Below are 57383 nucleotides of genomic sequence, written 5' to 3'. Positions count from 1 at the left end.
GACGAGATCGTCGTGGAGTGGCCGCACAAGTATCTGGAGCGGACGGCCACCGACTCCCGCACGGTGCTGTGCGTCCTGACCCATGACGCCAAGTTCGACATCCCGCTCCTTCAGGCCGCGCTCCGGCTGCCGGTCGCCTACGTCGGCGCCATGGGTTCGCGCCGCACCCACCTGGACCGCAACAAGCGGCTGCGGGACGTGGGTGTCACCGAGCTCGAACTCAACCGGCTGCACTCTCCGATCGGCCTCGACCTCGGCGCCCGTACGCCGGAGGAGACGGCCCTGTCGATCGCGGCGCAGATCGTCGCCAACCGGCGCGGCGGCAGCGGGGTCGCCCTGACCGGCGCCCACACGCCCATCCACCACGACGCCGCCGACGCGAGGGGCCGCATGGGCTCGGTCGCCTGACCCCCCGCGCCATCGGGTCTGACCCCCGCGCCACCGGGTCTGACCCCCGCGCCACCGGGCCTACCCCCCCGCCACCGGGTCTGACCCGCGCGCACCCGCCCGCGGCCGCCCCCGCCCCAACCCGGCCGATACGCGGGGGTCTGCCCGTTTCAGGCGGGTTAGGGTCGCCGCATGAGCGAGCTGAACTTCCGCGACGTGCCCGAGTCCGACGTCGACCGCGCCCTGGAGCTCTGGTGGCTCGTCTTCCACGACCGGCCCGACGAGAAGGAGAAGCGCGCCTACCACCGCGCGATGGTGCTGCGCTGCGACCGGGTGGGCGCGTACGACGGCGACGCGCTGGTCGGCTTCCTCGTCGCCCACCGCTTCACCCTCTCCGTGCCCGGTGGTGAACTCCCTTGCCCCGGGCTCACGTTCGTCTCCGTCGCCCCCACCCACCGCCGCCGCGGCGTGCTCTCCGGCATGATCGCCGAGGTCTTCCGCCGCTGCGCCGAACACGGCCGGCCCATCGCCGCCCTCTGGGCCACCGAGGCCGCCATCTACGGCCGCTTCGGATTCGGCCCGGGCACCTACGGCACCACCGTCGAGATCAACTCGACCCGCCCGCTCGCCCTGCGCGTCGAGCCCGACCCGCGCCCCCTGCGCCTGATCGACCCCGCCGACGCCCCCGCCGAACTCGGCCCCTTCTACGAGGCGACCCGCGCCCGCCGGGCCGGGCGCATCGCGCGCGACGCCGAACGCTGGCGCGCCGAGTGGCTCCCCGAGACCGACGAGGACGACGAGGAGCTCGGCCCGCCCCGCATCGTCGGGCTCGGCGCCACGAACGAGCCGCTCGCCGGGTACGCCGTCTACCGCACCCGCCGCGAGGACGACCCCGCCAAGCCCGGCACGGTCCAGGTCGCCGAGCTGGTGGCGGACACCCCCGCGGGCGAGGCCGCCCTGTGGAACTACCTGGCCGGCATCGACCTCACCGGCACCGTCCGCGCCTGGGGCCTGGCGCCGGACGACCCGCTGCTCCTGTTCGCCACCGACCGGGACCAGGTCCGGGCCGTCGCCGAGTTCCCCGCGCTGTGGATCCGCCTGGTGGACGTCGGCGCGGCGCTCACCGCCCGCTCCTGGGCGGCCGAGGCCTTCCTCGTCCTGGAGGTGCGCGACGAGCGCATCGCCGCCAACGCCGGACGCTTCCGGCTGGACGCCACCGAGCACGGCTGCACCTACGAGCCGACCACGGCCGCCCCCGACCTCGTCTTCGACGTGCGCGACCTGGCCGCCTGCTACCTCGGCGGCACCGAGGTCCGCCGCCTGGTCCTCGCGGGCCTGGTGACCGAGCACACCCCCGGCGCGGCCGCCGCCCTGGACGCGGCGCTGCGCACCGAGCAACTGCCGCACACCGTCGACGAGTTCTGACCCAGGGCGGGCGGCGCCGGCGGACACGCGGGGGGCCGCGCGTTGGCGACGTGATGAGGCTCTCCCGCCGCGGCGGCCCGGGCAGGGACGAACGCCCCCGTTATCTTCTTCGCGGTCCTGCAAGAGGGCCGCTGGCCTCCGGGCCCGGCATGACTGTTGCCCCCTGTCGAACGGATGACCTGGGGGGTGGTGTCACCGGGCCCGGGAGGTGCCGTCGGAGACGCTGATGAGAGGTCCGGCCACCACCCGGTCCGGCGCAATGCCGGACAGCTCGCGGGCGGCAGGTCTGCATAACGTGGATGCGCGCGTACGACACCACTGCCAAGGCCGGCACGTTCAACTCTGCTGGAAGGGCACGATGTTCGACACCGAAGACGTAGGCGTGTTCCTCGGCCTGGACGTCGGCAAGACCGCTCATCACGGCCATGGGCTCACCCCGGCCGGGAAGAAGGTCTTCGACAAGCCGATGCCCAACAGCGAGCCGAAACTGCGGGCCGTCTTCGACAAGCTGACCGCGAAGTTCGGCACCGTCCTGGTGATCGTGGACCAGCCCGCCTCCATCGGAGCCCTCCCGCTGACCGTGGCCCGGGACGCGGGCTGCAAGGTCGCCTACCTGCCCGGACTCGCGATGCGCCGCATCGCCGACCTCTACCCGGGCGAGGCCAAGACCGACGCGAAGGACGCCGCGGTGATCGCGGACGCCGCCCGCACCATGCCGCACACGCTGCGCTCTCTGGAGCTGACCGACGAGATCACCGCCGAACTCACCGTCCTGACCGGCTTCGACCAGGACCTCGCCGCCGAGGCAACCCGCACCTCCAACCGGATACGCGGCCTGCTCACCCAGTTCCACCCCTCGCTGGAACGCGTCCTCGGCCCCCGCCTGGACCACCCCGCCGTCACCTGGCTGCTGGAACGCTACGGCTCCCCGGCCGCCCTGCGGAAAGCCGGCCGCCGCAGACTCGTCGAACTCATCCGGCCCAAGGCCCCGCGCATGGCTACCCGGCTGGTCGACGACGTCTTCGACGCCCTGGACGAACAGACCGTGGTCGTTCCCGGCACCGGCACCCTCGACACGGTCGTGCCCTCCCTGGCCCGATCGCTCGCGGCGGTCCACGAACAACGCCGGGCCCTGGAAGCCCAGATCAAAGCCCTGCTGGAGGACCACCCTCTTTCCAAGGTCCTGACCTCGATGCCAGGGGTCGCGGTCAGGACCGCCGCAGTTCTGCTGGTCACCGTCGGCGACGGCACCAGCTTCCCCACCGCCGCCCACCTGGCCTCCTACGCCGGCCTCGCCCCGACAACGAAGTCCTCGGGGACCTCGATCCACGGCGAACACGCACCACGAGGCGGAAACCGGCAGCTCAAACGCGCAATGTTCCTGTCCGCGTTCGCAGCCCTGCACGATCCCGCCTCCCGCACCTACTACGACAAATGCCGGGCCCGGGGAAAGACCCACACCCAGGCCCTGCTCCGCCTCGCCCGCCACCGCATCAGCGTCCTGTTCGCCATGCTCCGCGACGGCACCTTCTACGAACCACGCGTCCCTGAAGCAGCCGTCGCATGACCAGCTCAGGCTTGACGAAGGACATAGAGGCACCCCCCCGCGAATCCCCTGCTCGGAGCGGGAACCGTAAGGGCCTTTGGCGGGGTCTTTGCCTGCGCGATAGGGACCTAAGTCCCGGCGCGCGGCGCCCGCACCGAACCACTCGCAGCACTGAGGTCGCAACAACCCCCTTGACGCTCAAGGAAGTTGTCGGAATACGGGTGTTTTCCGTCGATACCCCGCCGGAGAATTAACATTTCGGGATTCGAGCGCGATCGTGCGATCGTGGCCAACCGGTGAGGCTCCGCTGCCGATCCGGCACGTATCGAGGGGATGGGGAAACCATGGCGCGACCGACTGCCCACACACGCCGCATCGTAATGGCCACGGCTACGGCCGCGGTCCTGACGGGCGGCGTCGCCGCCGCGGTGTTCCTCGGCAGCGACACCTCCGCCGATGGTCCAGGCCCCGCGCTCGCCCACTCCTCCACCACCGGGAAGTCCGACGACAAGCCGGGCGGACGGCCCTCGGGCCCGGCCGTGCCGTCGGGGCCCGGCGGCGACGACAGCGCGCCGGACGGTTCGGACGGCTCCGCCGACTCCACCGGACCCGCGGCGCCCGCCGGCAGCACCGGCATATCGGAGACGATCGACCACGCCACCGAGAGCGGCGGGAAGTCCGTGTCCATCACCATCGACGACGGCCCGAGCCCGGTGTGGACGCCGAAGATCCTCGCCGTCCTCAAGCAGTACGGCGTCAAGGCGACCTTCTGCATGATCGGCCCGCAGGCCAAGGCGAACCCCGCCATGGTCAAGCAGGTCGTCGCGGCCGGCCACCGCCTGTGCGACCACACGGTCAGCCACGACGAGGCCATGAACAAGAAGCCCGTCGCCTACCAGAGCACCGAGGTCCTCGACGCCCAGAAGATGATCGAGCAGGCGGCCGGAGGCGGCGCCAAGGTCCAGTACTTCCGCGCCCCCGGCGGCGCCTTCACCCCCGACAACCGCCACATCGCGGCCGGCCACGGGATGCGCCCGCTCGGCTGGAACGTCGACACCAAGGACTGGAAGCAGCCCGGCACCGCGGCCATCGTCAACACGGTGAAGCAGCAGCTCAAGAACGGCCCGATCGTGCTCTTCCACGACGGAGGCGGCGGCCGCGCCCAGACGGTCGAGGCCCTGAAGGAGCTGCTGCCCTGGCTCTCCCAGCAGGGGTACACCTTCAGCTTCCCGGCCGTCTGAGGCACCGCCCCGGCCGTCTGAGGCACCGCTCTACGGCATCGTCGCCCACAGCGCGCAGTGGTGGGCCGCGCCCGGCCGCACCGGGCCCGTACGGTCCGGAGCCAGACCCTGCACCTGGGAACGCGACCAGTGCGGCGCCCCGCCCCCGTTGGGATCCCCGAAGCGCGCGAACCGTGTCCAGTACCCGATCATGACGTCGGCCAACCGGTGCTGACCCTCCGTCATCTCCCGGGGCCGGCCGCCCAGATCGAAGAGGTACGGCAGCTCCGTCGTATGCGTCGCGCCCAGCGGGAACGGCGGGGGAGCGGGCGTCGGGCGGGGTGGCGCCGGGTCGGCGAACTCGTAGCGCCACACGGTCTGGTGCGCCGCGAGCAGCGAACCCGTGCGCAGCGCGGGGCAGGCGTACTCCGCGTCCCCGATGACCGCCCCGAACACCGGCCCGCCGTCGGCGCCACGCACCGGGTAGGCGCGCACGACATCGTCGGCACGCGCCGGATCGGGCGCGAACTCACCTGCTACGTCAGGCCAGTTGGCGGGCGTGACGGAGATGGCGGCCGTCATGAGGCCGGCCGCCCAGATCGTGCCCTCGTCGTGGTTGGCGCCCATGAGCACCGGCACCCGCGCCACCCGCCCCGAGGTGACCGCTTCGGCCGGGTCGAGCGGCAGCAGCGGGGTGCCGTACGAGGGCTGGGCGTCCGCCCCCTGCGCCGCGAGCAGCCGGGGCACCGGCACCCGGCGCAGACAGCCGAGCACGTCCCCGGCCCCGGCGCAGCCCACCGCGTCGACCAGCTTCGACCCGGCGGCGCGCGCGACCGCGGGGGCCACCGCGTAGGGGGCGAACGGGCGCGCCGGGCCACCCGTGCAGGCGCCGCTCTGCATGATCGCCCGCTGGAAGAGCCCGGCCGCCGAGGGCGAGGCGAGCTGCGCGCAGACGGCGTAGCTCCCGGCGGACTGCCCGGCGAGCGTCACCTTGCGCGCGTCACCGCCGAACGCCCCGATGGTGTCCCGTACGTAGCGCAGCGCGGCCTGCTGATCGGCGAGGCCGAAGGTGCCCGAGCCGGGCAGTCCCGCGTGGGCGAGGTAACCGAGCGCGCCCAGGCGGTAGTTGACACTCACCACGACTTCGTCGCCCTCGACCGCCATCCGGTGCGCGTCGTAGGAGTTCCCGGCGCCGCTGGTGAAGCCGCCGCCGTGCAGCCATACGATCACCGGCCGGGGCCGGCCCGCCGTCGCGTCCAGGGGCGCGGTGACGTTCAGATACAGACAGTCCTCGCTGGTGCTGCCGCCCGGCACCTCGCCGGCCGCCTGGGCGCACGCCGGGCCCGGCCGGGTCGCGTCACGCACCCCGCGCCAGGGCGCGGCCGGCCGGGGCGGGGCCCAGCGCAGCGCGCCGACGGGCGGGGCGGCGTACGGGATGCCCTGGAACAGCCGGTAGCCCTCGTGCACGGAACCGCGCACCGCCCCGGCGCCCGTGGGCACCACCACGGCGGAAGGGGAGGGGGCAGCGGTCCCCGGACCCAAGGGCGCCAAGGGCGTCAGGGGCATCAGGGGCGTCAGGGCGCAGACGAGCGCTGCCGCGAGCCACCGCATCGTCAGCTGCCTCCCATTCCGCCCCGGGCCGCCACCAGCGTGGTCCCGAGCCCCCGCACGGCCGCGCCGAGGGCGGGCGCGAGGGCGTCGAGCCGTCCGGTCAGGGCGTCGAGACGGTCCTTGTGGGCCCGCGCGTCGGCGCGCGACACCAGGTGGTGCGCCCGGCCGGCCGCGGCGAGCGCCACCACCACGGCGTCGTACGGCTCGACCGGCCCGCCCCCTCGCACCAGCGCGGCGAGCTCCGCCTGAAGGGCCCGTACGCCCCCCGGGTCGAGTGCCGTCACCTCGCGCCGGGCACCGCGCGCGAAAGCGCGGTGCTCCGCCACGGTGACCAGGCCGACGGAGGCGAGCCGGTCCTCGACGGCGGCCAGGGTCTCCGCGCGGTCGGCGCGCATCCACGCCTTCCAGGTGCGCCGGTGCGCACCGAGGCGGGACAGCACGAGATCGAGCACGGGGTCCCCGGTGTCCCCGGCGTCGACGACCGCCACCTCGCCCCCGGCGTCGGCGACGCGGCCGAGGAGGGCCAGTTCGGCGAGGACCGCGGTACGTAGCAGAAAGCCCGCCCGGCTCCGGTCGTACAGGGCGCCGGCGTCGGTGTCGTAGGCCGCGAGATACATCCGGCCGTACAGCGTGTGCGTCATGGAACCGACGGTAGGCACCGCGCGCCGCCCGCGGATCCACCCGTCGGACGGCCTCGCACCGCGACCGTGGGATGAGTATGGGCGCGGCTCATCCCACGGGATGAGCGGACGCCTCAGCCCCGGCGCGGCTCCACCAGGCCGTGGTCGTACGCGGCGACCACCGCGTGCACCCGGTCGCGCAGCCCCAACTTCCGCAGCACCGCCGACACATGGGTCTTCACCGTCGCCTCCGACAGGTGCAGCCTCAGGGCGATCTCGGAGTTGGACAGCGCCTGACCGATCAGGGTGAGCACCTCGCGTTCGCGCGGTGAAAGACCGGCGAGGGCGGCCGGCGCCGGGGGGTCGGTGGTGTGCGCGAAACGGTCCAGCATGCGCCGGGTCACGGTGGGGGCGAGCAGGGCGTCCCCGCGCGCCACGACCCGTACCGCCTCGGCGAGCTCGGCGGGCCGGATGTCCTTGAGCAGAAAGCCACTGGCCCCCGCCCGCAACGCCGACAGGACGTGCTCGTCGAGGTCGAAGGTGGTGACGACGAGGACCCGGGCCGCACTGCCCGAGGCGACGATGGCCCGGGTCGCGTCGATGCCGTCCATCACCGGCATCCGCACGTCCATCAGGACGACGTCCGGCCTCAACTGGCCGACCAGGCGCACCGCGTGCTGCCCGTCGGCCGCCTCGCCGACCACCTCGAGATCGTCCCGGGCGTCGATGATGAGGCGGAAACCCCCGCGCACCAGCGCCTGGTCGTCGGCCACCACCACCCGGATCGTCACGACGCGCACCTTATCGGCAGCACCGCCCGCACCCGGAATCCCCCGTCGGGGCCGGGCCCCGCGTCGAGGGTGCCGCCGAGCAGCGCCGCCCGCTCACGCATTCCCGCCAGGCCCCGCCCCGAGCCGGCACCGCGCCAACTCCGGGTGCCGGGGCGGCCGTTGTCGCTCACCTCGATACGGACGGACTCCTCGTCGCGGCTCACCGAGACCCGCACCCGGCTCGCGCCCGCGTGCCGCAGCGTGTTGGTCAGGGCCTCCTGCACGATCCGGTACGCGGCGAGAGCCACGGCGGCCGGGGGCGGCGATCCCGCGCCCCGCGTGTCGAGGTCGACGGTGAGCCCGGCCGCCCGCGCGTTCGCCGCCAGCTCGGCCAGATCCTCAAGGCCGCGCGGCGGACGCCGCCCGTCGTCGCCCTCGCGGCCCCCCTCCGCCCGCAGCAGCACCCGCAGCTCGCCGAGCGCGGAGCGCCCCGCGTCGTCGATGGCGCGCAGGGCCTGTCGGGCCTGCTCGGGATCGGCGTCGAAGACGTCCTCGGCGGCGCTCGCCTGGATCACCATCACCGACACCGTGTGAGCCACCACGTCGTGCACCTCACGGGCGATCCTGGCCCGCTCCTCGGCGACCGCCCGCCGCGTCTCGGCCGCCACCCGCTGCTGCTGCGCCCGCCGCCACTGCCCCGCCGTCCAGGCCAGCGTCACCGCCAGCACATGGGTGACCAGCGCGAGCGTGCCCGCGCCGACATGGGCGAGCGGACCGAGCGCCACCATCCCGAGCAGCCCGTACCGCGAGACCCGCACCGGCCGCAGCGCCGACAGGACACACAGCGCGAGCTGCGCCCCCAGCAGCGCCCCGGTCAGGCTCAGCGCGGGAAGGATCAGCCACATCGCGGCGCCGAGCAGCGCGCTCGCCGCGAGCACCGCACCGGGCCCGCGCGCCACCCACCGCAGCACCAGGGCCTGCGCCACGGCGAGCGCGAGGGCGGCGGCGGGCCGCCAGGCGGCGCCGGCCCCGGGCCCCGCCGCCAGACACACGGGCACCGCCACCCCGAGCACCAGCGCCGCCGACCCCGCCCGCAGCGCCTTCACCGCCCGGTCCGAGGGAGGGGCGCCACTGCCGTCGGGACCACGCTCAAGACCCACGCGGCGACGCTACCAACCCCGGGAGCGCGGGCCCCTCACTTGGCGCCGGTACGGGAGCGGGCCATCCGCGCCGCGACCGTACGGGGCACATGGCGCAGCGCGAAGGCGTACGTCTTGTACTGGAGGCCCGTGATGCTCACCGGCCGCCTGCGGCGCAGGTCCTTCAGGGCCTGCTCGACGACCTTCTCGGCGTCCAGCCACGCCCACTCGGGCAGCGAGCTGAGATCCATCCCGGCCCGCTGCTGGAACTCCGTCCGCGTGAACCCGGGCACCACCGCGAGCACGCGCACCCCCTGCGGGGCGAGGTCGACCCGCAGGGACTCGCTGAACGCGGTCAGCCACGCCTTGGCGGCGCCATAGGTGCCCGTCGGCAGGAGGCCCGCCACCGACGACACGTTGAGCACGACGCCCCGCTTGCGGGCGGTCATGCCCGGCACGGCCGCGTGGGTCAGCCGCAGCGGCGCCCGCACCAGCAGGTCGAGCATCCGCTCCTCGTCATCGACGGGACTGTGCGGGAAGGGCGCCGGAAGCCCGGAGCCCGCGTTGTTGACCAGCACGTCCACCGGCGCCCCGACCGAGGCCAGCCGCTCCTCGACCAGGCGGCACTGATCACGGTCGACCAGATCGGCGGAGAGCGTCTCGACCTCCACCCCGTACCGGGACCGCAGCTCCTCGGCCATGGTCCGCAGGCGCTCCTCGTCGCGGGCGACCAGGACCAGGGCGCAGCCGAACCCCGCGAACCGATGGGTGAAGGCGGCACCGATGCCCGAGGTGGCTCCGGTGATCAGGACAGTGGTCATGACGGCTCGCATTTCTCCGAGGGCAGGTCAGAAGGCACGCGGGGCGGCCCCACGCACCGCCCCAGTCTTCGCGGACCGGGCCGAAGATCAAGCGCGGGGGCACATAACTGGCCAGCCCCGACGCCCCGTTGCAGGCGGCCGCGGCGGATGCGGAAGAATATGTGCTGCCGCCGCCGTAGAAATTCAGGTAAAGCTCGGAGAGGTCTTGGCGACGCGCGCAAAATAGTAGGATTTGCCGTGCCACCCGGTGGGATCCGTGCTACTGTTGTTCTCAGTTGCAGTTGTGGTTCCCAAAGACTTCAAGTGCCTCGATGGTTTTATGCCGTCGGGCGCTTTTGTATTTCCGGTGCATTCCGGACAGGGCGATCATCACAGTAACGACCGGGGTCAGCACAGTGCGGGCCCCCGGGCATTGCCCCGAAGGAGATATGACATGGCTACTGGCACCGTGAAGTGGTTCAACGCGGAAAAGGGCTTCGGCTTCATTGAGCAGGAGGGTGGCGGCCCGGACGTGTTCGCCCACTACTCGAACATCGCCGCCCAGGGCTTCCGTGAGCTTCAGGAAGGCCAGAAGGTGAACTTCGACGTCACGCAGGGCCAGAAGGGCCCGCAGGCCGAGAACATCACGCCTGCCTGACGCTGAGGCGTTTTCTGCACGCGGCTGGGGCTCGCACCTTGGGGTGCGGGCCCCAGCCCGTTGCTGTTCCACCGGGCCCGCCGTCACCGTGACGGCATTTTTTCACGGCCCGCGGGATCCTGGGCGCCGCCCGGGCTCCCGCCACCAGCGGACGAACCGCCCCGGCCACGGCCGGGCGGCATCAGCCCGCTGTCACGATCCGGCCCGTCCGCCTTTCAAGGCGGCGGCTGCCCGGCATTCCGACATCGGGCGGGGAATCTCCGCGCCCCCGTGCGGCCGGATCGGAATTCGACTTCTGTTTCCGGCTCGTTCTTGCGATGCCCCGGCTGTCTCCTTTCGCCGGGCGTCCCTCGATACGTGCCATATCGAGGAAGGTTCTCCTTGAACCGTTCAGCTCGCACGAACGACCGCTATTCCGCCGCCGGCAGGACCGGAGGCGACCGCGGGGCCCGTTTCCGGCCCCAGGGCCCGAACCGCTCCGGCGGAAGCCGCAGGCCCGCCGCGCCGCAGGGTGAATTCGCCCTCCCCGTGACCGTCACACCGCCGCTGCCCGCCGTCGCGAACTTCGGCGACCTCGACCTGCCCGCCGAGGTGCTTGAGCTTCTGGCGAGCCTGGGCATGAACGAGCCGTTCCCCATCCAGGCGGCGACCCTGCCGAACTCGCTGGCCGGCCGTGACGTCCTGGGCCGTGGCCGTACCGGTTCCGGCAAGACCCTCGCCTTCGGCCTGGCGGTGCTGGCCCGCACGGCGGGCCGACGCGCGGACTCGAAGAAGCCCCTCGCGCTGATTCTGGTGCCGACGCGTGAGCTGGCGCAGCAGGTCACGGACGCGTTGACGCCGTATGCGCGGGCGCTGCGGCTGCGGATGGCGACCGTGGTGGGTGGCATGTCGATCGGGCGGCAGGCCGGTGCGCTGCGTTCCGGCGCGGAGGTCGTGGTGGCGACCCCGGGCCGGCTGAAGGACCTGATCGAGCGCCGTGACTGCCGTCTGGACCAGGTGGACATCACGGTGTTGGACGAGGCCGACCAGATGGCCGACATGGGCTTCATGCCGCAGGTCACCGAGCTTCTTGACCAGGTCCGTCCGGGGGGTCAGCGGATGCTGTTCTCGGCGACCCTGGACCGCAATGTGGACCTGTTGGTGCGCCGTTACCTGAGCGACCCGGTGGTGCACTCGGTGGACCCGTCGGCGGGCGCGGTGACCACGATGGAGCACCACGTGCTGCACGTGCAGAGCGCCGACAAGTACGCCACGACCACGGAGATCGCCGCCCGCGACGGCCGGGTGATCATGTTCCTGGACACCAAGCACGCCGTGGACCAGCTGACCAAGCACCTGTTGCACAGCGGGGTGCGGGCCGCGGCGCTGCACGGCGGGAAGTCGCAGCCGCAGCGCACGCGCACCCTGGCCCAGTTCAAGACCGGTGACGTGTCGGTGCTCGTCGCCACCAACGTCGCCGCGCGCGGCATCCACGTCGACAACCTCGACCTCGTGGTGAACGTGGACCCGCCGACCGACCACAAGGACTACCTGCACCGTGGTGGCCGTACCGCCCGGGCCGGCGAGTCCGGCAGCGTCGTCACCCTCGTCATGCCCAACCAGCGCCGCGAGATGAGCCGTCTGATGATGGCCGCCGGGATCACCCCGACCATCACCCAGGTCCGCTCGGGAGAGGCCGAACTGAGCCGCATCACCGGCGCCAAGGCCCCCTCCGGCATCCCCGTCGGCCCGTCCGCGGCCGCCGCCGAGCGCCCCAAGCAGCGCGGCCAGGCCCCGTTCCGCGGTCTGGGCACCGCGCGCGGACAGTCCTCCGGCCGGCCCGGGAACTCCCGCCGCGCCGGTGAGTCCCGCGAGATGGCCGAGGCCCGCAAGGCCGCCCGGGCCCGCCGCGCCGCCTGATCCAGCGGCGCCGACCCACCACGGGGTGACCGGCCACACCGGTCACCCCGCCCCCGGCCCGTGCCACCCCGCCGGGCCCACGCTTCCTCCACCCGCCCCGCGCCGGAGTCACGCGCGGGCCACGAGCCCCGCTCCCGTCGAGCGTGCCGACCAACAACGGCGTACCTCCGGGACCGCGAGGACAGCGCCCAACCCCCGTGCACCGTCCGGGAGTTGACGCCCCCGCTTTCGAGACGCGACCCCGCGCACCCTCCCCGCCGCAGGCCCTCCCGCCGCGCACACCCTCCCCGCCGCGCTCACCCCCCACCGTGCCGCCGAGCCACCTCCCCGGGCTGCGAACCGCCGAGCCCCCCCCGCGCTGCCGAGCCGCCGAGCTACCTCCCGCCACGCCGCCGAGCCCCGCCCGCCACACCGCGGGTCCTCCCGCAGCCGGCGTGCGTGCGGGCGCCATCCGCCCGTATGAGACCCGTAAAGGAGTCGCCGCGGGCCGTATGAGGGGCGTCAACGGAGGGCGAAAGCGCCTGGTGAGGGGGTTTCCTCAGGGCGTCCGTTCTTTTTCGCGCCTCTCTGAGGAGTTCACGATGGCCGATCTGGCCTTCGTCGTCACCACGGTCGCGGTCTTCGCGCTGGTGGCGCTCATCGCCAAGGGGGTGGCCAAGCTGTGACTGCCGAGAACATCGTCGGTCTGATCGTGGCCGTCGCCCTGCTGGGTTACCTCGTCCTCGCCCTTGTGTACCCGGAGAGGTTCTGAGCGCCACCATGTCTCCTGTTGTTGCCGGCGTGCTCCAGTTCCTGGCCCTGGCCGTGGCGCTGGGCCTGGCATACCGTCCGCTGGGCGATCATCTGGCCCGGGTCTACTCCAGCGACCGGCACCTGCGCGTCGAGAAGTGGATCTACCGGGCGATCGGCGCCAACCCCGCCACCGAGATGCGCTGGCCCGCCTATCTGCGCGGTGTCCTCGCCTTCTCCGCGGTGAGCCTCCTCTTCCTCTATCTGATGCAGCGTCTGCAAGGCTCGCTGCCCGGATCGCTCGGCTTCGTCTCCATCCCGGCGGACCAGGCCTTCAACACGGCCGCCTCCTTCGTCGCCAACACCAACTGGCAGTCGTACGCGGGCGAGCAGACGATGGGGCACCTGGTGCAGACCGGCGGTCTCGCGGTGCAGAACTTCGTGTCCGCGGCCGTCGGCATCGCCGTCGCCGTCGCTCTGGTGCGAGGCTTCGCGCACTCCCGGGTCGCGGGAGCGTCCCGTCCGGGCGCGGCGGACGCCGGCGCGCTCGGCAACTTCTGGTGCGATCTGGTGCGCGGCACGGTCCGCGTCCTGCTGCCCCTTTCGTTGATCGGCGCGGTCGTCCTGGTCGCGTGCGGAGCCATCCAGAACTTCTCCGGGATCCACGAGGTCGGCCAGTTCATGGGCGGCTCGCAGCAGTGGAACGGCGGCGCGGTCGCCTCCCAGGAAGCGATCAAGGAGCTCGGCACCAACGGTGGCGGCTACTTCAACGCCAACTCCGCGCACCCCTTCGAGAACCCCAACGGCTTCTCCAACCTCTTCGAGGTCTTCCTGATCCTGGTCATCCCGTTCGCGCTGACCCGTACGTTCGGCACGATGGTCGGCTCGGTGAAGCAGGGTTACGCGATCCTCGCCACCATGGTGACCATCTGGGTCTGCTTCACCGCCCTGATGATGTGGACCGAGTACCACCACGGCGGCCCCGCGCTCACCGCCGCGGGCGGAGCCATGGAGGGCAAGGAGAACCGGTTCGGCATCGGCGGGTCCTCGATCTTCGCGGTGGCCACCACCCTCACCTCCACCGGCGCGGTGGACGCCTTCCACTCCTCGTTCACCGGCTTCGGCGGCGGCCTCACCATGCTGGGCATGCAGCTCGGCGAGATCGCCCCCGGCGGCACCGGATCCGGGCTCTACGGCATGCTGATCATGGCGATCATCGCGGTGTTCGTCGCGGGCCTGATGGTGGGGCGTACGCCGGAATACCTCGGCAAGAAGATAGGCACCCGCGAGATCAAGTTCGCGGCCTGCTACATCCTCATCACCCCGGCACTCGTCCTCACCTTCACGGCCGTCGCGATGGCGATGCCGTCCACCCTGACCTCGATGACGAACGGGGGCGCGCACGGCTTCTCCGAGGTCCTGTACGCCTACACCTCGGGCGCCAACAACAACGGCTCCGCCTTCGCCGGGCTGAACGCGAACACCCCCTGGTTCAACACCAGCATCGGGCTCGTCATGCTGCTCGGCCGGTTCGTCCCCATGGTGTTCGTCCTCGCCCTCGCGGGTTCGCTCGCCGAGCAGCAGCCGATACCGGAGACGGCGGGCACCCTGCGCACCAACAAGCCTTTGTTCACCGGCCTGTTGGTCGCCACCGTGATGATCGTCGCCGGTCTCACCTACTTCCCGGCGCTGGCCCTCGGCCCGCTCGCGGAAGGCCTCGCCTCATGACCACCCACACGAAGAACCCCGAGGGGCCCGGCTCCATGTCCATCGCCACACCCACCCGCGCCCCCCACTCCGACGTACCCGGAGGGCCAGGGCCCGGAGCCGGCCGGGTCGGGGCCGGCCTGTTCGACCCGAAGCAGTTGCTCACGTCGTTCCCCGACGCGGTCCGCAAGCTCGACCCGCGCGTCATGGTCAAGTCCCCGGTCATGTTCGTGGTGGAGATCGGGTCGGTGCTCACCACCGTGCTCGCCCTCAAGAATCCGGGGGACTGGTTCGGCTGGGCGATCGCCGGGTGGCTGTGGCTCACGACGCTCTTCGCCAACCTGGCGGAGGCCGTCGCCGAGGGCCGCGGCAAGGCGCAGGCGGACACCCTGCGCAAGGCCAAGACCGACACCGTCGCCCGCCGTCTGAACGGCGGTCGCGAGGAGGAGGTCCCCGGCGCGGAGCTCGGGATCGGTGACCTGGTCGTCTGCGAAGCGGGTGACGTCATCCCGGGCGACGGCGACGTGGTCGAGGGCGTGGCCTCCGTCGACGAGTCGGCGATCACCGGTGAATCGGCCCCGGTCATCCGGGAGTCGGGCGGTGACCGCAGTGCGGTGACGGGCGGCACCAAGGTGCTCTCCGACCGTGTCGTCATCAAGATCACGACCAGGCCGGGGGAGACGTTCATCGACCGGATGATCAATCTGGTCGAGGGCGCGGCCCGGCAGAAGACCCCGAACGAGATCGCCCTCAACATCCTCCTGGCGTCCCTCACCATCGTCTTCCTGCTCGCGGTCGTCACCCTCCAGCCCTTCGCCCTGTACGCGAAGGCCGAGCAGTCCATGATCGTGCTGACCGCGCTGCTGGTCTGTCTGATCCCGACCACCATCGGCGCCCTGCTCTCGGCGATCGGCATCGCGGGCATGGACCGCCTGGTCCAGCGCAACGTCCTGGCGATGTCCGGCAGGGCGGTCGAGGCGGCGGGCGACGTCTCGACGCTGCTCCTCGACAAGACCGGCACCATCACCCTGGGCAACCGCCAGGCCTCGGAGTTCGTGCCGGTCGGCGGCGCCATCCGGGCCGAGATCGCGGACGCGGCCCAGCTCTCCTCGCTCGCCGACGAGACACCCGAGGGCCGCTCCGTCGTGGTGCTAGCCAAGGAGGCGTACGGGCTGCGCGAGCGCCATCAGGGCGAGCTGGCCGGGGCACAGTGGGTGGCCTTCACCGCCCAGACCCGGATGTCCGGCGTGGACGTGGACGGCCGCAAGGTCCGCAAGGGCGCGGCCGGTTCGGTCCTCGCCTGGGTGACGGAGCGGGGCGGACGGGTCGCACCGGACGCCCAGGCGGTCACCGACCGGATTTCCCAGGCCGGCGGCACACCGCTGCTCGTGGCGGTGGAGGACGCGGACGGCGCGCGGGTGCTCGGCGTCATCCACCTCAAGGACGTCGTCAAGGAGGGGATGCGGGAGCGGTTCGACGAGCTGCGCCGCATGGGCATCCGAACGGTCATGATCACCGGCGACAACCCGCTGACCGCGAAGGCGATCGCCGAGGAGGCGGGCGTGGACGACTTCCTCGCGGAGGCCACGCCCGAGGACAAGATGGCGCTCATCAAGCGGGAGCAGGCCGGCGGCAAGCTGGTCGCGATGACCGGCGACGGCACCAACGACGCCCCGGCGCTGGCCCAGGCGGACGTCGGGGTGGCGATGAACACCGGTACGTCGGCCGCGAAGGAGGCCGGCAACATGGTCGACCTCGACTCCAACCCGACGAAACTCATCGAGATCGTCGAGATCGGCAAGCAACTCCTCATCACCCGGGGGGCGTTGACGACCTTCTCCATCGCCAATGACGTGGCCAAGTACTTCGCGATCATCCCCGCGATGTTCGCGGTGGTCTACCCGGGCCTGGACAAGCTCAACATCATGGGCCTGCACAGCCCCGAGACGGCCATCCTCTCGGCGGTCGTCTTCAACGCGCTGGTGATCATCGCCCTGGTGCCGCTGGCCCTCAAGGGCGTACGGTACCGGCCGACCAGTGCCGACCGGCTGCTCCGCCGCAACCTCGGGATCTACGGGCTCGGCGGCCTGGTCACCCCCTTCCTCGGCATCAAGGCCATCGACCTCCTCATCTCCCTCATCCCCGGCCTGCGTTGAGCGAAAGGCGCTGCTCCCCATGAACAACTCAGTGACGAACACGGCCCGGTTGCTCGGCGCGGGCCTGCGCGCCCTGCTGGTCCTGACCCTGGTGTGCGGGGTGATCTACCCGCTGCTTGTCACCGGGATCGCCCAGGTGGCCTTCGCCGACAAGGCCAATGGCTCCGAGGTCAAGTCCGATGGCAGAGTGGTGGGTTCGGCCCTGATCGGCCAGACGTACAACCTTCCGAAGAAGAACCCGGCCGACCCCGAGGAGACCCCGGCGCCGGACCTGAGGTGGTTCCAGCCCCGCCCCTCGCACGGGCTCGGCACGAACACCCTCAACACCGGCCACCAGCTCCTGGTGTCCGGCGCGACCAACCTGGCCGCCGACAACGAGAAGCTGATCGCTCAGGTCGAGCAGGCCAAGGAGGCGGTGGTGAGGGACAATTCGACCCCCGGCCACCCGGTGACCCCGGCCGACGTCCCCGCCGACGCGGTCACCTCCTCCGGCTCGGGTCTGGACCCCGACATCTCCCCGGCGTACGCGAAACTCCAGGCCCGCCGCGTCGCCGAGAAGAACCACCTGGACGTGCGACAGGTGGAAACCCTGGTCACCGAGAACACCCACCCGCGCATCCTCGGCTTCCTGGGCGAGCCGGGGGTGAACGTCCTCAAGCTGAATGTGGCGCTGGGGGCGCTCGTGCGGGGGTGAGCGCCGTGCGGGGGCGGGGCCGTGTCGACTCGCGAGGGCCGTGCGGGGGCGGGCTCGCAGGGGCGAGGGCGGGTCAGTGCCGATCCGTGCCGAAGCGCGGTGCGGGGGAGGGGTGGGCGTCCAAGCCGGCCAGGTCCGCGGCCTGCGGGCCGTGCGGTGGCGGGCTCGCGAGGGTGGGGACGGGTCAGTGCCGATCCGTGCCGAAGTCCGGCGCGGGGGAGGGGTGGGCGTCCAAGCCGGCCAGGTCCGCGGCCTGGTGGAGGAGGTCCACGAGCATGGGAGGGGTGAGGCGGCCGGTGAAGGTGTTGCGCTGGCTGGGGTGGTAGCAGCCGATCACATGGAGCTCGTCGGCCACGTCCCGGCCGGGGCCCTCACCCCGGGCGCCGCCTGCCGCCGGACGCGCCGCGTCGGGCTCGGCGCGGCGCAGCGTCACCACGGTCTTGTGGCCGAACCGGGGCCGGGGGCGCGGCAGTTGCCAGCCCGCGTCGGCGAGGACCGGTAGGAGCGTCTGCCAGCCGAAGGCCCCCAGGACGACGATGGCCCGAGGGTTCAGCAGCCCGATCTCGGCCGCCAGCCACGGCCGGCACGTGTCCCGCTCGGCGGGGGTCGGCTTGTTCTCGGGGGGAGCGCAGTGCACGGGGGAGGTCACCCTGACCCCGTACAGCTCCAGGCCGTCGTCGGGCGCGGTGGCCGTGGGCTGAGAGGCGAGGCCCACGGCGTGCAGGGCCGCGAAGAGAAAGTCCCCCGAGGCGTCACCGGTGAACATCCGGCCCGTCCGGTTGCCGCCGTGCGCGGCCGGAGCGAGCCCGACCACGACCAGCGGCGCGTCGTGCGGGCCGAACCCCGGCACCGGCCTGCCCCAGTACTCCCAGTCCCGGAAGGCGGCCCGCTTCGTCGCCGCGACCTCCTCGCGCCAGGCCACCAGCCGAGGACAGGCCCGGCACCCGGTGAGCCGACCGTCCAACTCGCCGATCCCACCGCACCGCGCCGCCTGAAACGAGGGAAAGCCCCGATCCTCGGCGGGGGGTTCCCTGTCCTGGGTGCCGACCTCGTCCATGCCTCCACGCTACCCGCGCGTTCGCGGGGGCAACGGCGCCGGGGGGACGGGTTTCCGGTGCGGTGTTCACAAGTGGATCGGGTATGCGCTCGAAGCGCATCCGCAAGTCAATGCCGCACTGCCCGATCAGGGCGGAGCGAGTGTGCTACTCCCTGCTGGGCCACTCGTACACAGTCGACTCCACGGACATGTCTCGCACACCCTTGAGGCGGACATCCGATGTCGGTTCGACCTCGAAGCGGTGCACGGGGTCATTCACCAGGCGAAGGGTCGGGTTCCCTGCGCCATCCTTCAAATGAGAGGCGATCACGAGCGTGTAGTTCTCGCCTTCGGACCACGCCCGTACGAACTCCGAGCGTGTCAGCGTCAGTTCGCCCGGTACATCATTCCCGTGAGCCTTGATCTCGTAAAAGCGCCCGGTCGAGTCATCGAGGTCCGCGCCCACGCCCGACGCCCCGCGCTGGTCGTACAGTTCGATGCCTCGCTCGCGCAGCACCCGACGGAGCGCGTGGATGACGAGCTCCTCCTTCTCGTGGTCTGTGTATTCGAGCGGTACGGGCCGGCTGCGAGGCGGGGCCCCTCCGGGCCTCGGCTGGGGGAGTGGGGTCCCATGTGGGCGTGACGAGGGTCCTGTGGTTCGGGGGGCAGGAGTGGTGTGAGTGGTGTCCGGTGCAGACGGAGTTCCGGTGTGGGTCACCTTGCCGGGCAGCGCGTCGAAAGCTGCGGCGTCCACAAGGGGGCGCGCCACGAATGCGTTCTGTGGGTCGGCCTGTCGTCCGGCTTCATCGCGGGGTGGTGGGACGGTGACGATCGGGCTCGCAGGAATGGCCGAGCCGGTGCTCGTGCCTCGCCGAGCAGTCGTCTTCCCGTGTGCCATCGGAACGACGGGGGGCAACTGGGAACGCCGGCTTAGTTGTTCGGCGAGCCGCTGCCGTTCCTCGCGTTCCCGATGCCCTGCTGATGTGAGCGCGGCCCCTGCCGCGGTTTCCACCAGATGTTCCTCCCACACGTCTCGCCAGCTGTGACCTACGCGCGACCGTTCCGCGGCGAAGTGGACGGCGATGGCCGCACCCGCGCCTGCTTTGGTGGTCAGAGCCATAGGCGAGTTGAGGAACAAGGTGTTGCGGCCGCGGTCGATCTGGGCGTCGACGGGCAGCTCGACGGGCTCGTAGACGTCGCCTGGTTCGAGGCGGATCCGCAGCCCGGGGAGTAGCCGGACGTCCAGGCCCGCCAGCCAGGCCCAGCCGGTGAAAGCCTCCGCCATCTCGGGCTCGTTGCGCACCAGAAGGTCCTGAAGCGCGGCGACGCCCCGCCTGAAATCCTCCGTGAGGCTCGTGTCGAAGGGCTGGTCCAATGCCGGGATACCGGCGTCATCGACGCCGCGGCCCTCGTACGTGACTTGGGCACCCGCGACATCCAGAGGTGTGACGTGAAGCGATCCGAACAGTGCCGCGAACTGTTGCACATTCCCTCCCGGCCTCCACAGGGGCAGGCGGTCCGTCAAGAGCCGCTCGACCCGGGAGTCGGCCACGGCGAACGCCATTCGCCCCCTGCCTTTGACCCAGCCGGCCGTGGTCCACAGCGGCAGATTCCGCAGCCTGCTCTGGAGTCCTGGTGACAGGGGCGCCCGGTCGGACGAAATCATGTCCCGCAGTCGGCGCAGAGCCTCGAGCATGACCCACTCGCGCTCGGCGTCAGGAGCGGTACCGGTGCCGGAGATGTCCTTCAGAATGTCGATGAGGTCGTCGAGCCCGGGTTCGGGGATGCCCAGGACCTGCCAAAGCGGAGCGACATCCGCGCCGGTCAGGGCAAAGGGACGGAACCCGCGAAGGATCGCCGGACCTTGGAAGCACTGACCGGACCGCATCCAACCCTGGTCGGTCAGGACGAGGTCCTGGTGGAGGAACTCACTCCGTACCTGCCGCTCCACCGCGGCCTGCGGTGCATCGGTCGAACGGTGAGTCAGACGCCGAACCAGAGACTGGTAGACCAGCAGCGCCTCCGCCCTCAGGCTGTCCGGCACCCCGGCATCCGCCTGATCGGCGACATCGGCTCCCCGGCTCCGGAGCTCACGCAGCCGCTCCATCAACTGAGGTACGTCGGGGTCGCCGCAGACGCCGAGAGCGGTGAGGACCTCTGTGCGGGTGATCAGGGCTTGGTGGATCGCCGGGTGCAGGTATCCGGGATCCTCCGGTCCGTAGAGAGCTTCCGTGTCAGGTGTCCGCAGGGTGAGTTTGGTCGGTGGTCGCAGCCGACCCCGGCTGTCTTCCAGCCAGGACGTCTTCCGCAGGTGCCACACCCAGATGGCCGCCGTCTCACCCGTGACGTTCCATTTGTAGTGGCCCTTGGCCATGGCGACCATGGCCTGGTCCGAACTGGTCAGCGGCACGGCGAGCGTGCGCAGCAGGGCGGCTGTGCGACGTCGTCTTTCGTCCACGTCCTTCTCGGCCGCGATGTTTCTGACGACGGCGAAGAGGTCGGCGCTGGTCAGATCGTCAAGGGTGTGGTCGGCTCCCGCGTCGCTCATCTCCATCCGCCTGTCGGCGACGGCCCATCTGCATTCCTGGGCGAGGCCGAGCCGGGCATCGCCGGGGTAACTCTTGGTGTCGGCGCGAGAATTGACCTGGCACACCGGAGTGAGACGGGGGGCGTCTGCCACGCCCAGCAACCTCAGGAAGGCCGTTCTGCTCAGACCGCCCGCCTGGGCGGCGGAGAGCAGCGATTTCGCGTAGGAGCGTCGCACCCAGACAAGACCGAGCGTCTTGCGTGCCGCGACCTCGAACCGGTCTCCGTCCGCGGTCTCCAGCGCCTGGGGGAGGTAGGCAGCGCCGGGCTTCACGCGCTGGGGCCGTTTGGTTCCCGCGCTGTCGTAGGCGAAGCCGCTGAGGAGGACGGCCTGCCCGATGCCCGGGCCGAGTCGGTCGCGAAGCTTCTTGGGTGTCTCACCGAGTGCCCGCTGTAGGGCCACGAGCCGTGCGGCTTCCGTTACTTCGTCGCTGTCGGCAAGTGTCCGGCCGGCTCTTCCGAGCCGGGAGACGATCTTCAGTACGGCTGTCGAGTCGTCACGCCGCACCAGGCAGTCCTGCCTGCCCAGCCAGGAGGTGACGGTCTTCGCCCAGATACTGTCCTCGGCATACGCGGGATGGAGGTCCACAACGACGCCCAGCACATCCAGGGGGCCGGTGGCCTCGCCGGAGGTGTCGGCGAACGCGTTCTCCGACGGGTCCGGCCGCAGTCGACGTCCGTCGGCGGTGACCAGACACGGCCGATCCGCCAGTACGCGTTCGTGGCCCGTTTCGAGCGCGACTGCGGCAAGCCGTACGAGCCGCGCGATGTCCTGCCATCCGGGGTCGGAAAACAGTCCGAGCGCGTCCGTGACCCGCACCTCCGCAGGCAGGGGTACATCTCCCTCCGCTCGCCAGTCCGCGAGGACCTCACGCCAGCGACCGCCCCTGTCGCGGACGGCTGCGGGCAGCGCGTGGGGGGTTTTGCTCAGCCGGGCAACCTCGGGGCCGTCCAGTACCCCCGACAGTGCATCCTCCTCCACCGCGAGGTCGGCCAGGGGACAGGAGCCGCCGTCGGCGACCGGCAGAGTCAGTTCGGCGGCCAGTGAGTGCCGTGCGCGGGTGAGCATCTCGGCATGGATCCGGTCCTGGAGGTGGTTCGACGGAGCGGAACCCGTGGGCGCGGGCAGCGGAATCAGATGCCACGCGGAGGCATCCACCCGCCCCAGGACGTCACGCACCCCGGCTGCCCACAGATCGGTGATCACGGGGACGAGTTGCGCATTGAGACGGTTGCTGGCGAAACCCTCGCGGTTGGCAACGGGGTCGAACTGGGTGTGAACGCGAGCTGCCACGTCCAGAGGAGCGACGGGCAGGCCGACATGGACACTGCCGCTCGCTCCACGCTCCAAGGGGAGCGCGACGCTTACGGGCATGCTCGAGCCCAGCGCCTTGTGGCTCCGTTTCCAGTCGGAGCGAGGTGTTACTTGCGCCGTGTACACCCGCCAGACCGCTCCGTCGGTCGTCCGGGCGTGCTGCACGCTTACCGGGTAAGCGGCGCCGTCGATCAGAAACCGACGCCGTGTCACCTCGTCCCACGACAGGGCCAGTACGGTGCTGTGCTCACCTGCCTGCACTTCGAGGCGGCGCACGTGACGCAGAAAGAGCAGGGAGGCGTCGTTCCAGCCGTTGAACCATTCAAGGAGCTGGGGCGCGGTCAGTTTGCCGACGGCGAGCGGGATGCGGAAGACGGTCCACTCGGGTCCGGAAATTTCCTCGGGGAGTGCCGGCGGTGCCACGGGTTCCAGATTGGCGCCGGAGAACCGCACGTGGAACGGGTGGCAGTGCACTTCCCATACGGTGGTGAGAGCTCTCAGCGTCGCTAGGCCGATGCCGAACCGGCCGGTTGCTTCGGCGTCGGCCGTCTTGCCGCTGAGCCAAGGCATACCGAGTGGCAGGACATCGTCCAGTCGCAGGCCGGCTCCATCGTGGGCGATCAGAATCTCGCCGGACCGCAGAACGATGCGCAGTTGTCCGGCTCCCGCGTCGTCGGAGTTCTGGACGAACTCGGAGAGGACTTGAAGCGGGTCGGTCGAGAGGGTCCCGGCGCCTTGTAGCGCGCCCTCGACCACCTTGCGATGCACCCCACGGCCACTACGCAACCCCTGATCGAGGAGTCGGACGGCGCGGGCCGCCTCTTCTTGCGTCGTCACCTCCACTTCTGTGGATGCCTCCGGATCTTCCAGAAGTGTGTCTACCGCCGTTGCGAGAGCATCCACGTTCGTCTTCCTCGCCTGCTGCCCAGTGATACCGACAAGCCTGAGGCTCAAGGCGGTTCCCGATGACCGGGAGAGCGTGATCTGGCCATGTGAGGCGGGCGCCCCGGAGTGCGGTGCGACTACGGCTGGACGATGCCGCTGCCGCCGCACAGGCAGCGTGGCGGGGTGACAGCGCTCGCCGTCACGGTGCTGAACACGGCGGAAACTGATGTCGCTCACGCTTCGGCTGTCAGACCGACCTGGTAATGCGTGCCGCCGGCCGTTTGCAGAGACAGGTTGATCAACGTATCCGCGCCCGTGGCTACAGCCAGTCCCGCCGCTTGAAGATGAAGTACAGACTCACACACACCCCCGCCATCAGCAGGATCGCGAACGGATACCCGAGGGCCCACCCCAGCTCGGGCATGCGCTCGAAGTTCATGCCGTAGATGGTTCCCACCAGTGTGGGTGCGAAGAGGATGGCGGCCCAGGAGGAGATCTTCTTGATCTCCTCGTTTTGTTCGAAGCCCGCCTCTGCCAACGCCCGCATTTCCGCGTTCTGTTGTTGGGTGACCAGGGTCGCGTTGACCGTGAGGATTTCGGTCAGGGCCTGGCGGAAGCCGTCCACGCGTTCGCTGATGTGGGTCACGTGGTCCGCGACGTCGCGGAGGTAGCGCTGGAGTTCCTCGTCCGTGCCGTACTTCGCGAAGCCCGCCATCAGGGCGTGCAGCATGCCGACCAGGGGGCGGGTGGCGCGTTGGAACTCGACCATTTCCCGGGAGAGTTCGTAGATGCGGCGCGAGACCTCGGGGTCGCCTCGGAAGACCTCCGTCTCGATTTCGTCGATGTCGTTCTGTACGCCGGCCACGACCGGGGCGTACCCGTCCACCACCGCGTCGAGGATGGCGTACAGGACCGCTTCGGGGCCCAGGGCGAGGAGGTCCGGGTCCTCCTCCATGCGGCGGCGGACCGCCGAGAGGTCGGGGGCGGCGCCATGGCGGACGGTGATCACGAAGTCCCGGCCCACGAAGACGTGGAGTTCGCCGAAGTCCACCTCCTCCGGGGCGTCGAGGTAGCGGGCCGCGCGCAGGACGACGAAAAGGGTGTCGCCGTAGCGTTCCAACTTCGGGCGCTGATGGGCTTCCAGCGCGTCCTCGACCGCCAGCTCGTGCAGGTCGAACTCGGCTGCCAGGGAGTGGAGTTCGGCCTCCGACGGGCGTTGCAGGCCGATCCACGCCATGCCGTCGGGGGCCTCGCGCAGGCGGCGGAACGTCTCCGCGAGGGAGCCGGGGGAGGCGGTGTGGCGCCCGTCGCGGTACAGGGCCGACTGCACGATGCTGGTGACCCTTGTGTCTTTGGGCGGCGTGCCGTCGGGGCCGTCCCCTGTCGACATGTCGCCTTCTGTCGTCGATGGGTCGTCCATTTCGGGTGCCCGTGTGCTGGTGCCGACCTCTTCTCTCCCTGCGCCGCTGCCCACCCGGGGGCCTTGCATGCCGCCGCCGGACGGCTTGTCGCGGCCTGGTGTCAGCGGGGAGGGCGGCGGTTCCGCACCCGGCTGCCTGCGCCACGAGCGCTTCTTCGGCGGCCTCGCCGGGCGGTCCCGTCGCTCGGGCACGCTCTCACCTCCGCTCCGCGGTCGGCTCGGTGGCCGGCCCGCCTCGGTCCGTACGGTCGGTGACCCCGTTGTCGCGGTGTCCCGTATCGTCGGTATGGCCTCGCCTCGTAGCAGGATATATAGCTCAAATCGTTTCGCTCGGAGGGCCTCGTACGGGGAAGTGGCGGAGTGTTTGTTCCCTGTTCTCTGTTCTCCTTTCTCGTTCTGTCGGGTCCGCCGGGGGGTGGGCGTCCGGTGCGGACCGGATCTGGCCGCATCGATGCGTACCGTTCGCCCATGGCCTCCACCACCGGCGCCAGCACCGCGCCCCTGCTCTCGCGCCCCGCCCTCAACCGTGCCACCCTCGACCGCCAGCTGCTGCTGGAGCGCAGCGACGCGCTCTCGCCCAAGGACGCCGTCGCCCACCTCCTCGGGCTCCAGGCGCAGAATGTGAAACCGCCGTACTTCGCCCTCTGGTCACGGTTGGCCGGTTTCCGGCCGGAAGCGCTCTCAGCGCTGATGGAGGCGCGCGAGGTGGTACGGATGGTCACCCTGCGCTCCACCCTCCACACCCACACGGCGGACGACGCGCTCACCCTGCGCCCGCTGGTACAGGCCGCGCGCGAGCGGGAGTTGAACGCCTTCCGCAAGGGACTGGTCGGCGTCGACACGGAGCGGCTCGGCGCGATCGTGCGTGCGCTGGTGGAGGAACGGCCGTACTCCATGCGGGAGTTGAGGGAGGCGCTCCTGAAGGAGTGGCCGGACGCGGATCCCTTCGCGCTCTCCGTCGCCGCCCGCTGTGTGCTGCCGCTCGTCCAGGTCACCCCGCGCGGGCTGTGGGGACGCGGCGGCGCGGTCGCGCTCACCACCGTCGAGCACTGGCTCGGGCGCCCGGCCGGTCCCGCGCCCGCGCCCGACGCGACCGTGCTGCGCTACCTCGGCGCGTTCGGGCCGGCCTCGGTCAAGGACATGCAGACCTGGTCGGGCCTCACGCGGCTCGGCCCCGTCTTCGCGCGGCTGCGGCCCCAACTCGCGGTCTTCCGGGACGAGAACGGCGTCGAACTCTTCGATCTGCCGGACGCCTCCCGGCCGGACGAGGACACCCCGGCGCCGCCGCGTTTCCTGCCCGAGTTCGACAATCTGCTGCTCTCGCACGCCGACCGGGCCCGGGTCGTTCCGCCCCAGCACAAAGGGCGCGCCTGGTCCGGCAATCAGGCCCATCGCACCCTCCTGGTCGACGGCTTCCTCGCCGGGGGATCTGGCGGATCGAGGAACGCAAGGACGGCTCCGCGCTTCTCACCGTGCAGCTCTTCGAGTCGCTCAGCACGGCCCGGCGAGCCGAAGTCACCGAGGAAGCGGCGCGGCTGCTCGCCGATATGACGTCGGCCACCTCGTACGACGTGCGGTTCGGAGAGTTTGCCGGCGGTCAGGGCTGAAGGGGCGGCGCGTCGCGGGGCGCCCCGGAAAGGGTTCGGTTGAGGCACCCCATATGGTGCGGTTGAGGCGCCCATACGGTTCGGCGGAGGCGCCCGAGAGGCTCGGTGGAGGTGCCCGTTAGGTTCGGCGCGTGCTCGGGCCGTCGGACGCCGTCGGCGACGGTGCTAGCTGCTCAGCACGTGGTCCCTGCGAGCGCACAGCGGCGGGGTCTGGCCGTGTCGGCGCCGGGGGGCGGGCGGGGCGGGCGGGGCGAGCAGGGGGTCGATGGTCACCCGGGCCACGCCGAGCGGGGCCGAGAGCGCTCTCAGGGCGGGTTCGGCGAGCCGGATCCACCGCTGGTCGCGGCCCAGAACGGCCGCCAGAGCGTCGGGGCTGGTGAATCCGACGGCGGTGCGGGCGCCGAACTCGTCGCGCAGGAAGCGCAGTTGGTGTCCTCCGGCGGAGCCGAGCCGTACCGGCACGTACAGCGGCCCTGCCGAGCGGCGTTCCTCGGGGTCGGCGTCCTCGATCGTGAGGCTGTCCATGGTGTCCTCCGGTGCGGAAGTGTGGATGCCGTACGCGTCATGCGCCCGTACGCCTGAAGTTATGTCCCCGGCACTGTTCAGTCTCCCGCCCTGACGCGTCATTGACCCCGGTGCCGCCGATTTTGGCGCGCTCCTGTCGCAGGTCGGCGTGGCGCGCCGGCGTGCCGCGTGGCGCTCGGTCACCCCGGCGATTTCATCCCACCGAGTGGCGGCGGTGCGCGTCCGCGGGGGCCGAGGGATTCAGGGGGCCGAGGGGCAGAGGGGTCCGGTCCGGGGTCAGTCGGCTCGGCCGGTTGCGGCGACTGTTACGCCCAGCCCGATCATTGCGAAGCCACCCGCGCCGCCGATCATCGAGAGGCGTTTTTCGGAGCGGGCGAACCAGCCGCGCGCGGCTGCCGCGCCCAGGCCCCACAGGGTGTCCGTGATCAGGCCGATGGTGATGGGGATCAGTCCGAGCAGCAGCATCTGCGAGGGCAGATGGCCGGCCGTGTGGTCCACGAACTGCGGCAGCACCGCCGCGAAGAACACGATGCCCTTGGGGTTGGTCACGCCCACCAGGACCCCGTCGGCGACGGTTCGCAGATCGCCGTGGGCCGGCCGGACGGTGGCCGCCGCGCCGCCGATGGCCGCCACCCCGAGCCGCATGTCACCACGGTGCCGGTACGCCTGCACCCCGAGCAGCACCAGATACGCCGCGCCCGCCAGCTTCACGGCCATGAACACCGACGCCGAACGCTCCACCAGGGCGCCGATGCCGAGCGCCACCGCGCACACCAGCACATACGAACCGAGGACGTTGCCGAGCACGGTGGCCAGCGCGGTGCGGCGGCCGTGCGCGAGGGCGCGGCCGATCACGAACAGCACGCTCGGGCCCGGGATCACGATCACCAGAAGGGACATCGCGGCGAAGGCGAGGAAGCGATCGGTCGACACCATGTCCGTCATTCAACCTCACTGGTGTGGTGTGCGCCCAGAACATGAACCACTTCCGGACCGGCCCCTGAAGAGGAGTAGCCCATGGAGACTGGCCCCATAGAGGCCGACCCCACATAGATGGGCTACACGTGGAGGGGGCGCCCATAGACGGGGCGCATATGGCATCCCCCACACATAGGCCGACCACATGGGGCACGACCTGCCGTAGGTCGACCACTCCCACCGGACTCCCTGGCCCCCGGACCCCGGACCCCCTGGCTACAGTCGGCCGCATGGAACTGCGGCAGCTCAGCTACTTCGTCACCGTCGCCGAGGAACTGCACTTCGGACGGGCCGCCGAGCGGCTGCACATCGTCCAGTCGGCCGTCAGTCAGCAAGTGCGCCGCCTGGAACGGGAGTTGGGGGCCGACCTCTTCGACCGTTCGCCCCGGCACGTACGGCTCACCGCGGCGGGGGAGCGACTGTTGCCCGAGGCGCGCGCGGTGCTCGCCGCGGCCGAGCGGGCCCGCGCCGCCGTTCGCGGCCGCACCACCCTGCGGCTCGGCACCAGTGCCGGGCTCGGCGAACACCTCGACCGGGTGCTCGGCGCGTTCGCCGAGATCGCCCCCGATATCGGCGTCGAGCTGGTCTCGGCGCCCACCCGGGACCGCCTGGCCCAGGTCGTCGACGGACGGCTCGACGCGGCGTTCGTCCGCTCCCCGCAGCCCGCGCCCGGCCTGCGGCTCCTTCCCCTGTGGGAGGACCCGCTGCTCATCGCCGTCCCGGCGGCGCATCCGCTCGCCGACCAGGACGAGATCGCGCTGGCCGAACTGGCCGCGCTTCCCCTGGCGTTGACCGCCCGCCGCGACAACCCGGCCCTCGTGGACCTGGTCGTGGGCGCCTGTCACACGGCGGGCTTCGAACCGATACCGGGGCCGGTGGGCGGTTCGCTCCAGAACACCCTGGCCGGTATCGGGCTCGGCTCGCTGTGGACGGTCGTGTACGCGGCCCACGCGCGCCTGTTGCACAGTCCGCGGGTCGCCTTCCGGCCGGTGCGCGCGCCGGGCCTCGCCCTGCCCACCGCGCTCGCCGTGAGCGCCGGCTCCATGCCGGCCGCCCTTGAGTCGCTCCTCACAGCGTGCGCGGCGACCACGGCGAACGGTGCGAACGGTGCGAACGGTGCGAACGGGGCCTCGCCCGGCGTCCGCAGCAGCGCGAGCGTCCCCGCTTCTCCCATCGGTCCGGGTGCTCCCGTCGCCACCGACCTCGCAGGCACCCCCGGCGCCCGCGCCAATTCTGTGTCCCCGCACCACATCGCCGGGCTCTGACCAGCGACGATCACGATCGATGATCGCTGCGGTCGCGTTCTGGACCTTGGTCGAGCGGGGCGGATCCGGTGGACTGAGGTCACGCCGGTGAGCGACCCGGAAAGGCCGGGAAGCCGCCGCAGGCAGAGGAGTTGGCCATGCCCATCGTCACCATTCACCAGGGTCCCCGCGATGTCGAGCTCAAGCGGGAGCTCGTAAAGCGGGTCACGGATGCTTTCGTCGACGCGTACAAGATCCCGGCCGAGACCGTCCAGGTCTGGATCCACGAGGTCCCCAAGGACAGCTGGGGCGCGGCCGGCACCCTCATGGCCGACAAGTAGCCACGCGCCGACGGGCCCTGCCTCGTCGGCAGGCACTCGCGGGCCCTGCCCTGCCCCGCCGGCAGGCAGTCGCGGATCCTGCCCCGCCTTGTCGGCAGGCAGCCGCGGACCAGGCCCCGCCCTGTCGGCAGGCACCCGCGGACCCTGCCCCGCCCCGTCGGCAGGCACCCGCGGACCGGGCCCCGCCCTGGCGACAGGCAGGCGCACCCCGGCGAGCGAACGCCCTCACCCCTCACCCCCGCCGCGCTGCGCGGCCGTCCGTACGGGGGTCGGACGGCCGCGGGCCGGTCACCCGCCGGGGCTTCGCGCTCCCCTCCCCGTACCGCCGCCGCCCGTACGCCGCGAGGGCGGTCAGCGGTGGGGAGAGGAGGGCCGCGACCCCGAACAGGGCCTGGAATGAGCCGTGTTGGGCCGGGGCCGCGGCCAGGCCGGTGCCCAGTGCGCTGCCCAGGTACAGGGCCACGCCGAAGAAGGCGACCCCGGTCGCGCGGGCGGTCGGGACGAGCAGCGTCGCCCATGCCTGCACCGTCGAGTGCAGGAACGCCCAACCGCCGCCCAGCAGCAGCGCGGCCAGCGTGAGCGTCCACAGGGACGGGTGGAGCGCGGCGAGGGCGTACGCCAGCGACAGTTGGGCGCCGCCCACCACGATCAGCGCGACCGGTCCGAGCCGTCCGGACAGCAGCCGCACCAGCCACGCGCCGCCCATCGCCGCCACCCCGTACGACGCCGCCAGCGCGCCCGCCGTGGCGGGAGTCGCGCCGAGCGACTCCAGGGCGGGCGGCAGACAAGTGAAGCAGCCGAGGAGTACGCCTCCTTCGAGCAGGGCGACTCCCATCACGTACCACTGCCAGGGCGTGCGCAGCACGGTGCGCAGTGCGCCGTCCGGGCGTGGGGCGAGCTCGGGTTCGGGCAGGCGGCGCAGGGCGAGGGCGAGATGGGCGGCGAACACACCGGGCAGGGCGAACACGGTGCGCCACCCCACCCACGGGGCCAGCGCCCCGGCGACGACGGTGGCCAGGGTGGTGCCCAGCGCGTATGCCGTCATCAGGGTGGCGAGCGCCTGGCGCCGCTCCGCGGGCGCGACCACATCACCGACATAGGTGAGGGAGCCCGCGATGGACGCGGCGAAGCAGGCTCCGGTGAACCCCCGCGCCGCGATGAGGGACGTGGCCCCGGGCGCCGCCGCGGAGGCGAACGCCCCGGCGGCGGCCGCCGCGAGCGAGAGGCGCATCACCCGTACTCTCCCGAACCGGTCGCTCGCCATGCCCCACACCGGCTGCGCGAGCCCGTACCCGAGGGTGTACGCGCTCGCCGCGAGCGCCGCCGTACCGAGGGACACCCCGAGACCGGAGCCGATGAGGACCAGCAGGGGAGCGATGGAGAAGCGGTCGAAGTTGCTGAGGAAGCCGGCGGCGCCGAGCAGCCGCCCATGGGGCAGTGAAGTGGCCATGCCTCCAGCTCAGCAGGGGTGTTTACGCTCACGGGGGCTCAGCCGATTACCATCACTCACACCGTGACGCAGCCACCACGACCCCGGGCCGAACTCGGCGCGTTCCTGCGTTCGCGCCGCGAGCGCCTGAGCCCCGAGGCGCTCGGGCTGCCCCTCGCGCCCCGCCGTCGCACCCCGGGGCTGCGCCGCGCGGAGGTCGCCGAGTCCGCCGGGATCAGCGCCTCCTGGTACGCGTGGCTGGAGCAGGGCCGGGTGCGTACCTCGGAACAGGTGTTGCGGGCGGTCGCCCGGGCGCTCCGGCTCGATGAGGCGGAGACCGCCCATGTGGTCTCGTTCGCGGAGGACGCGGCGCCGCCGCACTCCGCGCCCGCCGGCTGGGTCTCGCCGAACCTGCGCTCCCTGGTCGACGCGATGCTTCCGCACCCCGCGATGGTCATCGACCCGCACTGGGACCTGCTCGCGTGGAACGCCGCGTACGCCGCGCTCCTGACCGATCTTGCCCGGCTGCCCGCCAAGCGGCGCAACATGCTGTGGCTGGTGTTCCGCTGGCCACCGTGCAGGACGCTGCTCGTCGACTGGGAGGACGAAGCCCGGGCGCTGCTCGGCCAGTTCAGGGCCCGGGCCGCGCACCATCCGGACGATCCCCGGTACGCCGAGATCATCGAGGAGCTCCGCACCGATCCGAGCGCCGCGCGCTGGCTCCACGAGCGGGAGACCGCCGCCTTCCGGCCCGCCGTCAAACGCTTCCGGCATCCGCGCGCGGGTGAACTGCGCCTGAAATCGGTCAAGTTGGCGGCCGTCGACGAACCGGGCCACCACTTCCTGACCTACCTCCCGGACGGCCCGCGGTCCGAGGCGGCCCTGAACCGGCTCGCCCCGGCGGCCTTCGATGAGCGGCCCGCGTAGGTCGATTCGGCGTTTCGGCCGCTCGGAGCGCCGGGACGTACCAGACTCGCCCCCTGACAGCTGTTGCGGATCTTGCGACCCAGGAGTGAGAGCGATGCGGATTCCGATGACGATCTCGGACTTCCTCGACCGGGCGGAGCTGGGCTTCCCGTCCAGCGCCGGCGTCGTCGACGAGCCGGACCAGCCGGGCCCTCCGGTGCCCGATCTGACCTATGGGCGGCTGGCCGAGCGGGTGCGCGCCTGGCAGGCGGGACTCGACGCGCTGGGTGTCGGCGAGGGCGAGCGGGTGGCGGTGGTCGGCCACAACTCGGCGCGACTGCTGGAGCTGCTGTTCGCGGTGCCGATGAGCGGCCGGATCTGCGTACCGGTCAACTTCCGTCTCAAGCCGGACGAGATCGAGTACGTGGTGCGGCAGAGCGGGGCCTCGGTCCTGCTGGTCGACCCGGAGCTGGACGAGTCACTGTCCGGCGTCGGGGCGCGCCACCGGTTCGTGCTCGGTGAGCAGACCGAGACCGACCTGATGCGGTTCGGCGTCGAGCCGCGGCCCTGGTCGAACCCGGACGAGGACGCGACGGCCACCATCAACTACACCTCCGGAACCACCGCCCGCCCCAAGGGAGTTCAGCTCACCCACCGCAACATCTGGGTCAACGGGCTGACGTTCGGACTGCACACCCGGGTCTGGGAGGGCGATGTCTACATGCACACCCTGCCGATGTTCCACTGCAACGGCTGGGGGATGCCGTATGTGATGGCCGGTCTCGGCGTCAAGCAGGTCGTGCTGCGCAAGGTCGACGGCGCGGAGATCCTGCGCAGGGTGGCCGAGCACGGGGTCACGCTGATGTGCGGGGCGCCCGCGGTGTGGAACATGGTCCTGGACGCGGCGGCGTCGTGGCAGGGCGAGATCCCGGGGCGGGACCGGGTGCGGGTGGTCTGCGCGGGGGCCCCGCCGCCGAGCCGGACGATCCAGCGGATGGAGGAGGAGCTGGGCTGGGAGTTCACCCAGATCTACGGTCTGACCGAGACGTCCCCGCTGCTCACGGTGAACCGGACCCGCGCCGCGGACGCCGAACTGCCCGCGCAGGAGCGGGCGCGCAGGCTGTCGCGGGCCGGCGTCCCCGCGCTCGGTGTCCGGCTGAAGGTGTCGGACTCCGGCGAGGTGCTGGCCCGCTCGAACGTGGTGCTCGACGGGTACTGGGAGAAGCCCGAGGAGACCGCGGCGGCCCTGGCGGACGGCTGGTTCCACACCGGTGACGGCGGCACGATCGACGAGAGCGACGGCACCCTGACGATCTCGGACCGCAAGAAGGACGTCATCATCACCGGTGGTGAGAACGTCTCCTCGATCGAGGTCGAGGACACGATCTTCAGCCACCCGGCGGTCACCGAGGTCGCCGTCATCGGCGTGCCGCACGAGAAGTGGGGCGAGACGATCAAGGCGCTCATCGTCCTGGCGGAGGGCGAGAGCGTGACGGAGGCCGACATCATCGCCTACTGCAAGGAGCGCCTGGCCCGCTACAAGGCGCCGACCTCGGTCGAGTTCCGCGAGTCCATTCCGCGTACGGCCACCGGAAAGATCCAGAAGTTCAAGCTGCGCGAGCCGTACTGGTCCGGCCTCGACCGCGGGGTCAACTGAGGTTCCGGCGGCTGGACGCGACTCCGAGGGACGGGCGTGGGGCATGCTGGTCGGCACGGTTTGAGGAAATGAGGCGCGCTGCGATGGTGACTTGCTCCTACGCCCACGGGGTGAGCGACACCCCCCTGCTCGGCGACACGATCGGCGCCAACCTGGACCGCGCGGTCCAGGCATACGGAGAGCGTGAGGCGCTGGTCGACGTCGGGTCCGGGCGGCGCTGGACGTACGCCCAATTCGGCTCGGACGTCGAGCAGTTGGCGTGTGCTCTGCTGGCGGCCGGGGTCGGCAAGGGGGACCGGATCGGGATCTGGGCCGTGAACTGCCCCGAGTGGGTCCTCGTCCAGTACGCGACCGCGCGGATCGGTGCGGTGATGGTCAACATCAACCCCGCTTACCGCGTACACGAGTTGGAGTTCGTACTGCGTCAGGCCGGGGTCTCGGTGCTCTTCGCGTCGCTGGCCCACAAGTCGAGCGACTACCGGGCGATGGTCGAGCAAGTGCGGCCGAACTGCCCGGAGTTGGTCCGCTCCGTGTTCATCGGCGACCCCGGCTGGGACGATCTCGTGGCCAAGGGTGCCGGGGTGTCGCGCGCCGCCCTCGCGGCGCGCGAGGCCGAGCTGTCCTGCGACGACGCGATCAACATCCAGTACACCTCGGGCACGACCGGCTTCCCCAAGGGCGCCACGCTCTCTCATCACAACGTCCTCAACAACGGTTATTCCGTAGGGGAGTTGCTCGCCTACACCGAGGCCGACCGGATCTGTGTCCCGGTGCCCTTCTACCACTGTTTCGGGATGGTGATGGGCAACCTGGCGGCCACCTCGCACGGCGCCTGCATCGTGGTGCCGGCCGCCTCCTTCGACCCCGAGGCGACCCTGCGCGCCGTCGAAGGGGAGCGCTGCACCTCGCTGTACGGGGTGCCGACCATGTTCATCGCCGAGCTGAACCTGCCCGGTTTCGCCGCGTACGACCTCTCCTCGCTGCGTACCGGGATCATGGCGGGCTCGCCGTGTCCCGCGGAGGTGATGAAGAGGGTGGTCGCCGAGATGCACATGGCGGAGGTGTCCATCTGCTACGGAATGACCGAGACCTCCCCGGTCTCCACCCAGACCCGCACCGACGACGACCTGGAGCGGCGCACCGGCACGGTGGGCCGGGTCATGCCGCACGTCGAGGTGAAGATCGTCGACCCGGCGGGCGTCACCGTCCCGCGCGGCGAGGCCGGTGAGCTGTGCACACGCGGCTACAGCGTGATGCTCGGCTACTGGAACGAGCCCGAACGGACCGCCGAGACGATCGACGCGGGCCGCTGGATGCACACGGGCGACCTCGCGACGATGCGCGAGGACGGCTATGTCGAGATCGTCGGCCGCATCAAGGACATGATCATCCGGGGTGGCGAGAACGTGTACCCCCGCGAGATCGAGGAGTTCCTCCACAGCCATCCCAAGATCGCCGACGTGCAGGTGGTGGGGGTCCCCGACGAGCGGTACGGCGAGGAGATCCTGGCCTGTGTCATCCCGCGCGACCCGGCGGACCCGCCCACCCTGGACGAGGTGAGCGCGTACTGCCGCGACCGGCTGGCCCACTACAAGGTCCCCCGCCATCTGCGGATCCTCGACGCCTTTCCCCTGACGGTCAGCGGCAAGGTCCGCAAGGTGGAGCTGCGCGAGAATTACGGCTCCTGACCCCCGTGGGTCCGGGGGCCCGCCCGCAGGCGGTGTCGCGAGCGGGCCGTCCCGTAGGCGAAGGCTCAGGCGCCCGTCGAGACCAGGCGGCGGGCCGCGCCGTTCACCGGCTGCGGTGTCCCCGTCAGATCCAGCACGAACAGCGGGAGGCACAGCCCCTCGGCGCGCCGTCGGGCGTCCGGCGTGTACCCCGCGAGGGAGAAGTGGACGCCGCGCGCCGATGAGGTCATCGCGTGCAGCCACAGACACTCGACGGCCTTGAGCGAGGCCGGCCGGGTCGTCGGGTCGACCCGCGCCACCAGGCCCCGCCCGCGCACGTCGATGCCGAAGGCCGACGCCGGCTCGGCCCGGAGCACGCCGGCAAAGCCCAGCCAGGTGAGATAGAGCGCCGCCGTGGTCACCGCGTCGCGCGCGGTACGGATCGTGCGGGGCCGGAACGCCGTACGGGCCCGCGCCCCGGGCGGCCGGGCGTTCGGGAGCGGCGCCTGCGCCGGGGGCAGGGGATCGGCCGGGGGCGGCGGCGCCGTCACGGGCCGCACCGGGAGCTTCAGCACCGACCCGCAGGAACAGCCGAGCTCGGGCTGCGGCCACTGGCCCTGCCGGCCGCAGGCCCGGCACCGCACCGTGACCCAGGTGTCGTTCCAGGTGCGGTGGGTGATCGGGGAGGGCGCCGCGCCGCGCTGGATGGGGGGCGCGAGCGGGGTGCCGCAGGCGCACGGGTAGGCCGGCGGCACATAGACGTGATCGCGCCGACAGGTCGGGCAGCGCACCGGTACGCCCTCGCCGCTCATCCGCCCCCGCCTCCCTGATGACGCGTCCCGGCACGGGCGCCACGCCACCGATCGCGCCCCGCGCGGGCCGGCGTCCCAGGACGCCCGTCCCGCGCTCCGCGCTCCATGGTCCATCAACCAGGACCGCGGTGTGGCCGATTCGCGCATCCCGGTCCTCCCTTGACGCGCTGGCGAAGCCGTCCTACATTGCTTCCACATAGCAGAATGATACTTCCGCATTACGGAATTCGGTTCCATGGCGGCGCGGCCAGGTGGCGCGCCCGGGCCGATTTCGCCGGCCGAAGCAGGAGCACCCCATGCCTCGTATGACCGCTGCCCGAGCGGCAGTTGAGATCCTCAAGCTCGAAGGCGTCAGCCACGCCTTCGGCGTGCCGGGCGCGGCGATCAACCCCTTCTACAAGGCGCTCAAGGAGGGCGGTGGCATCGGCCACACGCTCGCCCGCCACGTCGAAGGCGCCTCCCACATGGCGGAGGGCTACACGCGCTCCAACCCGGGCAACATCGGTGTCTGCATCGGTACCTCGGGCCCGGCGGGCACGGACATGATCACCGGGCTGTACTCCGCGATCGGCGACTCGATCCCGATCCTGTGCATCACCGGCCAGGCCCCGGTCGCGGTGATCCACAAGGAGGACTTCCAGGCGGTCGACATCGCCTCGATCGCCAAGCCCGTCACCAAGGCCGCGACGACCGTCCTGGAGGCCGCGCAGGTCCCCGGCGTCTTCCAGCAGGCCTTCCACCTGATGCGCTCCGGCCGTCCCGGCCCGGTCCTCATCGACCTGCCGATCGACGTCCAGCTCACCGAGATCGAGTTCGACCCGGAGACCTACGAGCCGCTGCCGGTCTACAAGCCGGCCGCGACCCGTGCCCAGATCGAGAAGGCCATCGGCTTCCTCCTGGAGTCCGAGCGCCCGCTGATCGTCGCCGGTGGCGGCATCATCAACGCGGACGCCTCCGACCTCCTGGTCGAGTTCGCCGAGATCACCAACACCCCGGTCATCCCCACCCTCATGGGCTGGGGCACCATCGCCGACGACCACGAGCTGAACGCCGGCATGGTCGGTCTCCAGACCTCGCACCGCTACGGCAACGCCACGTTCCTGGAGTCGGACTTCGTCCTCGGCATCGGCAACCGCTGGGCCAACCGTCACACCGGTTACAAGCTCGACGTCTACACCCAGGGGCGCAAGTTCGTCCACGTCGACATCGAGTCCACCCAGATCGGCAAGATCTTCGCCCCGGACTACGGCATCGCCTCCGACGCCAAGGCCGCCCTGGAGCTCTTCGTCGAGGTCGCCAAGGAGCTGAAGGCCGCGGGCAAGCTGCCCGACCGCTCGGCGTGGGTCGCCTCCCACCTGGAGCGCAAGTCCACGCTCCAGCGCCGTACGCACTTCGACAACGTGCCGATGAAGCCGCAGCGCGTCTACGAGGAGATGAACAAGGCATTCGGCCCGGAGACGCGCTACGTCACCACCATCGGCCTCTCCCAGATCGCCGGCGCGCAGATGCTGCACGTCTACAAGCCGCGCAACTGGATCAACTGCGGCCAGGCGGGCCCGCTCGGCTGGACCATCCCGGCCGCGCTCGGTGCCGCGACCGCCGACCCCGAGGTCCCGGTCGTCGCCCTGTCCGGCGACTACGACTTCCAGTTCATGCTGGAGGAGCTGGCGGTCGGCGCCCAGCACAGGATCCCGTACGTCCACGTCCTGGTGAACAACGCCTACCTGGGCCTGATCCGTCAGGCGCAGATCGGCCTGGACATCAACTTCCAGGTCAACCTGGAGTTCGAGAACATCAACTCCCCGGAGCTGGGCGTCTACGGCGTCGACCACGTCAAGGTCGTCGAGGGCCTGGGCTGCAAGGCGATCCGGGTCACCGAGCCGGACCAGCTGCTGCCCGCGTTCGAGGAGGCCAAGAAGCTGGCCGCCGAGTTCCGCGTCCCGGTCGTCGTCGAGGCGATCCTGGAGCGGATCACCAACATCTCGATGAGCAAGACGGCGGACATCAGCGACGTCTCCGAGTTCGAGGAGCTCGCCACCGAGCCGGGCCACGCCCCGACGGCGATCCGCCCGCTCACCGTCTGAGCCGCCCCCGAAACGGTCCGGCCCCCGTTCCCCCGCACTGGGGAACGGGGGCCGGACGCATTCCCTCTGACCCCCCCCTCAACCGGCGAGGTCCCCGCCTTCCTGCTCGAGCAGCGTCTTGAGGGTGGAGAGGATCATCACCCAGCCGTCGCTGACCCCCTTGAGCATCTCGCTGTCCGCGCTCTCGAAACCGTCGTGGGTGATGGTCAGCTTCACGCCGAGGGAGGCCGACTCGGCGGCCTGGATGTCGAAGGCGACCTGGGACTGCTCGGTCCGCGCGCGCTCGAACTCCGCGTCACTGTCAAAGAGTTGACGGTGCATCGGAAGAATACGGTGCCAGGTGTACGCCAGCTTGCGGCCCGGCACCGCCTCCATCACCGCCTGGCCGAGATCCTCGTACGCGCCCTGCGGGCCCATCTTCCACAGCACCGGTGAGCCCACCCGCCAGTCGGACCTGGGCCCCCAGCCGCCGAAGTACCGCTGGGCGAACTCGGCGTCGGTCAGGGCCTCGTAGACCCGCTCGGGGGTGGCCCGGATGTAGATGACGTAGACGAACTCGGGCTTGTCCATGGGGCGTTCCTCCTTCGGGCTCCGCCTCGGCCGGACGGCCTCGCCGGCCCTGCCGTGCTCGTACTTGCCGATCCAGCGGTCGAAGAGCTCCTGGATCGGCGCTGGGTCGAGATGGTGGAACTTCTCCCGGCCGCGCCGTGCCGAGGTGACCAGGCCGGCCGCTTCGAGCACCGCGAGGTGTTTGCTCACCGCCTGCCGCGACATGGCGAGGCCCTCGCCGAGCTCCCGCAGCGTCTGTCCGTCGCGCGCCCGGAGCCGGTCGAGCAGGCGCCTGCGACTGGTGTCGGCCAGCGCCCTGAAGACCTCGTCCACGGCTGCCTCCGACGTGCCTCCGACGTGCCTTCGGCAATGTCCGGTATGTCACTCGCCTTCCACACTGGCAACCCCGGGGTTGCGTGTCAATTCATGCCGATTTCTGCCTCGGGATGCGTTCTGGTGGGCGGGGATACCGGATCGATTCCCCATCGTCACCCGTCGGCCCTGCCCTTACGGCCGTTTCACAGCGCATACTGGGGTGACGATGACGAAGCCATCCGCGCCCCGGCGCCACCTGCCCACCAGCCCCTTCAAAGCCCCGGATGCTCCGGCGGCCAAGCACTTCGTCCTGGGAGACCGGGTCACACACGACCAGTTCGGCCTGGGCACCATCATTGGGGTCGAGGACGGCGTCGCGATGCTCGTCGACTTCGGCTCTCGCCAAGCCCGAATCGTCAGCCCGTACACCCGCATGGACAAGCTCTAAACCTCGCCCCCAGGGGAGAGCCCCGGCCCGGATCGCCTCTGCGACCCGGGCCGGGGGCGCGTCCTGGACCCGGCCGGGCGGCCCGCCGGCTGCCCTTCCGGGTGAACCTCACCGGCCGGGCACCCCGAGCCTCCCGCGTGCGACCGAAGTCGTACGCGGACCTCTTCCCGGCCCGCCCAGAGGCTGATCCACCGGCGTCCGGACCGGCACTTCGGGAGGACGTGCACGGCAGCGCTGCCCGCCTAGCGTGAGGCCATGCGCACCCTCTCCCGCACGGCCACGGCCGTCGCCCTCTCCTTAGCCCTCGCGGCCCCGCTAGCCGCCGCGACCGCCGCCCAGGCCGCACCGACGCCGTCGGCCGTCTCCGCTTCCATCGGCGCGTCCAGCAGTGCGTCCATCGGCGCGGAGCCCATCCAACTCCCGCGCCCCACCGGCCCGTACGCCCTCGGCAGCGACACCCTCCACCTCGTCGACCACTCCCGCCGCGACCCCTGGGTGCCGAGCCAGGACCGCGAGCTGATGGTCACCCTCACCTACCCGGCGGCCCGCTCCGCCTCCGGCCGCCCCGCCGCCTACACCACGCCCGCCGAGGCCCCGGTCCTGTTGAAGGAGCTCGGCGTTGATCCCTCGCGGGTGGGCGACGTCGAGGCCACCAGGACCCATGCGAGGACCGGTGCGCGCCCCGCGCCGGGCAAGCACCCCCTCATCGTGCTCTCACCCGGTTTCGGCGCCCCCCGCTACTCCCTCACCACGCTCGCCGAGGAACTCGCGAGCCGCGGCTATGTGGTGGCTTCCCTCGACCACGCCTATGAGTCGCTCGGCACCAGCTTTCCCGGCGGTCGGCTGCTGACCTGCGTGGCCTGCACGGCGATGGAGAACGGCGCCCCGGGAAGCCGGGTCACCGAGGCGCGCGCTGCGGACGTGTCGTACCTCCTGGACCGGCTGACCGGGCCACACCCGGTCTGGCGCCATGCCGGGTCGATCGACGGGGGACGCATCGGCATGGCCGGGCACTCCATCGGCGGAGCCGCGGCCGTCGCCGCCATGGCCCGGGACGGGCGCGTCGACGCCGGGGCGAACATGGACGGCGCGTTCTGGGACGTGCTCCCGCCGACCGGCCTCGACGGCCGGCCGTTCCTGATGCTGGGCGCCGACGACGGGCACCGCCCGGGCGGCAAGGACAGGACCTGGGACGCGATGTGGCCCGCCCTTGACGGCTGGAAGCGGTGGCTGACCGTCGCCGGGGCCGAGCATCTGACCTTCTCCGACGAACCCGTCATCGCGGCCCACTTCGGACTCCACCAGCCCGCACTGCCCGCGCCCCGCGCCGTCGAACTCGTGCGGACGTACGTCGGTGCCTTCTTCGACCAGGAACTGCGCGGCCGCGTCCAACCGGTCCTCGCGGGGCCGACCGCCGCCCACCCCGAGGTGACCTTCAACAGCCCGTGACGGGATGAGAGCGGGGCCTGCCCCCTTCGTTGAGAGGGGCGGGCCCCGGTCCACCGGATATCGTCCAACGGGCGCTCGCTGAGGCGGAGTTGACGCTCAGTCGGCGAGCAGCGCGGCGAGCTGGGTGAGGGAGTCGATCCGCCAGTCCGCCGCCGCCGCGACCTCCGGGTCGTCGGCCCACCAGTGCCCCCACGGACCGCGCCGCAGATGGACGGCGCGCAGCCCGGCGGCCTTGGCGGGGAAGACGTCGTTCCCGGGGTGGGTGCCCACGTAGACCGTCTCGTGCGGTTCGCACTGGGCGACCTCAAGGACCCGCTCGAAGAAGGCGGGCGCGGGCTTGGCGACGCCCCACTCGTCGGAGGTGACCACCAGGTCCGCGGGCAGATCGAGACGGCGCAGCAGTTCCCCGGCCCGGGCCGACCGGTTTCCCGCGACGACGACACGGACGCCCAGCTTGCGCAGGCCACCGAGGGCCGGCCGCACGTCGTCGTACAGATCGGTCTCGTCGAGGTGCTCGCCCCGGCCCGCGGCTTCCCGCGCCAGATGGGCCTCACGGACGTCCATGCCCGGTTTGACCATGCGCAGCGCGTCGTCCGGGTCGCGGCCCTGGGTGACGACCGCACCGACGAGGGCCGCGAGGGTGTGCCGGGGCACGCCGATCCAGTCGGCCCACGACGCCCAGTAGCGGTCCTCGCGCAGCAGTGTTTCGCCCATGTCGAGCACGATCGTCTCCATCATCGGGGCGATCCTAGGCGCTCGTGGGTGCGCGTTCGGCGGACGACGCCGCGGCGCGGCGCGGACGTCACCCGCCCGCCGGGCGCCTTCCGCATCCCGCAAAAGATCAAGGCCCCACCTGTACGTGCAGGTGGGGCCTTGATGCTCGGGCACTCCGTTCGGGACCGTAAACCGAACGGAGCGCCCTGGTCGCGGAGTTGTGACCGCCCGACGGAACGAGGCTGGCGCGACAGGACGTTCGCGCCGCCGGGCGGAGTTCAGGGGGGAGGTTCTGGGATCGCGGCGGCGGCGATTGGCGTGGGCGTCGATCCCTTCCCTCAGGTCAGGAAGGGGGCCGCTCACGCCTTCACCACCGCACTGGCATCGCCGTACCGCCGCGATCCTCAGGTTGTCCATATCCGCCGACCACCCCTCATCCGGGTCGGCGGATCGGACTGTGCAAAGGATTTGACCTCCCGTCAAATCCCTCGCACGGTCTGTGAGTTGATAACCGGCGACTAGTCCTCGCGCAGGGCGCGGACGGCCTCCTCGACGCGCTTGCCGTACTCGGCGTCCGCGGCGTGGAAGTGGGCCAGGTTCTTCTCGATGACGTCGTCGCGGGAGACCTGCGAGAGGCCGCCGGCGATGTTCGCGATGAGACGGGCCTTCTCGTCGTCCGACATCAGACGGTAGAGCTCGCCCGCCTGGAAGAAGTCGTCGTCCTTCACATGGGCCGGGGCGGCGTGGGTGCCCGTGTAGCCGTGGATGGCCAGCGGGGCGGACAGGGCCGCGTCCGTCTGCGCCGGGCCCGAGTACGAGTTGGGCTCGTAGTTCTTGTCGCCGCGGCGGCCGTTGCGGGTCGCCATCAGGCCGTCACGGCCGTAGTTGTCGGCACTCCCCCCAGGAACGGCCTTGGGCGCGTTGACCGGCAGCTGGGTGTGGTTGACGCCCAGGCGGTAGCGGTGCGCGTCGGCGTAGGCGAACAGGCGGCCCTGGAGCATCTTGTCGGGCGAGGGGCCGATGCCCGGAACGAAGTTGTTCGGGGAGAAGGCGGCCTGCTCGACCTCGGCGAAGACGTTGTCCGGGTTGCGGTCGAGGACAAGCCGGCCCACGCGCTGGAGCGGGTAGTCCGCGTGCGGCCACACCTTGGTGAGGTCGAACGGGTTGAAGCGGTAGTCCGCGGCCTCGGCGGCGGGCATGATCTGCACGTACAGCGTCCAGGACGGGTTGACGCCGCGCTCGATGGCCTGGAGCAGGTCCGTCTGGTGGCTGTTGGCGTCCTTGCCGACCGTCTCCGCGGCCTGCTCGGAGGAGAGGCTGCGGATGCCCTGGTTCGTCTTGAAGTGGTACTTGACGAAGAATGCCTCGCCCTTGGCGTTCGTCCACTGGTAGGTGTGCGAGCCGTAGCCGTTCATGTGACGGTACGAGGCGGGGATGCCGCGGTCGCCCATGAGCCAGGTGATCTGGTGGGTGGCCTCGGGGGCGTGCGCCCAGAAGTCCCAGACGTTGTCCGGCTCCTGCTTGCCCGTGAAGGGGTCGCGCTTCTGGGAGTGGATGAAGTCGGGGAACTTGATCGGGTCCTTGATGAAGAAGACCGGGGTGTTGTTGCCGACGAGGTCGTAGTTGCCCTCTTCGGTGTAGAACTTCAGCGCGAAGCCGCGCGGGTCGCGGACCGCGTCCGCGCCGCCGAGCGAGTCGGCGACGGTGGAGAAGCGGATGAACGTCTCCGTGCGCTTGCCCACCTCGCCGAGGAAGTTGGCCTTCGTGAAGCCGGTGACGTCGTCGGTCACCTCGAAGTAGCCGTACGCGCCGGAGCCGCGGGCGTGCACCACACGCTCCGGGATGCGCTCACGGTTGAAGCGCGCGAGCTTCTCCAGGAGGTGCTGGTCCTGAAGCAGGATGGGGCCACCGACGCCGGCGGTGGCGGAGTTCTGGTTGTCGGCGACGGGGGCGCCGGACTCGGTCGTAAGCACGCGCTTCGACATCGTGACCTTCCGTACTGGAGCTGCACCGCTGACTGTGTTCCGCGGTTCCGTGAGCGTAGGGACGCCTGGAAGGGAACGTCAACAGTTTGTTGAAAAAGAAGGGTGAGCTTCCGGGCGGCGGCGGCGCCTGGGCGCGACAGGACAGGTGTCAGCGCCGCCGCCGCCCGGAAATCTGGAGGACCCGCGGGGTGTTGCCGGTGGGTCAGACCTGCGAGCCGGAGAGGCGCTCGACGGCGCGCAGCAGGGCGGAGTGGTCCAGGCCGCCGTCGCCCTGGGCGCGCAGCGAGGCGACGAGCTGGGCGACGACCGCGCCGACCGGAAGGGCCGCGCCCACGTTGCGGGCGGCGTCGGTGACGATGCCCATGTCCTTGTGGTGCAGGTCGATCCGGAAGCCCGGCTTGAAGTCCCGGTTCAGGAAGTTGTCCTTCTTGCGGGTCAGCACGGTCGAGCCGGCCAGACCGCCGTTGAGGACGTCCAGGGCGGCGGTGAGGTTCACGCCGGACTTCTCCAGGAAGACCACGGCCTCGGCGCACGCCTGGATGTTGACCGCGACGATGAGCTGGTTGGCGGCCTTCACCGTCTGGCCGGAGCCGTGCGGGCCGCACAGGACGATGGTCTTGCCGAGGGCTTCCAGGATCGGCAGCGCCTCGTCGAAGTCGGCCTGCTCGCCACCCACCATGATCGACAGGACGGCCTCGATGGCGCCGGCCTCGCCGCCGGAGACGGGGGCGTCCAGGACGCGGAGGCCCTTCTCTGCGGCGTTCTTGGCGAGGTCGACCGAGGTCTGCGGGGTGATCGACGACATGTCGACGATCAGCGCGCCCTGCCTGGCGTTGGCCAGGATGCCGGCCTCACCGTACGCGATGGCTTCCACCTGGGGGGAGGCCGGAACCATCGTGATGATCACGTCGGCGTCCTTGACCGCCTCGGCGATCGAGCCGGCCGCGGTGCCACCGGCCGCCGCGAGGCGGTCCAGCTTGTCCTGCTCCAGGGTGAAGCCGGTGACCGAGTAGCCGGCCTTGATCAGGTTCTCGGACATGGGGGAGCCCATGATGCCGAGGCCGACCCATGCGATCTTGGGGAGGTTGCTCATGAGGGTGCCTCTCTGACTGCGGTGGTACGTCAAGAAGTTCGGGTGCGCGGTCAGCCGGCCGCGCGGGCCTCGGCGGGGAGCCACGCGAAGGAGGCGGCGGCGTCGGGGGCCTTGTACTCCAGGCCCACCCAGCCGTCGTAACCGGCCTTGGTCAGCTGGTCGAGCAGCTCCTCCAGCGGCAGCGAGCCGGTGCCCGGCGCGCCACGGCCCGGGTTGTCGGCGATCTGCACATGGCCGGTCTTGTCGGCGTACGCCTCGATGACCTCGGAGACGTTCTCGCCGTTCATCGACAGGTGGTAGATGTCGAGGAGGAACTTGGCGTTGCCCAGGCCCGTCGCGGTGTTCACCTTGTCGATGACCTCGATGGCGGCGGGGGCGCTCACCAGCGGGTAGAGCGGCGACTCCGGCTTGTTCAGGGTCTCCACCAGGAGGATCGCGCCGACCCGGTCGGCCGCGCGGGCCGCCAGGACGAGGTTCTCCAGGGCGAGGGTGTCCTGCACCTGCGGGTCGGCGCCCTCGACGCGGTTGCCGTACAGCGCGTTGAGCGCCTTGCAGCCCACCGAGGCGGCGAAGTCGGCCGCCACCTCGATGTTGGCGCGGAAGCGGTCCGACTCCTCGCCGGGAATCGACAGCGCGCCGCGGTCGGGGCCCGGCAGGGCGCCGGCGTAGAAGTTGAGGCCCACCAGCTGGGTGCCGGCGTCGTCGAGCGCCTTCTTGAGGGCGTCGAGCTCGGCCTGCTCGGGGGTGGGGGTCTCGATCCAGGGCCACCACAGCTCGACCGCCGTGAAGCCTGCCGCGGCGGCGGCCGCGGGGCGCTCCAGGAGCGGGAGTTCCGTGAAGAGGATCGAAAGGTTTACATCGAAGCGCTGGTTCGAGCCGCGCTTATTCGAGAAAAGAGGGGCCATGAGGGGTGTGCGCTCCTTCCGTATTGCGGAAGTTGTTTTCTGCTTGATGGAAGGTTGCAGTGGGACCTGCGAGCTTGTCAAGGGGGCCTCCCGGATTTCGCCCACCTCGCAGTAGGTTGAGCGGGTGCGATTGAGAGTGGAGTTCACGACCGAGCCCTTCGATCTCGACGAGGCGCCCCCGCATGCCGTGGTCGCCCGCGACGTGATCCAGGCGGCCCGGCTCGACGCGGTCGACGTCGGCCCCTTCGGCAACACCGCGGAAGGCGGCGCGGACGAGGTGCTGACCGCGGTCGACGCGCTGCTGCGCCGCGCCCTGGCGGCCGGCGCCACCCGCGTCTCGCTCCAGGTCAATGTGATCGGAGAGGGCGAGAAGTGACCGAGCCCACGGAGCACCCCCTCATCCAGGCGGTCAAGCCGCTGGTCGACGCCATGGGCGCCGAGATACTCCCGCCGGGGCACGCCGACCCCGACGACGTGGTGCTCGCCTGGGAGGGCGAGGACGTGGTGGCCGTGCGCCTGCCGCAGCTGTCCGACTCGCTCGATCACATCCTGGCCGCCATGGAGCGCCGCCACGGGATGCCGCTCGCGGCCCTGGACCGCAAGGCCAAGCAGTCGGCCGTACGGACCCTGGAAGCCCGCGGGGCCTTCTCCGTGCGGCACGGCGTGGAGACGGTGGCCTCGGCCCTCGGGGTCAGCCGGTTCACCGTGTACAACTACCTGAACAGGGAAAACGCCGCAAAGGGCGACTGAACGAGCACGCTCGGTACCCGCTCGGGCACCCCTCGACGCAACGAACCGCCGTCCGGACACCGGGCGGCGGTTTTTGTAACCCCAAGTTTTCAACAAAGTGTTGACGGGATGTTTCTCAGGGCGTTAGCTATCCGCAGCCCGTTCAGCACCAAGGCCACGGAGGCCGCCGTGACTTCGACTTCGACACCGGGCCTCGCCCGGTTCAACACCTCCACGGACAGTGCGGCGCTCGCCGTGCTCCACGAGGTGTGCGCCAGTTCGGCGTGGGGGAGCAAGCTGCTCGCCCAGCGCCCGTACGCCACCGCAGAGGACCTCTTCGCCGCAAGCGACGCCGCTCTGGCCGAGCTGGACGTGAAGGACCTTCAAGAGGCGATGGCCGGGCACCCGCCGATCGGCCGGCCGAAGCCCGGTGACCCCACCTCCGCACGTGAACAGCGCGGCATGGCCGGGGCCTCCGAGGCCCTCAAGGCCGAGCTGCTCGAACTGAACCTGGCCTACCAGGAGAAGTTCGGCCACGTCTTCCTGATCTGCGCCACCGGTGCCACCGGCGAGCAGATGCGTGACGCGGTGAAGACCCGGATCGGCAACACCTCCGAGGAGGAGCGCGAGATCGTGCGCACCGAACTCGGGAAGATCAACCGAATCCGGCTGACCCGTCTCGTAGAAGAGGACAAGGACTGATGAGCACCGCCACCACCGCTTCGGTGTCCACGCACATCCTGGACACCAGCGTCGGACGCCCCGCCGAGGGCGTCGCCATCTCGCTCGCGGCCCGCTCGGGCTCCGGCGCCGAGTGGACCGCGCTCGGCGGCTCCGCGACCGACGCGGACGGGCGCTGCAAGGACCTGCCGGCGCTGCCGGAAGGCACCACCCATGTACGACTCGACTTCGAGGTCGAGACGTACTTCTCCAAGAAGCAAGCCGAGGCGCAGCAGGACGCCCCCCGCGTAAGGGACAGCGGTGCGTTCTTCCCGGAGGTGGCGATCACTTTCGCCGTCACCCCGGGCGAGCACTACCACGTACCGCTGCTGCTCAACCCGTTCGGCTACTCCGTTTACCGAGGGAGCTAGCAGACATGCCCACGATTCTCGGCCAGAACCAGTACGGCAAAGCAGAGAACCGCGTCGTCAAGATCACGCGGGACGGCGACACGCACCACATCAAGGACCTGAACGTCTCGGTCGCCCTCTCCGGCGACATGGAGGACGTGCACTACTCGGGCTCGAACGCCAATGTGCTCCCGACCGACACCACCAAGAACACGGTGTACGCGTTCGCCAAGGAGTACGGCATCGAGTCGGCCGAGCAGTTCGGCATCCACCTCGCGCGGCACTTCGTGACCTCGCAGGAGCCGATCAAGATCGCGCGGATCCGCATCGAGGAGTACTCGTGGGAGCGCATCGAGACCTCCGAGGCCAACTCGAAGTTCATCGGCTCCGACGACGTCAAGCACTCCTTCGTCCGCAAGGGCCAGGAGACCCGGGTCACCCAGATCACCTACGACGGTGAGAAGTGGGAGGTCGTCTCCGGCCTCAAGGACCTGGTCGTGATGAACTCGACGAACTCCGAGTTCTGGGGGTACGTCAAGGACAAGTACACGACGCTCCAGGAAGCCTACGACCGCATCCTGGCCACGCAGGTCTCCGCGCGCTGGCGGTTCAACTGGACCGACGACGAGCAGAAGGCGCCGAACTGGGAGAAGTCCTACGAGCAGGTGCGCAAGCACATGCTCCAGGCCTTCGCCGAGACGTACTCGCTCTCGCTCCAGCAGACCCTCTACCAAATGGGTTCGCGCATCATCAACAACCGGTCCGAGATCGACGAGGTTCGCTTCTCGCTGCCGAACAAGCACCACTTCCTGGTGGACCTCGAGCCGTTCGGGCTCAAGAACGACAACGAGGTCTACTTCGCGGCCGACCGTCCGTACGGTCTGATCGAGGCGACCGTCCTGCGCGACGGCGTCGAGCCGCAGATCCCGGTCGACATGACCAACCTCTGACGCGGCACTGAGCCCGCCCCCGCCCGCCCGCAGTCGGGCGGGGGCCGGGTCAGACCGGAGGCACTCCCATGGCACAGCCCGCATTGGGGCCGGCACCCACCGACGGCCCATGTCCCACCCCACCTGAAGGTGCCGTGCACCCGGTGGACGAAAAGCTTCCCGCCTCGCGGCTCGTCCCCGCCGCGCTCCAGCACATCGCCGCCATGTACGCGGGCGTCGTCACCCCTCCGCTCATCATCGGCCAGGCCGTCGGCCTGGACACCGCGGGACAGACCCGGCTGATCGCGGCCAGCCTGCTCATCGCCGGGCTCGCCACCGTCCTTCAGACCCTGGGCGTCGCGAACTTCGCCGGAAACCGGCTCCCGTTCGTCAACGCCGCCTCCTCGGCCGGCATCGCGCCCATGCTCGCGATCGCCGAAACCAGCGCCAAGGGCCACCAACTCCCCGCGATCTACGGCGCGGTGATGGTCGCCGGAGTCTTCTGCCTCCTGGTCGGACCCTTCTTCGGACGGCTGCTGCGCTTCTTCCCGCCGCTGGTGACCGGTGTCGTGATCACGCTCATCGGCGTCACGCTGATGCCCGTCCCCGTGTCCTGGGCCCAGGGCGGCGACCGGAGCGCCGCCGACTTCGGGGCCATGAAGAACCTCGCGCTCGCCGCCTTCACGCTCGTCGTGATCCTGCTCTGCCAGCGCTTCGGCCGCGGCTTCCTGCGCCAAGTCGCCCTGCTGCTCGGCCTGTTGGTCGGCACGCTCGCCGCGATTCCGTTCCACCTGGCGGACTTCTCCGCCATGAGGTCCGCGCCGCTGGCAGCTCTGCCGACACCCTTCTCCTTCGGCGCGCCCGAGTTCCACCCCGCGGCCATCCTGTCGCTGTGCATCGTGATGATGGTCCTGATGACCGAGTCGAGCGCCGGCATGCTGGCCATCGGCGAGATCTGCGAGCGCCGCACGGACGGGCGCACCATCGCCCGCGGCTTGCGCACCGACGGCATCGCCACCCTGCTCGGACCCGTCTTCGGCGGCTTCCCCACCAGCGCCTTCGCGCAGAACGTGGGCGTCGTCTCGCTGACTCGCGTACGCAGCAGGTACGTTGTCGCCGTCGCGGGCGGCGCCCTGCTCGTCCTCGGCGCCTTCCCGGTGCTCGGCGCGGTCGTCTCGCTGGTCCCGATGCCCGTCCTCGGCGGCGCCGGAATCGTCCTGTTCGGCTCGATCGCGGTGAGCGGCATCCGCACCCTCTCCGAGGCCGGGCTCGACGACAGCTCCAACATCATCCTGGTGGCCGTGGCGCTCGGGGCGGGCATCATCCCGCTCGCCGCGCCCACCTTCTACGCCGGTTTCCCCGCCTGGGCACAGACCGTGCTCGGGTCCGGCATCAGCGCGGGAGCGCTCACCGCGGTTCTGCTCAACCTTTTCTTCCACCATCTCGGCACCCGGAGCAGCGTCACCGCCCCGGTACTCAAATCCTCGTAGGGTCCTGCCGTGCCCAAACAGCCGCCACTGATCGAAGAAGGAAGCACCATGGCACCTTCGGCAGCCCCCCAGCGCATCGTCATCGAGAACTGTGCGATCGCCACCGTGGACGCGAACGACACCGAGTACGCCTCCGGATACCTCGTCGTCGCCGACAACAAGATCGAGTCGATCGGAGCCGGCGCGGCCCCGAAGGGCCTGGACAACGTGGTCCGCCGCATCGACGGCACGGGCCACCTGGTCACCCCCGGCCTGGTCAACACGCACCACCACTTCTACCAGTGGATCACGCGCGGTCTGGCCACCGACCACAACCTCTTCAACTGGCTGGTCGCCCTGTACCCGACGTGGGCGCGCATCGACGAGCGGATGGGCCGCGTCGCCGCCCAGGGTTCGCTCGCGATGATGGCCCGCGGCGGCGTCACCACCGCCATGGACCACCACTACGTCTACCCCCGGAACTCGGGCGACCTGTCCGGCGCGATCATCGGCGCGGCCTCCGAGATGGGCGTGCGCTTCACGCTGGCCCGCGGCTCCATGGACCGTAGCGAGAAGGACGGCGGACTGCCGCCGGACTTCGCCGTCGAGACCCTCGACGGCGCGCTCTCCGCGACCGCCGAGACCGTCGACCGCTTCCACGACGCCTCCTTCGACTCGATGGTCCAGGTCGCCGTCGCACCCTGCTCGCCGTTCTCGGTCTCCACCGAACTCATGAAGCAGGGCGCCGAGTTGGCCCGCGCCAAGGGCGTACGGCTGCACACCCACGGCTCGGAGACCGTGGAGGAGGAGCAGTTCTGCAAGGAGCTGTTCGGCATGGGCCCCACCGACTACTTCGAGTCGACCGGGTGGCTCGGCAACGACGTGTGGATGGCGCACTGCGTCCACATGAACGACTCCGACATCGCCGCGTTCGCCCGCACCGGCACCGGTGTCGCCCACTGCCCGTCCTCCAACGCGCGGCTCGCCGCGGGCATCGCCCGCGTCCCCGACATGCTGAAGGCGGGCGTCCCGGTCGGCCTCGGTGTCGACGGCACCGCCTCCAACGAGTCGGGCGAGCTGCACACCGAGCTGCGCAACGCGCTCCTCATCAACCGCCTCAACGCCCAGCACCGCGAGGCCGCCCTCAACGCCCGCCAGGCGCTGCGCCTCGGCACCTACGGCGGCGCCCAGGTGCTCGGCCGCGCCGACCAGATCGGCTCCCTCGAAGCGGGCAAGCTCGCCGACTTCGTGCTGTGGAAGCTGGACACCCTCGCCCACGCCTCCATCGCCGACCCGGTCACCGCGCTGGTCTTCGGCGCGGCGGCCCCGGTCACCGCCTCGTTCGTGAACGGCAGGCAGATCGTCGAGAACAACCGTCTCACCACGGTCGACGAGGACGCCATCGCGGTGGCGACCCGTGAAGAGGCCCAGCGCCTCGCCCGGATCGCCGCGCAGGCCTGACCCCAAGGAGTCCGGCCGAGGGGGACGGCCCTCGGCCGGTCGCCGTGGACCCGAGCGGGGTCCACGGCAGCTGGGCCGGGGGGTGCGTACTACAAGGACGTACGCACCCCCCGGAACAGTGAATGCCGTCCCAACTACCGCTCATGCAAAGCGCGTTGACACGAGCCGCGTCAACCGCACCGCCCTTGCGGCACCCCGCGTCACCCCGCGGCACCCCGCGGCGCCGGCCCGCACCGTCGGCCGGTCGCGCTGTTCGTACTGCCCCGCACCACCTGTTCCAGCTGCTCAACGCACCACACCGCACCACCTCCATGACACCCGCGTCCACCGCCGACGTGTAACCGACCGGAGGAACCGCCGTGGCCGCACAGCCCAGGTTTCGCAACTTCGCAGTCAACCCCGCCCAGACCGGCGAGAAGCACCCGGTCGACGAGACGCTCCCCCCGCTGAAAATGTTCACCAGTGGCCTTCAGCATGTGGCCGCGATGTACGCGGGTGTGGTGGCCCCGCCCATGATCGTCGGCCCCGCTGTGGGGCTCGGCACCAAAGAGACGGCCTTCCTGGTCGCCGCGAGCCTGTTCACCGCGGGCCTCGCCACCCTTCTCCAGACCCTCGGGATCTGGCGGATCGGCGCCAAGTTGCCCTTCGTGAACGGGGTCTCGTTCGCCGGGGTCACTCCGATGATCGCCATCGGCAAGGAGCACGGCGCCGACGCCATCCCCGTCATCCTGGGCGGGATCATCGTCGCCGGACTGCTCGGCTTCGTGGCCGCCCCCTACTTCGGGAAGCTGGTCCGCTTCTTCCCACCGGTCGTCACGGGCACCGTGATCACCCTGATAGGCGTCTCGCTGCTCCCGGTGGCCTTCAACTGGTCCTCGGGCGGCAACGCGAAGGCCGCCGACTACGGTTCGCTCTCCAACCTGGCGCTCGCCGGAATCACCCTGCTCATCGTGCTGGTGCTGCGCAAACTCCTGCGCGGCTTCATGCAGCAGATCGCGATCCTGCTCGGTCTGGTGGCCGGCTCGGTCATCGCGATCCCGATGGGCAAGACCAGCCTGGACGCCATCAAGAACGCGGACGTCATCGGCTTCCCGACGCCGTTCCACTTCGGCGCCCCGCAGTTCGACGTCGCCGCCATCGTCTCGATGTGCATCGTGATGCTGGTCTGCATGACGGAGTCCACCGCCGACATGCTGGCCCTCGGGAAGATCGTCGAGCGCCCGGCCGATCAGCAGACGATCGCCGCCGGACTGCGCGCCGACACCCTCGGATCCGTGCTCAGCACCCTCTTCAACGGCTTCATGGCCAGCGCCTTCGCCCAGAACATCGGCCTCGTCGCGATGACCAAGGTGCGCAGCCGGTTCGTCGTCGCGGCCGGCGGTCTCATCCTGGTCGTGCTCGGCCTGTGTCCGGTCGCGGCCTCGGTGATCTCCCTCGTACCGCTGCCGGTGCTGGGCGGCGCGGGCATCGTGCTGTTCGGCTCGGTCGCCGCGAGCGGCATCCAGACCCTGTCCACCGCGGCCCTGGAGCGGGGCGAGAACGCGCTGATCGTGGCCGCGTCGGTGGGCATCGGCCTGATACCGATCGCCAAGCCGGACTTCTACCACGCCTTCCCCGACAAGATGCTGGTCGTCCTCGACTCCGGGATCTCCACCGGCTGTGTGGTGGCCATCGTCCTCAACCTGGCCTTCAACCACTTCGGCAAGCAGCGGCCCGAGACGGAGACCGAGGCCCTGGCCGCGGCCGAACCGGCGGTGGCCCTGCACTGACCAACTCGCCGTCCAGCGGCGACCGTTGACGCACGAGGGCCGCGACTCCGTAGGGGGGCGCGGCCCTCGGCGTTGCCCGGCGGATGCCGGGACCCGTCACTCGCAGGCGACGCCGTCGCCGTCCCGGTCCAGGTGGGAGTCGTACCCCGGGTCGCCGCGGTGCAGCGGGGTGACCCCGGCGGCGCGGGCGGCGGTGCAGTTCTTGTAGTAGACACTGCCCCCGCCGTTGTTCCCGCCGCCGTCCATCGGGGGCGGCAGGCTCGGCCCCTTCGGCTTCGGCGGCGTCCTGACGACCGGGGGCTTGGAGGCGACGGGGCGCGGCGCGGCCGGGGTCGCGCTGTGCGTCGCGGTCGGCGTGGGGGACGCGCTCGGCGTGGGGCTGGCCGACGGTGACGGCGAGGACGACGGCGACGAGGAGGCCGAGGGCGAGGGCGTGGCGGTCGCCGACGGCTTGGCCGACTTGGCGGGCTTGGCCGTGTCGTCCTGGCAACCGGTCGTGGTGAAGGCGAGCGCACCGAGCATGCCGGAGACGAGCAGAGTGCGGACAACTGGGCTGGATATGCGCATGCGGCGGCTCTCTCGGACGATCGGGGTACTTGTGATGATCTGGTGAAGGAGAGAATACGGGCCGCAAGGGTTCCGTAAGGCGAAATGGGTCAACTCACGCGCGTGGCCGGGCCGTAGGGAGCGGAACGGGCGGGTGCGGCAGCCCTCGCGCCGTACCCGCCCGTCCCTGTGGGGCTGTCAGCCGATGTGGTACGGGTCGCCGTACACCTTCCAGTCGAGCGGGGTGTCCAGGTCGAGGTTGCCCTTCTTCAGGAAGACGCGCTGCTCGGTGTCGACGCGGCTGGTGTCGCTGTGCGCCTCCTCCTGCTTCATCGCCCAGACCCGGGCGTCGAGGAAGGCGTTGAGGTACGTCGTCTCGTTGCCGCCCTGCGACGGGGGCTTGGCCTTGGCGAGGGCGCGCTTGCGGATGGAGCTGAAGCTCGTCGGGTCGCCTCCGTCACCGTGCATCACGATGGCGTCGTAGTACATGAACTGCCCGAGCGTGCCGATCCCGTCGGACTTGCCCTGCTTGACGGCGGGGTTGAAGTAGACGCGGTCCCGCTCGTCGTTCTGGGCCTGCTTGAAGGCCGAGTCGGAGGCCGCGGTCTTCCAGTCCTTGGTGAAGTTCGGGTCGAGCCCCTTGTGCGAGTCGCTCCCGTCGACCTTCTCCAGGGCCGGCAGGTACTTCGCGAGGACGTTGCCGGGCTTGCGGGCGGTGTAGAGCTTCACCAGGTCGAGCATGTCGCCGGTGCCCGAACAGAAGCCGATGATGCCGGCGGTGTATCCGCGCCCGTCCTTGATGTCCTCGATGTACTTGTACTGCGCCTTCCAGTCGAGCGAGGAGTTCTCCGCGCTGGAGACGAGCTGCATGGCTATGTCCTTCTTCGCCGGGTCGTCGAGCCCGGTCGCGGCGGCATTGATCACGGACGCATTGTCCTGTGCCGCACCGGCCGGGTTCTCGGCGGCGTAGGCCGTGACCGGGACCGCGAGCAGAGCGGTGCCGAGCAGGGCGCGGACGGCGATCTTGGTACGACGTGCGGTGGTCTTGCGGTGGGGGGTGTGCACCTGAACCTCCAGAAGGAGTTCGTCGCTCCGGTGTTCTGTTAGGAAAGTTTCCTACCATTGTCGGGAAGCGGCCGTACACCCCTGCGGCAGAGGGAAGTTGAGAAGCCGGGGGCGCGGATCGACGCGGTGGGCCGGCCGGTCCGGGCCATAGCGCCAGGTCACGCGGCGCCCGGCGGGCCTGCTGCCGTCGCGGAGTAATTCCCGTTGCGCGAGGGGCAGTTGTGGGGTTCATTGCCCGGGTGACTGAATCCAGCCGTTCCGAGTCCAGCCGTGTGGAGGCGTTCAGCGATGGCGTCTTCGCCATCGCGATCACCCTTCTCATCCTGGAGATCAAGGTCCCGCCGCACGCGGGCGACCATCTGTGGCGGGAGCTCGGCCACATGTGGCCCTCCTACGCGGCCTATGTGGTGAGCTTCCTGGTGATCGGGATCATGTGGGTCAACCACCACACCCTGTTCAGCTATGTGGCCCGCGTCGACCGCACCCTGATGTTCCTCAACCTGCTGCTCCTGATGACCGTGGTCGCGATCCCCTGGCCGGCCGCGCTGATGGCGGAATACCTGCGTGAACCCGGCGCCTCGCACGTCGCGGCCGTCGTCTACAGCGGCCTCATGGTCGTGATGGCCCTCAACTACCAGGCGCTGTGGTGGCACTTGACCCGCACCGGGCACCTCTTCGACAGCCGGGTGGACAACACGGCAGCCCGCGCCACCCGCGCCCGCTTCGCGATCGGCTCCCTCGTCTACCCGGCGACGGTCGCCCTCGCCTTCGTCTCCGCCCCGCTGACCCTCGCCGTGCACGGTCTGCTCGCCGTGTACTACGGCTTCAACCAGCTGAAGGTCCCGATAGCCAGGAGCGTGGAATTGGGCGACTAGACTGGACGGCTGTCGTCGTCGGCGCCGCAGGTCATCAGCGCATCAGAAGGAGCACCCCCGCTTGTCCGAGAACCACGAGGCAGCCGCCCCGCCCCCGGGCGCCACCCGCCTCGCCCTCGCCTCCGACTGCGGCAACTGCTTCGGACTGTGCTGTGTCGCCCTCGCCTACGCGGCGTCCGCCGACTTCGCGATCGACAAGCCCGCCGGGAAGCCCTGCCCCAACCTCCAGCAGGACTTCCGCTGCGGAATCCACCGGGAGCTGCGCGGGCGCGGCTTCCAGGGCTGCACGGTGTACGACTGCTTCGGCGCCGGCCAGAAGGTCTCCCAGGAGACCTTCGAGGGCCGCGACTGGCGTACGGCGCCGGAGACGGCGGCCTCGATGTTCGAGGTGTTCCCGGTGATGCGCCAGCTCCACGAGCTGCTCTGGTACGTCACCGAGGCGCTCACGCTGGCGAAGGCGCGGCCCGTGCACAAGGAGCTGCGCGCGGCCCTCGCGGAGACCGAGGCCTTCACGGCGCTCGCCCCCGATGCGCTGGTCGGGCTGGACGTGCCGCGCCACCGCGACAAGGTCAACAAGCTGCTCCTGAGGGCGAGCGAGCTGGTCAGGGCCGAGTTCAAGGGCAAGAAGAAGGATCGCAGGGGCGCCGACCTCATGGGCGCGCGGCTCAAGGGCGCCGATCTGCGCGGCGCGAACCTGCGGGGTGCCTTTCTGATCGCCGCCGACCTGAGCGGCGCGGACCTGCGCCGCGCCGATCTGATCGGCGCCGACTTCCGTGACGCCCGGCTGTCCGGGGCCGATCTCACCGAGGCCTTCTTCCTCACCCAGGCCCAGCTGAACGCGGCCAAGGGCGACGCCACGACCAAGCTCCCGCCGTCCCTGGTGCGCCCCGCGCACTGGTGAGTCAGGCCCGCCACCCCGGATCCCGGCCGCTCATCCCGATGAGCCGGTCCAGCATCGGCGCCCCGTCCGGTACGTCGACCGCGAGGCCGAAGGCGTGGCCGCGGGTGGCCGGGTCGTCCTTCGACGGGGCGAGGAAGGCGTAGCAGATCTCCAGGTCGACCGGGGCCGGGCGGTAGTCCTGACCGGTGGACCGGGCCACGTCCCAGCCGTGGACCACCAGCTCGTCCAGGGCCACCCGCCCGGCGACCGCCCCGGGCAGGGTGAGTCCGCCCGCCTGCGTCTCGCCCTCCCAGGCCGCCGGATCCCGCCAGGCGGCGGCCATGACGGCGAGGTTTTCCGGGATCAACTCCCGCCATTCGGCGGGCAGTTCGGGCGGTGGCACGGTGCCCGGCGCGGCCTGGGTGGCCGGTCCGGTCTCTTTGCGGGCGGCATGCTGAAGGGCGATGCCGAAGCCGAGGATGTGGGACAGGAGCTCCCGGAGCGCGTACGCGGGGCAGGGCGTCGACGCGCCCAACTGGTCGTCGCGCACCCCGTCGAGCAACCGGGTCAGCTCGGCCGCCGCGGGGCCGAGGTCGGGAGGGGTGTGGGCGTTCGTTTCGCTGCTCATGGAGGGGAGACCGCGCGGGGGGCGGAAACTCATCGCGTGTCGCCCCTTCGGTCCGGGCTCTTGCCGTGTCCGTGTCAGGCGTGGCATACAGGTCTGGACCTTTTCCGTGGCGGGCGGCGGGCGACTTAGCGCCCCGCGCCCTGAAGACCGGGGGTGGACCGTGCTGCGCCACCGTCGAACCAGCCGTGTAACCAGCCGCCGATCCGGCCGTCGATCCGGGGGAGTCCTCGCCCGCATCGCCGCCAGGGCCGCCGCCCCACTCGCTGCCTCCCTCGTCCTGCCGCTGCTCCTGACCGGCTGTGGGGGAGGCGAGGACCGGGACCGGCGGAGCCCGTCGGTCCCCGGCGCCGTCACCGCGCAGGCGAGCAGCGCGACCTCCGTGCACGTCATGTGGCGGCCCTCCACCGACGACAGGGCGGTCACCGGCTACGAGATCCTGCGCGACGGGACCACGGCCAAGCGGGTCCCGGCCGACCTGAGCATGATCGACGTCGGTGGGCTCACCGCCTCGACCTCCTACCGCTTCACCGTGCGGGCCCGCGACGCCGCCGGGAACCTCTCGGCCCCCAGCGCCCCCGCCGCCGTCACCACCCCGGCCGCGACCCCCGACGACAAGCGCCCGCCGACGGCGCCGGCGCACCTCACCGGCCG

General features: G+C 70.9%; 49 protein-coding genes and 2 pseudogenes (2 of these 51 running past the window's edge). 31 read left to right on the top strand and 20 right to left on the bottom strand.

Annotated elements, in window-relative coordinates:
• The 4 genes from DWB77_RS08700 to DWB77_RS08685 form a co-directional block, all read left to right on the top strand.
• Nucleotides 1-408, top strand: the final stretch of a protein-coding gene (locus DWB77_RS08700) for an XdhC family protein (protein ID WP_120720700.1). 741 nt of this gene lie to the left of the window's left edge; only the last 408 of its 1149 coding nucleotides appear in the window; its start codon lies off the left edge, out of view; it ends in the stop codon at nucleotides 406-408.
• Between the two features lie 171 nt (nucleotides 409-579).
• Nucleotides 580-1812, top strand: a complete 1233-nt coding sequence (locus tag DWB77_RS08695; RefSeq protein ID WP_120720699.1) for a GNAT family N-acetyltransferase — start codon at nucleotides 580-582, stop codon at nucleotides 1810-1812.
• A 358-nt stretch (nucleotides 1813-2170) separates the two neighbouring features.
• A complete protein-coding gene (locus DWB77_RS08690; protein ID WP_120720370.1) occupies nucleotides 2171-3379 on the top strand; it encodes an IS110 family transposase in 1209 nt (402 codons plus the stop codon).
• 359 nt (nucleotides 3380-3738) lie between these two features.
• A complete protein-coding gene (locus DWB77_RS08685) occupies nucleotides 3739-4599 on the top strand; it encodes a polysaccharide deacetylase family protein (RefSeq protein ID WP_120720698.1) in 861 nt (286 codons plus the stop codon).
• 30 nt (nucleotides 4600-4629) lie between these two features.
• Here DWB77_RS08685 and DWB77_RS08680 read toward each other — a convergent pair whose 3' ends face one another.
• From DWB77_RS08680 to DWB77_RS08660, 5 genes are all read right to left on the bottom strand, one after another.
• Nucleotides 4630-6084, bottom strand: coding sequence for a carboxylesterase/lipase family protein (locus tag DWB77_RS08680; protein WP_246033466.1), 1455 nt, complete (start codon nucleotides 6082-6084; stop codon nucleotides 4630-4632).
• Nucleotides 6085-6191: 107 nt separating this feature from the next.
• The gene (locus DWB77_RS08675; RefSeq protein ID WP_120720697.1) at nucleotides 6192-6830 is read right to left on the bottom strand and encodes a GOLPH3/VPS74 family protein; all 639 of its coding nucleotides are present in this window, start codon (nucleotides 6828-6830) and stop codon (nucleotides 6192-6194) included.
• 113 nt (nucleotides 6831-6943) lie between these two features.
• Nucleotides 6944-7600, bottom strand: a complete 657-nt coding sequence (locus tag DWB77_RS08670) for a response regulator (protein ID WP_120720696.1) — start codon at nucleotides 7598-7600, stop codon at nucleotides 6944-6946.
• Nucleotides 7597-8739, bottom strand: coding sequence for a sensor histidine kinase (locus DWB77_RS08665; protein ID WP_120720695.1), 1143 nt, complete (start codon nucleotides 8737-8739; stop codon nucleotides 7597-7599). Before DWB77_RS08665 ends, DWB77_RS08670 begins: the two co-directional genes overlap by 4 nt.
• Before the next feature lie 35 nt (nucleotides 8740-8774).
• Nucleotides 8775-9539, bottom strand: a complete 765-nt coding sequence (locus DWB77_RS08660) for an SDR family NAD(P)-dependent oxidoreductase (RefSeq protein ID WP_120720694.1) — start codon at nucleotides 9537-9539, stop codon at nucleotides 8775-8777.
• Nucleotides 9540-9972: 433 nt separating this feature from the next.
• Between DWB77_RS08660 and DWB77_RS08655 the strand changes: the two genes are divergently transcribed.
• The 7 genes from DWB77_RS08655 to DWB77_RS08630 all read left to right on the top strand — a co-directional run bounded on the left by DWB77_RS08655 (nucleotide 9973) and on the right by DWB77_RS08630 (nucleotide 17361).
• A complete protein-coding gene (locus DWB77_RS08655) occupies nucleotides 9973-10176 on the top strand; it encodes a cold-shock protein (protein ID WP_100580096.1) in 204 nt (67 codons plus the stop codon).
• Between the two features lie 381 nt (nucleotides 10177-10557).
• On the top strand, nucleotides 10558-12075 hold the full coding sequence (locus tag DWB77_RS08650; protein WP_120720693.1) for a DEAD/DEAH box helicase: 1518 nt from the start codon (nucleotides 10558-10560) through the stop codon (nucleotides 12073-12075).
• 524 nt (nucleotides 12076-12599) lie between these two features.
• A complete protein-coding gene (locus tag DWB77_RS37670; RefSeq protein ID WP_162952480.1) occupies nucleotides 12600-12740 on the top strand; it encodes a hypothetical protein in 141 nt (46 codons plus the stop codon).
• Nucleotides 12737-12826, top strand: a complete 90-nt coding sequence (kdpF, locus tag DWB77_RS08645) for a K(+)-transporting ATPase subunit F (RefSeq protein ID WP_063801986.1) — start codon at nucleotides 12737-12739, stop codon at nucleotides 12824-12826. The genes DWB77_RS37670 and kdpF overlap by 4 nt, the downstream gene beginning before the upstream one ends.
• 8 nt (nucleotides 12827-12834) lie before the next feature.
• Nucleotides 12835-14532: a potassium-transporting ATPase subunit KdpA gene (gene kdpA / locus DWB77_RS08640; RefSeq protein WP_120720692.1), complete on the top strand. Its 1698-nt coding sequence runs from the start codon at nucleotides 12835-12837 to the stop codon at nucleotides 14530-14532.
• 35 nt (nucleotides 14533-14567) lie between these two features.
• Nucleotides 14568-16667, top strand: coding sequence for a potassium-transporting ATPase subunit KdpB (gene kdpB, locus DWB77_RS08635; RefSeq protein WP_120727537.1), 2100 nt, complete (start codon nucleotides 14568-14570; stop codon nucleotides 16665-16667).
• 19 nt (nucleotides 16668-16686) lie between these two features.
• Entirely contained in the window at nucleotides 16687-17361 is a 675-nt protein-coding gene (locus tag DWB77_RS08630; RefSeq protein WP_120720691.1) for a potassium-transporting ATPase subunit C, read from the top strand.
• Nucleotides 17362-17545: 184 nt separating this feature from the next.
• Here the strand turns inward: DWB77_RS08630 and DWB77_RS08625 are convergent, their stop codons facing one another.
• From DWB77_RS08625 to DWB77_RS08615, 3 genes are all read right to left on the bottom strand, one after another.
• Nucleotides 17546-18418 (bottom strand): uracil-DNA glycosylase, encoded by an 873-nt coding sequence (locus DWB77_RS08625; protein WP_120720690.1) that lies wholly within the window; start codon nucleotides 18416-18418, stop codon nucleotides 17546-17548.
• 145 nt (nucleotides 18419-18563) lie between these two features.
• Entirely contained in the window at nucleotides 18564-23252 is a 4689-nt protein-coding gene (locus DWB77_RS08620; RefSeq protein ID WP_216826839.1) for an ATP-binding protein, read from the bottom strand.
• Between the two features lie 250 nt (nucleotides 23253-23502).
• Nucleotides 23503-24573, bottom strand: coding sequence for a magnesium and cobalt transport protein CorA (locus DWB77_RS08615; protein ID WP_246033465.1), 1071 nt, complete (start codon nucleotides 24571-24573; stop codon nucleotides 23503-23505).
• Nucleotides 24574-25071: 498 nt separating this feature from the next.
• On the opposite strand from DWB77_RS08615, the pseudogene DWB77_RS08610 reads away from it, so the two are divergent.
• Nucleotides 25072-26210, top strand: a pseudogene (locus tag DWB77_RS08610) (winged helix DNA-binding domain-containing protein).
• A 165-nt stretch (nucleotides 26211-26375) separates the two neighbouring features.
• On the opposite strand, the gene DWB77_RS08605 reads toward DWB77_RS08610, so the two are convergent.
• Both DWB77_RS08605 and DWB77_RS08600 read right to left on the bottom strand, forming a co-directional pair.
• Complete coding sequence (locus tag DWB77_RS08605; RefSeq protein WP_246033464.1) at nucleotides 26376-26735, bottom strand: SAV_915 family protein; 360 nt, start codon at nucleotides 26733-26735, stop codon at nucleotides 26376-26378.
• A gap of 276 nt (nucleotides 26736-27011) precedes the next feature.
• Nucleotides 27012-27671 carry a LysE family translocator gene (locus tag DWB77_RS08600; protein ID WP_120727534.1) on the bottom strand — a complete coding sequence of 220 codons (660 nt, stop codon included), beginning with the start codon at nucleotides 27669-27671 and terminating at the stop codon, nucleotides 27012-27014.
• Between the two features lie 272 nt (nucleotides 27672-27943).
• Between DWB77_RS08600 and DWB77_RS08595 the strand changes: the two are divergent.
• Nucleotides 27944-28792, top strand: a pseudogene (locus DWB77_RS08595) (LysR substrate-binding domain-containing protein); the annotation flags it as partial.
• Nucleotides 28793-29115: 323 nt separating this feature from the next.
• Entirely contained in the window at nucleotides 29116-29298 is a 183-nt protein-coding gene (dmpI, locus tag DWB77_RS08590) for a 4-oxalocrotonate tautomerase DmpI (RefSeq protein WP_120720686.1), read from the top strand.
• A 232-nt stretch (nucleotides 29299-29530) separates the two neighbouring features.
• Here dmpI and DWB77_RS08585 read toward each other — a convergent pair whose 3' ends face one another.
• Entirely contained in the window at nucleotides 29531-30748 is a 1218-nt protein-coding gene (locus tag DWB77_RS08585; RefSeq protein ID WP_120720685.1) for an MFS transporter, read from the bottom strand.
• 63 nt (nucleotides 30749-30811) lie between these two features.
• Between DWB77_RS08585 and DWB77_RS08580 the strand changes: the two genes are divergently transcribed.
• The 3 genes from DWB77_RS08580 to DWB77_RS08570 all read left to right on the top strand — a co-directional run bounded on the left by DWB77_RS08580 (nucleotide 30812) and on the right by DWB77_RS08570 (nucleotide 34978).
• Complete coding sequence (locus tag DWB77_RS08580) at nucleotides 30812-31654, top strand: helix-turn-helix domain-containing protein (RefSeq protein WP_162952478.1); 843 nt, start codon at nucleotides 30812-30814, stop codon at nucleotides 31652-31654.
• Nucleotides 31655-31748: 94 nt separating this feature from the next.
• Nucleotides 31749-33290 carry an AMP-binding protein gene (locus DWB77_RS08575; protein WP_120720683.1) on the top strand — a complete coding sequence of 514 codons (1542 nt, stop codon included), beginning with the start codon at nucleotides 31749-31751 and terminating at the stop codon, nucleotides 33288-33290.
• An 83-nt stretch (nucleotides 33291-33373) separates the two neighbouring features.
• Entirely contained in the window at nucleotides 33374-34978 is a 1605-nt protein-coding gene (locus DWB77_RS08570) for an AMP-binding protein (RefSeq protein ID WP_120720682.1), read from the top strand.
• 65 nt (nucleotides 34979-35043) lie between these two features.
• Here the strand turns inward: DWB77_RS08570 and DWB77_RS08565 are convergent, their stop codons facing one another.
• A complete protein-coding gene (locus DWB77_RS08565; protein WP_120720681.1) occupies nucleotides 35044-35769 on the bottom strand; it encodes a hypothetical protein in 726 nt (241 codons plus the stop codon).
• 296 nt (nucleotides 35770-36065) lie between these two features.
• Between DWB77_RS08565 and gcl the strand changes: the two genes are divergently transcribed.
• Nucleotides 36066-37853 (top strand): glyoxylate carboligase, encoded by a 1788-nt coding sequence (gene gcl, locus DWB77_RS08560; protein ID WP_120720680.1) that lies wholly within the window; start codon nucleotides 36066-36068, stop codon nucleotides 37851-37853.
• 78 nt (nucleotides 37854-37931) lie between these two features.
• Here the strand turns inward: gcl and DWB77_RS08555 are convergent, their stop codons facing one another.
• Nucleotides 37932-38735: an ArsR/SmtB family transcription factor gene (locus DWB77_RS08555; protein WP_120720679.1), complete on the bottom strand. Its 804-nt coding sequence runs from the start codon at nucleotides 38733-38735 to the stop codon at nucleotides 37932-37934.
• Nucleotides 38736-38943: 208 nt separating this feature from the next.
• Between DWB77_RS08555 and DWB77_RS08550 the strand changes: the two genes are divergently transcribed.
• Complete coding sequence (locus DWB77_RS08550; RefSeq protein WP_100579962.1) at nucleotides 38944-39165, top strand: hypothetical protein; 222 nt, start codon at nucleotides 38944-38946, stop codon at nucleotides 39163-39165.
• A gap of 255 nt (nucleotides 39166-39420) precedes the next feature.
• Nucleotides 39421-40614 (top strand): alpha/beta hydrolase family protein, encoded by a 1194-nt coding sequence (locus DWB77_RS08545; protein ID WP_120720678.1) that lies wholly within the window; start codon nucleotides 39421-39423, stop codon nucleotides 40612-40614.
• 96 nt (nucleotides 40615-40710) lie between these two features.
• Here the strand turns inward: DWB77_RS08545 and DWB77_RS08540 are convergent, their stop codons facing one another.
• The 4 genes from DWB77_RS08540 to DWB77_RS08525 form a co-directional block, all read right to left on the bottom strand.
• Nucleotides 40711-41349, bottom strand: coding sequence for an HAD family hydrolase (locus DWB77_RS08540; RefSeq protein ID WP_120727532.1), 639 nt, complete (start codon nucleotides 41347-41349; stop codon nucleotides 40711-40713).
• Between the two features lie 497 nt (nucleotides 41350-41846).
• On the bottom strand, nucleotides 41847-43313 hold the full coding sequence (locus tag DWB77_RS08535) for a catalase (RefSeq protein ID WP_120720677.1): 1467 nt from the start codon (nucleotides 43311-43313) through the stop codon (nucleotides 41847-41849).
• Between the two features lie 202 nt (nucleotides 43314-43515).
• Nucleotides 43516-44406: a 2-hydroxy-3-oxopropionate reductase gene (locus tag DWB77_RS08530; RefSeq protein ID WP_120727529.1), complete on the bottom strand. Its 891-nt coding sequence runs from the start codon at nucleotides 44404-44406 to the stop codon at nucleotides 43516-43518.
• Nucleotides 44407-44456: 50 nt separating this feature from the next.
• On the bottom strand, nucleotides 44457-45311 hold the full coding sequence (locus tag DWB77_RS08525) for a TIM barrel protein (RefSeq protein WP_120720676.1): 855 nt from the start codon (nucleotides 45309-45311) through the stop codon (nucleotides 44457-44459).
• A 124-nt stretch (nucleotides 45312-45435) separates the two neighbouring features.
• On the opposite strand from DWB77_RS08525, the gene DWB77_RS08520 reads away from it, so the two are divergent.
• The 8 genes from DWB77_RS08520 to DWB77_RS08485 all read left to right on the top strand — a co-directional run bounded on the left by DWB77_RS08520 (nucleotide 45436) and on the right by DWB77_RS08485 (nucleotide 52738).
• Nucleotides 45436-45687: a hypothetical protein gene (locus tag DWB77_RS08520; RefSeq protein WP_120720675.1), complete on the top strand. Its 252-nt coding sequence runs from the start codon at nucleotides 45436-45438 to the stop codon at nucleotides 45685-45687.
• Complete coding sequence (locus DWB77_RS08515) at nucleotides 45684-46061, top strand: helix-turn-helix domain-containing protein (protein ID WP_120720674.1); 378 nt, start codon at nucleotides 45684-45686, stop codon at nucleotides 46059-46061. The genes DWB77_RS08520 and DWB77_RS08515 overlap by 4 nt, the downstream gene beginning before the upstream one ends.
• A 168-nt stretch (nucleotides 46062-46229) precedes the next feature.
• Nucleotides 46230-46742, top strand: a complete 513-nt coding sequence (gene uraD, locus DWB77_RS08510) for a 2-oxo-4-hydroxy-4-carboxy-5-ureidoimidazoline decarboxylase (protein WP_162952477.1) — start codon at nucleotides 46230-46232, stop codon at nucleotides 46740-46742.
• Nucleotides 46742-47131 (top strand): hydroxyisourate hydrolase, encoded by a 390-nt coding sequence (gene uraH / locus DWB77_RS08505; protein WP_120720672.1) that lies wholly within the window; start codon nucleotides 46742-46744, stop codon nucleotides 47129-47131. The genes uraD and uraH overlap by 1 nt, the downstream gene beginning before the upstream one ends.
• Nucleotides 47132-47136: 5 nt before the next feature.
• Nucleotides 47137-48060: a factor-independent urate hydroxylase gene (gene pucL, locus DWB77_RS08500; RefSeq protein ID WP_120720671.1), complete on the top strand. Its 924-nt coding sequence runs from the start codon at nucleotides 47137-47139 to the stop codon at nucleotides 48058-48060.
• Nucleotides 48061-48128: 68 nt separating this feature from the next.
• Nucleotides 48129-49529 (top strand): nucleobase:cation symporter-2 family protein, encoded by a 1401-nt coding sequence (locus DWB77_RS08495; RefSeq protein WP_120720670.1) that lies wholly within the window; start codon nucleotides 48129-48131, stop codon nucleotides 49527-49529.
• 48 nt (nucleotides 49530-49577) lie between these two features.
• A complete protein-coding gene (locus DWB77_RS08490) occupies nucleotides 49578-50969 on the top strand; it encodes an 8-oxoguanine deaminase (protein WP_120720669.1) in 1392 nt (463 codons plus the stop codon).
• Between the two features lie 359 nt (nucleotides 50970-51328).
• Nucleotides 51329-52738, top strand: coding sequence for a nucleobase:cation symporter-2 family protein (locus DWB77_RS08485; RefSeq protein WP_246033463.1), 1410 nt, complete (start codon nucleotides 51329-51331; stop codon nucleotides 52736-52738).
• A 96-nt stretch (nucleotides 52739-52834) separates the two neighbouring features.
• On the opposite strand, the gene DWB77_RS38795 is transcribed toward DWB77_RS08485, so the two are convergent.
• Nucleotides 52835-53305 (bottom strand): excalibur calcium-binding domain-containing protein, encoded by a 471-nt coding sequence (locus DWB77_RS38795; protein WP_246033462.1) that lies wholly within the window; start codon nucleotides 53303-53305, stop codon nucleotides 52835-52837.
• Nucleotides 53306-53482: 177 nt separating this feature from the next.
• Entirely contained in the window at nucleotides 53483-54349 is an 867-nt protein-coding gene (locus tag DWB77_RS08470) for a chitosanase (protein WP_120720666.1), read from the bottom strand.
• 239 nt (nucleotides 54350-54588) lie between these two features.
• Between DWB77_RS08470 and DWB77_RS08465 the strand changes: the two genes are divergently transcribed.
• Both DWB77_RS08465 and DWB77_RS08460 read left to right on the top strand, forming a co-directional pair.
• Entirely contained in the window at nucleotides 54589-55224 is a 636-nt protein-coding gene (locus DWB77_RS08465) for a TMEM175 family protein (RefSeq protein WP_246033461.1), read from the top strand.
• Nucleotides 55225-55285: 61 nt separating this feature from the next.
• A complete protein-coding gene (locus DWB77_RS08460; protein WP_120720664.1) occupies nucleotides 55286-56125 on the top strand; it encodes a pentapeptide repeat-containing protein in 840 nt (279 codons plus the stop codon).
• A gap of 1 nt (nucleotide 56126) precedes the next feature.
• Here the strand turns inward: DWB77_RS08460 and DWB77_RS08455 are convergent, their stop codons facing one another.
• Entirely contained in the window at nucleotides 56127-56732 is a 606-nt protein-coding gene (locus tag DWB77_RS08455) for a TIGR03086 family metal-binding protein (RefSeq protein ID WP_120720663.1), read from the bottom strand.
• A gap of 235 nt (nucleotides 56733-56967) precedes the next feature.
• On the opposite strand from DWB77_RS08455, the gene DWB77_RS08450 reads away from it, so the two are divergent.
• A protein-coding gene (locus DWB77_RS08450) for a fibronectin type III domain-containing protein (protein ID WP_246033833.1) crosses the window boundary here: on the top strand, nucleotides 56968-57383 show its beginning. Its footprint extends 559 nt past the window's final position; 416 of the gene's 975 nt are visible here — the first part of the coding sequence; the start codon lies at nucleotides 56968-56970; its stop codon lies beyond the right edge, outside the window.

The organism is Streptomyces hundungensis (genome assembly GCF_003627815.1).
Taxonomy (GTDB): Bacteria; Actinomycetota; Actinomycetes; order Streptomycetales; family Streptomycetaceae; genus Streptomyces; species Streptomyces hundungensis_A.
The sequence above is the reverse complement of the archived record's forward strand: the minus strand, read 5'-3'. Positions and strand labels throughout refer to the sequence as shown.

What these genes read in the sequence shown, in the direction of transcription:
- DWB77_RS08695 (WP_120720699.1), top strand. Translation starts at nt 580, where the DNA reads ATGAGCGAGCTGAACTTCCGCGACGTGCCCGAGTCCGACGTCGACCGC.
- DWB77_RS08690 (WP_120720370.1), top strand. Translation starts at nt 2,171, where the DNA reads ATGTTCGACACCGAAGACGTAGGCGTGTTCCTCGGCCTGGACGTCGGC.
- DWB77_RS08685 (WP_120720698.1), top strand. Translation starts at nt 3,739, where the DNA reads ATGGCCACGGCTACGGCCGCGGTCCTGACGGGCGGCGTCGCCGCCGCG.
- DWB77_RS08675 (WP_120720697.1), bottom strand. Translation starts at nt 6,830, where the DNA reads ATGACGCACACGCTGTACGGCCGGATGTATCTCGCGGCCTACGACACC.
- DWB77_RS08660 (WP_120720694.1), bottom strand. Translation starts at nt 9,539, where the DNA reads ATGACCACTGTCCTGATCACCGGAGCCACCTCGGGCATCGGTGCCGCC.
- DWB77_RS08655 (WP_100580096.1), top strand. Translation starts at nt 9,973, where the DNA reads ATGGCTACTGGCACCGTGAAGTGGTTCAACGCGGAAAAGGGCTTCGGC.
- kdpA (WP_120720692.1), top strand. Translation starts at nt 12,835, where the DNA reads ATGTCTCCTGTTGTTGCCGGCGTGCTCCAGTTCCTGGCCCTGGCCGTG.
- kdpB (WP_120727537.1), top strand. Translation starts at nt 14,568, where the DNA reads ATGTCCATCGCCACACCCACCCGCGCCCCCCACTCCGACGTACCCGGA.
- DWB77_RS08630 (WP_120720691.1), top strand. Translation starts at nt 16,687, where the DNA reads ATGAACAACTCAGTGACGAACACGGCCCGGTTGCTCGGCGCGGGCCTG.
- DWB77_RS08625 (WP_120720690.1), bottom strand. Translation starts at nt 18,418, where the DNA reads ATGGACGAGGTCGGCACCCAGGACAGGGAACCCCCCGCCGAGGATCGG.
- DWB77_RS08615 (WP_246033465.1), bottom strand. Translation starts at nt 24,573, where the DNA reads ATGTCGACAGGGGACGGCCCCGACGGCACGCCGCCCAAAGACACAAGG.
- DWB77_RS08605 (WP_246033464.1), bottom strand. Translation starts at nt 26,735, where the DNA reads ATGGACAGCCTCACGATCGAGGACGCCGACCCCGAGGAACGCCGCTCG.
- DWB77_RS08600 (WP_120727534.1), bottom strand. Translation starts at nt 27,671, where the DNA reads ATGGTGTCGACCGATCGCTTCCTCGCCTTCGCCGCGATGTCCCTTCTG.
- dmpI (WP_120720686.1), top strand. Translation starts at nt 29,116, where the DNA reads ATGCCCATCGTCACCATTCACCAGGGTCCCCGCGATGTCGAGCTCAAG.
- DWB77_RS08585 (WP_120720685.1), bottom strand. Translation starts at nt 30,748, where the DNA reads ATGGCCACTTCACTGCCCCATGGGCGGCTGCTCGGCGCCGCCGGCTTC.
- DWB77_RS08575 (WP_120720683.1), top strand. Translation starts at nt 31,749, where the DNA reads ATGCGGATTCCGATGACGATCTCGGACTTCCTCGACCGGGCGGAGCTG.
- DWB77_RS08570 (WP_120720682.1), top strand. Translation starts at nt 33,374, where the DNA reads ATGGTGACTTGCTCCTACGCCCACGGGGTGAGCGACACCCCCCTGCTC.
- DWB77_RS08565 (WP_120720681.1), bottom strand. Translation starts at nt 35,769, where the DNA reads ATGAGCGGCGAGGGCGTACCGGTGCGCTGCCCGACCTGTCGGCGCGAT.
- gcl (WP_120720680.1), top strand. Translation starts at nt 36,066, where the DNA reads ATGCCTCGTATGACCGCTGCCCGAGCGGCAGTTGAGATCCTCAAGCTC.
- DWB77_RS08550 (WP_100579962.1), top strand. Translation starts at nt 38,944, where the DNA reads ATGACGAAGCCATCCGCGCCCCGGCGCCACCTGCCCACCAGCCCCTTC.
- DWB77_RS08545 (WP_120720678.1), top strand. Translation starts at nt 39,421, where the DNA reads ATGCGCACCCTCTCCCGCACGGCCACGGCCGTCGCCCTCTCCTTAGCC.
- DWB77_RS08540 (WP_120727532.1), bottom strand. Translation starts at nt 41,349, where the DNA reads ATGGAGACGATCGTGCTCGACATGGGCGAAACACTGCTGCGCGAGGAC.
- DWB77_RS08535 (WP_120720677.1), bottom strand. Translation starts at nt 43,313, where the DNA reads ATGTCGAAGCGCGTGCTTACGACCGAGTCCGGCGCCCCCGTCGCCGAC.
- DWB77_RS08530 (WP_120727529.1), bottom strand. Translation starts at nt 44,406, where the DNA reads ATGAGCAACCTCCCCAAGATCGCATGGGTCGGCCTCGGCATCATGGGC.
- DWB77_RS08525 (WP_120720676.1), bottom strand. Translation starts at nt 45,311, where the DNA reads ATGGCCCCTCTTTTCTCGAATAAGCGCGGCTCGAACCAGCGCTTCGAT.
- uraH (WP_120720672.1), top strand. Translation starts at nt 46,742, where the DNA reads ATGAGCACCGCCACCACCGCTTCGGTGTCCACGCACATCCTGGACACC.
- pucL (WP_120720671.1), top strand. Translation starts at nt 47,137, where the DNA reads ATGCCCACGATTCTCGGCCAGAACCAGTACGGCAAAGCAGAGAACCGC.
- DWB77_RS08495 (WP_120720670.1), top strand. Translation starts at nt 48,129, where the DNA reads ATGGCACAGCCCGCATTGGGGCCGGCACCCACCGACGGCCCATGTCCC.
- DWB77_RS08490 (WP_120720669.1), top strand. Translation starts at nt 49,578, where the DNA reads ATGGCACCTTCGGCAGCCCCCCAGCGCATCGTCATCGAGAACTGTGCG.
- DWB77_RS38795 (WP_246033462.1), bottom strand. Translation starts at nt 53,305, where the DNA reads ATGCGCATATCCAGCCCAGTTGTCCGCACTCTGCTCGTCTCCGGCATG.
- DWB77_RS08455 (WP_120720663.1), bottom strand. Translation starts at nt 56,732, where the DNA reads ATGAGCAGCGAAACGAACGCCCACACCCCTCCCGACCTCGGCCCCGCG.